The sequence below is a fragment of the Microbacterium sp. F2 genome (assembly GCF_052274505.1).
Taxonomy (GTDB): domain Bacteria; phylum Actinomycetota; class Actinomycetes; order Actinomycetales; family Microbacteriaceae; genus Microbacterium.
On record NZ_JBNVBV010000001.1, the window covers coordinates 227,480 to 281,242 of the forward strand.

General features: G+C 66.9%; 62 protein-coding genes, 1 tRNA gene and 2 pseudogenes (2 of these 65 only partly in view). 43 read left to right on the top strand and 22 right to left on the bottom strand.

Annotated elements, in window-relative coordinates; translation table 11 throughout:
* Positions 1–903, top strand: partial view of a transcription-repair coupling factor gene (gene mfd, locus ACQVDU_RS01070; RefSeq protein ID WP_300593814.1) — the 3' end only. Its footprint begins 2,721 nt before the window's first position; only the last 903 of its 3,624 coding nucleotides appear in the window; the start codon falls outside the window, past its left edge; its stop codon occupies positions 901–903.
* A 45-nt stretch (positions 904–948) separates the two neighbouring features.
* Entirely contained in the window at positions 949–1,341 is a 393-nt protein-coding gene (locus tag ACQVDU_RS01075; protein ID WP_300593811.1) for a VOC family protein, read from the top strand.
* A gap of 40 nt (positions 1,342–1,381) precedes the next feature.
* On the opposite strand, the gene ACQVDU_RS01080 is transcribed toward ACQVDU_RS01075, so the two are convergent.
* Positions 1,382–2,167 carry a siderophore-interacting protein gene (locus ACQVDU_RS01080; RefSeq protein WP_300593808.1) on the bottom strand — a complete coding sequence of 262 codons (786 nt, stop codon included), beginning with the start codon at positions 2,165–2,167 and terminating at the stop codon, positions 1,382–1,384.
* 98 nt (positions 2,168–2,265) lie between these two features.
* Positions 2,266–3,597, bottom strand: a complete 1,332-nt coding sequence (locus ACQVDU_RS01085; protein ID WP_443476077.1) for a DUF222 domain-containing protein — start codon at positions 3,595–3,597, stop codon at positions 2,266–2,268.
* Between the two features lie 151 nt (positions 3,598–3,748).
* Here ACQVDU_RS01085 and ACQVDU_RS01090 point away from each other — a divergent pair, with 151 nt between their 5' ends.
* Positions 3,749–4,348, top strand: coding sequence for a gamma carbonic anhydrase family protein (locus tag ACQVDU_RS01090; protein ID WP_300591602.1), 600 nt, complete (start codon positions 3,749–3,751; stop codon positions 4,346–4,348).
* Positions 4,349–4,352: 4 nt separating this feature from the next.
* Here the strand turns inward: ACQVDU_RS01090 and ACQVDU_RS01095 are convergent, their stop codons facing one another.
* The gene (locus ACQVDU_RS01095) at positions 4,353–4,526 is read right to left on the bottom strand and encodes a hypothetical protein (RefSeq protein ID WP_300591604.1); all 174 of its coding nucleotides are present in this window, start codon (positions 4,524–4,526) and stop codon (positions 4,353–4,355) included.
* A gap of 59 nt (positions 4,527–4,585) precedes the next feature.
* Complete coding sequence (locus ACQVDU_RS01100; protein WP_300591605.1) at positions 4,586–7,273, bottom strand: phosphoenolpyruvate carboxylase; 2,688 nt, start codon at positions 7,271–7,273, stop codon at positions 4,586–4,588.
* Positions 7,274–7,440: 167 nt separating this feature from the next.
* Between ACQVDU_RS01100 and nhaA the strand changes: the two genes are divergently transcribed.
* The 16 genes and pseudogenes from nhaA (at position 7,441) to ACQVDU_RS01180 (ending at position 20,178) form a co-directional block, all read left to right on the top strand.
* On the top strand, positions 7,441–8,619 hold the full coding sequence (gene nhaA / locus ACQVDU_RS01105; protein ID WP_300591606.1) for a Na+/H+ antiporter NhaA: 1,179 nt from the start codon (positions 7,441–7,443) through the stop codon (positions 8,617–8,619).
* On the top strand, positions 8,616–9,308 hold the full coding sequence (locus ACQVDU_RS01110; protein ID WP_300591607.1) for a MazG nucleotide pyrophosphohydrolase domain-containing protein: 693 nt from the start codon (positions 8,616–8,618) through the stop codon (positions 9,306–9,308). Before nhaA ends, ACQVDU_RS01110 begins: the two co-directional genes overlap by 4 nt.
* A gap of 31 nt (positions 9,309–9,339) precedes the next feature.
* Entirely contained in the window at positions 9,340–10,590 is a 1,251-nt protein-coding gene (hisS, locus tag ACQVDU_RS01115) for a histidine--tRNA ligase (protein ID WP_300591615.1), read from the top strand.
* Positions 10,591–10,643: 53 nt separating this feature from the next.
* Positions 10,644–11,483, top strand: coding sequence for an SGNH/GDSL hydrolase family protein (locus tag ACQVDU_RS01120; protein ID WP_300591609.1), 840 nt, complete (start codon positions 10,644–10,646; stop codon positions 11,481–11,483).
* 39 nt (positions 11,484–11,522) lie between these two features.
* On the top strand, positions 11,523–12,191 hold the full coding sequence (locus ACQVDU_RS01125; RefSeq protein ID WP_300591611.1) for an O-methyltransferase: 669 nt from the start codon (positions 11,523–11,525) through the stop codon (positions 12,189–12,191).
* Between the two features lie 105 nt (positions 12,192–12,296).
* A complete protein-coding gene (gene eno, locus ACQVDU_RS01130) occupies positions 12,297–13,577 on the top strand; it encodes a phosphopyruvate hydratase (RefSeq protein ID WP_300591612.1) in 1,281 nt (426 codons plus the stop codon).
* A 35-nt stretch (positions 13,578–13,612) separates the two neighbouring features.
* The gene (locus tag ACQVDU_RS01135; RefSeq protein WP_443476078.1) at positions 13,613–14,146 is read left to right on the top strand and encodes an FtsB family cell division protein; all 534 of its coding nucleotides are present in this window, start codon (positions 13,613–13,615) and stop codon (positions 14,144–14,146) included.
* A 41-nt stretch (positions 14,147–14,187) separates the two neighbouring features.
* A complete protein-coding gene (locus tag ACQVDU_RS01140; RefSeq protein WP_443476079.1) occupies positions 14,188–14,739 on the top strand; it encodes a DUF501 domain-containing protein in 552 nt (183 codons plus the stop codon).
* On the top strand, positions 14,736–16,037 hold the full coding sequence (locus ACQVDU_RS01145; RefSeq protein WP_443476080.1) for a S8 family serine peptidase: 1,302 nt from the start codon (positions 14,736–14,738) through the stop codon (positions 16,035–16,037). Before ACQVDU_RS01140 ends, ACQVDU_RS01145 begins: the two co-directional genes overlap by 4 nt.
* A 23-nt stretch (positions 16,038–16,060) precedes the next feature.
* Positions 16,061–17,443, top strand: coding sequence for an NAD(P)/FAD-dependent oxidoreductase (locus ACQVDU_RS01150; RefSeq protein WP_292708826.1), 1,383 nt, complete (start codon positions 16,061–16,063; stop codon positions 17,441–17,443).
* A 53-nt stretch (positions 17,444–17,496) separates the two neighbouring features.
* A tRNA-Leu gene (locus ACQVDU_RS01155) sits at positions 17,497–17,569 on the top strand.
* A gap of 389 nt (positions 17,570–17,958) precedes the next feature.
* Complete coding sequence (locus tag ACQVDU_RS01160; RefSeq protein WP_300593082.1) at positions 17,959–18,096, top strand: hypothetical protein; 138 nt, start codon at positions 17,959–17,961, stop codon at positions 18,094–18,096.
* Positions 18,093–18,182, top strand: a complete 90-nt coding sequence (gene kdpF / locus ACQVDU_RS01165; RefSeq protein WP_300593079.1) for a K(+)-transporting ATPase subunit F — start codon at positions 18,093–18,095, stop codon at positions 18,180–18,182. Before ACQVDU_RS01160 ends, kdpF begins: the two co-directional genes overlap by 4 nt.
* Position 18,183: 1 nt before the next feature.
* Positions 18,184–18,408: pseudogene (locus tag ACQVDU_RS01170) on the top strand (potassium-transporting ATPase subunit KdpA); the annotation flags it as partial.
* Positions 18,401–19,501 (top strand): annotated as a pseudogene (locus ACQVDU_RS01175) (sensor histidine kinase); the annotation flags it as partial. The pseudogenes ACQVDU_RS01170 and ACQVDU_RS01175, both read left to right, overlap by 8 nt.
* Positions 19,498–20,178, top strand: coding sequence for a response regulator (locus ACQVDU_RS01180; RefSeq protein ID WP_300593076.1), 681 nt, complete (start codon positions 19,498–19,500; stop codon positions 20,176–20,178). The pseudogene ACQVDU_RS01175 and the gene ACQVDU_RS01180, both read left to right, overlap by 4 nt.
* On the opposite strand, the gene ACQVDU_RS01185 is transcribed toward ACQVDU_RS01180, so the two are convergent.
* Positions 20,162–20,623: a GNAT family N-acetyltransferase gene (locus tag ACQVDU_RS01185; protein ID WP_300593073.1), complete on the bottom strand. Its 462-nt coding sequence runs from the start codon at positions 20,621–20,623 to the stop codon at positions 20,162–20,164. The two genes, ACQVDU_RS01180 and ACQVDU_RS01185, sit on opposite strands and share 17 nt — an antisense overlap.
* A gap of 72 nt (positions 20,624–20,695) precedes the next feature.
* Here ACQVDU_RS01185 and ACQVDU_RS01190 point away from each other — a divergent pair, with 72 nt between their 5' ends.
* The 5 genes from ACQVDU_RS01190 (at position 20,696) to ACQVDU_RS01210 (ending at position 26,190) form a co-directional block, all read left to right on the top strand.
* The gene (locus ACQVDU_RS01190) at positions 20,696–21,991 is read left to right on the top strand and encodes a DUF222 domain-containing protein (protein ID WP_443476081.1); all 1,296 of its coding nucleotides are present in this window, start codon (positions 20,696–20,698) and stop codon (positions 21,989–21,991) included.
* A 112-nt stretch (positions 21,992–22,103) separates the two neighbouring features.
* On the top strand, positions 22,104–23,333 hold the full coding sequence (locus ACQVDU_RS01195) for an alanine racemase (RefSeq protein WP_300593068.1): 1,230 nt from the start codon (positions 22,104–22,106) through the stop codon (positions 23,331–23,333).
* On the top strand, positions 23,330–24,643 hold the full coding sequence (locus ACQVDU_RS01200) for a D-arabinono-1,4-lactone oxidase (protein WP_300593065.1): 1,314 nt from the start codon (positions 23,330–23,332) through the stop codon (positions 24,641–24,643). The genes ACQVDU_RS01195 and ACQVDU_RS01200 overlap by 4 nt, the downstream gene beginning before the upstream one ends.
* Before the next feature lie 66 nt (positions 24,644–24,709).
* Positions 24,710–25,279, top strand: coding sequence for a LemA family protein (locus ACQVDU_RS01205; RefSeq protein ID WP_300593062.1), 570 nt, complete (start codon positions 24,710–24,712; stop codon positions 25,277–25,279).
* Between the two features lie 17 nt (positions 25,280–25,296).
* On the top strand, positions 25,297–26,190 hold the full coding sequence (locus ACQVDU_RS01210; RefSeq protein ID WP_300593059.1) for a M48 family metalloprotease: 894 nt from the start codon (positions 25,297–25,299) through the stop codon (positions 26,188–26,190).
* A gap of 24 nt (positions 26,191–26,214) precedes the next feature.
* On the opposite strand, the gene ACQVDU_RS01215 is transcribed toward ACQVDU_RS01210, so the two are convergent.
* Positions 26,215–27,126: a hypothetical protein gene (locus tag ACQVDU_RS01215; protein ID WP_443476082.1), complete on the bottom strand. Its 912-nt coding sequence runs from the start codon at positions 27,124–27,126 to the stop codon at positions 26,215–26,217.
* A gap of 62 nt (positions 27,127–27,188) precedes the next feature.
* Between ACQVDU_RS01215 and ACQVDU_RS01220 the strand changes: the two genes are divergently transcribed.
* Together ACQVDU_RS01220 and ilvA are read left to right on the top strand one after the other, a co-directional pair.
* Complete coding sequence (locus ACQVDU_RS01220) at positions 27,189–28,382, top strand: AI-2E family transporter (protein WP_443476083.1); 1,194 nt, start codon at positions 27,189–27,191, stop codon at positions 28,380–28,382.
* Positions 28,379–29,605: a threonine ammonia-lyase gene (gene ilvA / locus ACQVDU_RS01225; RefSeq protein ID WP_300593051.1), complete on the top strand. Its 1,227-nt coding sequence runs from the start codon at positions 28,379–28,381 to the stop codon at positions 29,603–29,605. Before ACQVDU_RS01220 ends, ilvA begins: the two co-directional genes overlap by 4 nt.
* Positions 29,606–29,614: 9 nt before the next feature.
* Here ilvA and greA read toward each other — a convergent pair whose 3' ends face one another.
* Together greA and ACQVDU_RS01235 are read right to left on the bottom strand one after the other, a co-directional pair.
* Positions 29,615–30,106 (bottom strand): transcription elongation factor GreA, encoded by a 492-nt coding sequence (greA, locus tag ACQVDU_RS01230; RefSeq protein WP_300593049.1) that lies wholly within the window; start codon positions 30,104–30,106, stop codon positions 29,615–29,617.
* A gap of 79 nt (positions 30,107–30,185) precedes the next feature.
* Positions 30,186–30,605, bottom strand: coding sequence for a DUF4307 domain-containing protein (locus ACQVDU_RS01235; protein ID WP_300593046.1), 420 nt, complete (start codon positions 30,603–30,605; stop codon positions 30,186–30,188).
* Positions 30,606–30,670: 65 nt separating this feature from the next.
* On the opposite strand from ACQVDU_RS01235, the gene ACQVDU_RS01240 reads away from it, so the two are divergent.
* Positions 30,671–30,964 (top strand): hypothetical protein, encoded by a 294-nt coding sequence (locus ACQVDU_RS01240; protein WP_300593043.1) that lies wholly within the window; start codon positions 30,671–30,673, stop codon positions 30,962–30,964.
* 12 nt (positions 30,965–30,976) lie between these two features.
* Here ACQVDU_RS01240 and trhA read toward each other — a convergent pair whose 3' ends face one another.
* Positions 30,977–31,666, bottom strand: a complete 690-nt coding sequence (gene trhA / locus ACQVDU_RS01245; protein WP_300593100.1) for a PAQR family membrane homeostasis protein TrhA — start codon at positions 31,664–31,666, stop codon at positions 30,977–30,979.
* A 170-nt stretch (positions 31,667–31,836) separates the two neighbouring features.
* Between trhA and ACQVDU_RS01250 the strand changes: the two genes are divergently transcribed.
* The 3 genes from ACQVDU_RS01250 to ACQVDU_RS01260 all read left to right on the top strand — a co-directional run bounded on the left by ACQVDU_RS01250 (position 31,837) and on the right by ACQVDU_RS01260 (position 35,354).
* Positions 31,837–32,625, top strand: a complete 789-nt coding sequence (locus ACQVDU_RS01250) for an isoprenyl transferase (protein WP_300593040.1) — start codon at positions 31,837–31,839, stop codon at positions 32,623–32,625.
* Between the two features lie 51 nt (positions 32,626–32,676).
* Positions 32,677–33,801: an aminotransferase class V-fold PLP-dependent enzyme gene (locus tag ACQVDU_RS01255; RefSeq protein WP_443476084.1), complete on the top strand. Its 1,125-nt coding sequence runs from the start codon at positions 32,677–32,679 to the stop codon at positions 33,799–33,801.
* Between the two features lie 188 nt (positions 33,802–33,989).
* Complete coding sequence (locus ACQVDU_RS01260) at positions 33,990–35,354, top strand: PhoH family protein (RefSeq protein ID WP_443476085.1); 1,365 nt, start codon at positions 33,990–33,992, stop codon at positions 35,352–35,354.
* Between the two features lie 206 nt (positions 35,355–35,560).
* On the opposite strand, the gene ACQVDU_RS01265 is transcribed toward ACQVDU_RS01260, so the two are convergent.
* Genes ACQVDU_RS01265 through xseA form a run of 7 tightly spaced genes read right to left on the bottom strand, consistent with a single transcriptional unit; the run spans position 35,561 to position 41,631 of the window.
* Positions 35,561–36,217 (bottom strand): response regulator transcription factor, encoded by a 657-nt coding sequence (locus ACQVDU_RS01265; protein ID WP_300593035.1) that lies wholly within the window; start codon positions 36,215–36,217, stop codon positions 35,561–35,563.
* Positions 36,214–37,311, bottom strand: a complete 1,098-nt coding sequence (locus tag ACQVDU_RS01270) for a sensor histidine kinase (protein ID WP_363496717.1) — start codon at positions 37,309–37,311, stop codon at positions 36,214–36,216. The genes ACQVDU_RS01265 and ACQVDU_RS01270 overlap by 4 nt, the downstream gene beginning before the upstream one ends.
* A 46-nt stretch (positions 37,312–37,357) precedes the next feature.
* On the bottom strand, positions 37,358–38,752 hold the full coding sequence (locus tag ACQVDU_RS01275) for a class II fumarate hydratase (protein ID WP_443476086.1): 1,395 nt from the start codon (positions 38,750–38,752) through the stop codon (positions 37,358–37,360).
* A gap of 48 nt (positions 38,753–38,800) precedes the next feature.
* Positions 38,801–39,436, bottom strand: coding sequence for a carbonic anhydrase (locus ACQVDU_RS01280; protein ID WP_300593028.1), 636 nt, complete (start codon positions 39,434–39,436; stop codon positions 38,801–38,803).
* The gene (locus ACQVDU_RS01285) at positions 39,433–40,077 is read right to left on the bottom strand and encodes a DUF4245 family protein (protein ID WP_300593094.1); all 645 of its coding nucleotides are present in this window, start codon (positions 40,075–40,077) and stop codon (positions 39,433–39,435) included. The genes ACQVDU_RS01280 and ACQVDU_RS01285 overlap by 4 nt, the downstream gene beginning before the upstream one ends.
* The gene (locus tag ACQVDU_RS01290) at positions 40,077–40,325 is read right to left on the bottom strand and encodes an exodeoxyribonuclease VII small subunit (protein ID WP_443476087.1); all 249 of its coding nucleotides are present in this window, start codon (positions 40,323–40,325) and stop codon (positions 40,077–40,079) included. Before ACQVDU_RS01290 ends, ACQVDU_RS01285 begins: the two co-directional genes overlap by 1 nt.
* 10 nt (positions 40,326–40,335) lie before the next feature.
* The gene (gene xseA, locus ACQVDU_RS01295; RefSeq protein ID WP_300593024.1) at positions 40,336–41,631 is read right to left on the bottom strand and encodes an exodeoxyribonuclease VII large subunit; all 1,296 of its coding nucleotides are present in this window, start codon (positions 41,629–41,631) and stop codon (positions 40,336–40,338) included.
* 82 nt (positions 41,632–41,713) lie between these two features.
* Here xseA and ACQVDU_RS01300 point away from each other — a divergent pair, with 82 nt between their 5' ends.
* The gene (locus ACQVDU_RS01300) at positions 41,714–42,733 is read left to right on the top strand and encodes a 4-hydroxy-3-methylbut-2-enyl diphosphate reductase (protein ID WP_443476383.1); all 1,020 of its coding nucleotides are present in this window, start codon (positions 41,714–41,716) and stop codon (positions 42,731–42,733) included.
* Complete coding sequence (locus ACQVDU_RS01305) at positions 42,730–43,293, top strand: DUF6264 family protein (protein ID WP_300593019.1); 564 nt, start codon at positions 42,730–42,732, stop codon at positions 43,291–43,293. Before ACQVDU_RS01300 ends, ACQVDU_RS01305 begins: the two co-directional genes overlap by 4 nt.
* Positions 43,294–43,338: 45 nt before the next feature.
* Here the strand turns inward: ACQVDU_RS01305 and fbaA are convergent, their stop codons facing one another.
* The gene (fbaA, locus tag ACQVDU_RS01310) at positions 43,339–44,370 is read right to left on the bottom strand and encodes a class II fructose-bisphosphate aldolase (protein WP_300593017.1); all 1,032 of its coding nucleotides are present in this window, start codon (positions 44,368–44,370) and stop codon (positions 43,339–43,341) included.
* A gap of 186 nt (positions 44,371–44,556) precedes the next feature.
* Between fbaA and ACQVDU_RS01315 the strand changes: the two genes are divergently transcribed.
* From ACQVDU_RS01315 to ACQVDU_RS01325, 3 genes are all read left to right on the top strand, one after another.
* The gene (locus tag ACQVDU_RS01315; RefSeq protein WP_300593014.1) at positions 44,557–44,886 is read left to right on the top strand and encodes a DUF7882 family protein; all 330 of its coding nucleotides are present in this window, start codon (positions 44,557–44,559) and stop codon (positions 44,884–44,886) included.
* Between the two features lie 88 nt (positions 44,887–44,974).
* Entirely contained in the window at positions 44,975–45,964 is a 990-nt protein-coding gene (gene glpX / locus ACQVDU_RS01320) for a class II fructose-bisphosphatase (protein ID WP_300593011.1), read from the top strand.
* Between the two features lie 119 nt (positions 45,965–46,083).
* Positions 46,084–46,308, top strand: coding sequence for a UDP-N-acetylmuramyl pentapeptide phosphotransferase (locus ACQVDU_RS01325; RefSeq protein WP_292708410.1), 225 nt, complete (start codon positions 46,084–46,086; stop codon positions 46,306–46,308).
* Here ACQVDU_RS01325 and rmuC read toward each other — a convergent pair.
* Positions 46,289–47,632: a DNA recombination protein RmuC gene (gene rmuC, locus ACQVDU_RS01330; RefSeq protein WP_443476088.1), complete on the bottom strand. Its 1,344-nt coding sequence runs from the start codon at positions 47,630–47,632 to the stop codon at positions 46,289–46,291. The genes ACQVDU_RS01325 and rmuC overlap by 20 nt on opposite strands.
* Before the next feature lie 72 nt (positions 47,633–47,704).
* Positions 47,705–48,304 (bottom strand): 3'-5' exonuclease, encoded by a 600-nt coding sequence (locus ACQVDU_RS01335; protein ID WP_443476089.1) that lies wholly within the window; start codon positions 48,302–48,304, stop codon positions 47,705–47,707.
* An 83-nt stretch (positions 48,305–48,387) separates the two neighbouring features.
* Here ACQVDU_RS01335 and ychF point away from each other — a divergent pair, with 83 nt between their 5' ends.
* From ychF to ACQVDU_RS01360, 5 genes are all read left to right on the top strand, one after another.
* Positions 48,388–49,461 carry a redox-regulated ATPase YchF gene (ychF, locus tag ACQVDU_RS01340; protein WP_443476090.1) on the top strand — a complete coding sequence of 358 codons (1,074 nt, stop codon included), beginning with the start codon at positions 48,388–48,390 and terminating at the stop codon, positions 49,459–49,461.
* A gap of 94 nt (positions 49,462–49,555) precedes the next feature.
* Complete coding sequence (locus tag ACQVDU_RS01345; RefSeq protein ID WP_300593001.1) at positions 49,556–49,747, top strand: hypothetical protein; 192 nt, start codon at positions 49,556–49,558, stop codon at positions 49,745–49,747.
* A 73-nt stretch (positions 49,748–49,820) separates the two neighbouring features.
* Complete coding sequence (locus ACQVDU_RS01350; RefSeq protein ID WP_300592998.1) at positions 49,821–50,102, top strand: type II toxin-antitoxin system Phd/YefM family antitoxin; 282 nt, start codon at positions 49,821–49,823, stop codon at positions 50,100–50,102.
* Positions 50,099–50,509: a type II toxin-antitoxin system VapC family toxin gene (locus ACQVDU_RS01355; protein WP_300592995.1), complete on the top strand. Its 411-nt coding sequence runs from the start codon at positions 50,099–50,101 to the stop codon at positions 50,507–50,509. Before ACQVDU_RS01350 ends, ACQVDU_RS01355 begins: the two co-directional genes overlap by 4 nt.
* Before the next feature lie 24 nt (positions 50,510–50,533).
* Positions 50,534–51,211, top strand: a complete 678-nt coding sequence (locus ACQVDU_RS01360) for an alpha/beta fold hydrolase (RefSeq protein WP_300592992.1) — start codon at positions 50,534–50,536, stop codon at positions 51,209–51,211.
* Here the strand turns inward: ACQVDU_RS01360 and ACQVDU_RS01365 are convergent.
* Positions 51,193–51,528: a hypothetical protein gene (locus ACQVDU_RS01365; protein ID WP_300592989.1), complete on the bottom strand. Its 336-nt coding sequence runs from the start codon at positions 51,526–51,528 to the stop codon at positions 51,193–51,195. The genes ACQVDU_RS01360 and ACQVDU_RS01365 overlap by 19 nt on opposite strands.
* A 112-nt stretch (positions 51,529–51,640) precedes the next feature.
* On the opposite strand from ACQVDU_RS01365, the gene ACQVDU_RS01370 reads away from it, so the two are divergent.
* From ACQVDU_RS01370 to ACQVDU_RS01380, 3 genes are all read left to right on the top strand, one after another.
* Complete coding sequence (locus tag ACQVDU_RS01370; RefSeq protein ID WP_300592986.1) at positions 51,641–52,471, top strand: oxidoreductase; 831 nt, start codon at positions 51,641–51,643, stop codon at positions 52,469–52,471.
* A 109-nt stretch (positions 52,472–52,580) separates the two neighbouring features.
* Positions 52,581–52,898 (top strand): hypothetical protein, encoded by a 318-nt coding sequence (locus tag ACQVDU_RS01375; RefSeq protein ID WP_300592983.1) that lies wholly within the window; start codon positions 52,581–52,583, stop codon positions 52,896–52,898.
* 44 nt (positions 52,899–52,942) lie between these two features.
* A complete protein-coding gene (locus ACQVDU_RS01380) occupies positions 52,943–53,104 on the top strand; it encodes a hypothetical protein (protein WP_300592980.1) in 162 nt (53 codons plus the stop codon).
* On the opposite strand, the gene ACQVDU_RS01385 is transcribed toward ACQVDU_RS01380, so the two are convergent.
* Together ACQVDU_RS01385 and ACQVDU_RS01390 are read right to left on the bottom strand one after the other, a co-directional pair.
* Positions 53,079–53,345: a DUF7218 family protein gene (locus ACQVDU_RS01385; protein WP_300592977.1), complete on the bottom strand. Its 267-nt coding sequence runs from the start codon at positions 53,343–53,345 to the stop codon at positions 53,079–53,081. The genes ACQVDU_RS01380 and ACQVDU_RS01385 overlap by 26 nt on opposite strands.
* Before the next feature lie 35 nt (positions 53,346–53,380).
* On the bottom strand, positions 53,381–53,763 hold the final stretch of the coding sequence (locus tag ACQVDU_RS01390) for an SDR family oxidoreductase (RefSeq protein ID WP_300593091.1). The gene runs 448 nt beyond the window's last position; only the last 383 of its 831 coding nucleotides appear in the window; its start codon lies beyond the right edge, outside the window; its stop codon occupies positions 53,381–53,383.

Here is a 53,763-nt window from a genome sequence, read left to right on the forward strand (position 1 = left end):
CGTAAGGCCGATGTGCTCGTCTCGACAACGATCATCGAGACGGGCCTCGATATCGCCAACGCCAACACGATCATCATCGACCGGGCCGATAAGTACGGACTCTCGCAGCTGCATCAGCTTCGCGGCCGCGTGGGGCGTGGCCGCGAGCGCGCGTACGCGTACTTCCTCTATGACGACGCGAAGCCGCTCTCAGAGACCGCTGCCGACCGTCTCGAGACGATCGCGGTGAACAACGATCTCGGCAGCGGCATGCAGGTCGCCCTGAAGGACCTCGAACTGCGCGGTGCTGGAAACCTCCTCGGCGCCGAGCAGGCCGGGCATATCGCCGGGGTCGGGTTCGACCTGTATCTGCGGATGATCGGTGAGGCCGTCGCGACCTTCCGTGGCGAGGACGTCGAGGGTCCGGCCGAGTTGCGGCTCGAACTGCCCGTGCAGGCGCGGATTCCCGAGGACTACATCGACAGCGAGCGGCTCCGGCTCGAGGCTTACCAGAAGCTCTCGGCCGCGGCATCCGCGACCGCCAAGGATGACGCGATCGACGCCGTCGTCGAGGAGCTCACCGACCGCTACGGCGAGCCGCCCGTGGACGTCGCCGGGCTGCTGGCGATGGCGCGACTGCGTCGTCGTGCCGCGCGTGCCGGGTTGACGGATGTCGTCGCGATGGGCCCGAATCTGCGGATTGCCCCGGCACGGCTGGCGGATTCGATGCGCGTACGCCTGCAGCGGCTGTATCCCTCGGCCAAGCTCCTCGCCGGTGGTGAGGCTGTCGTCGTGCCGCTGCCGCGGGTGGGCGGCGAAGCGGTGGCGGATGCCGACCTCATCGCGTGGGTCGACACCCTCCTCGGGCAGCTCTGGCCCGAGCCCGTCGCCGCTGACATCGCCGCCCCGGCATCCCAGGACTGAGCGGCGGCAGCTCTCGTAGACCATGGAGTTGAGAGACTGGAGTTCGTGGCGGGGTTTCATCATGTCGAGCTGTGGGTCGCAGACCTGACGCAGGATCGCGCTGAGTGGGGCTGGCTTCTGGATGAGCTCGGCTTCACGCGACAGAGCGAGTGGCCAGGAGGCGAGTCCTGGGCCGCAGGAGGCGCATACCTGACTTTGACGACCTCGCCGAACGTCTCCGGGGGATCCCATGATCGAAGGGCTCCCGGCGTCAATCATCTTGCCTTCAAGGGCGGTGCACCCGGCCGCGTTGACGCGATCATGGCACACGCCGAGCAGCACGGGTGGCGTCCGCTCTACCACGACCGATACCCCCATGCGGGAGGGTCGGATCACTACGCCGGATGGCTCGAGAACTCTGCCGGATTCAAGGCCGAGATCGTTGCGGACAGGTCGTAATCGCAGACGCCTCCTGTGGGCCTCTGCTCGTAGCCCAGGACTAGGCGGGCGGGAGGATCTGGCCGATCGGCTCGCGCTTCTCGGCTTGGAACCGGTCTTCGGTACGGCCGCGCGCCCAGTAGCCCGACAGGGACACCTGTCCGCGCTCGAGGGTGTGCTCCTCGAAGAACACGCGCCGCAGTTCTTTCATCGCTTCGCGCTCGCCGTGAGCGAAGACGTGAACGCGTCCCTCACGCCAGTGGATCGTCCGGACGGCGTCGGCCAGAGCCGATACCGCGTGATCGGGGTTGGTGATCCAGACCAGCTCGACGCCCGCGGGGTGTTCGAGGTCGAGGATGTCCGCCTCGGTGTCGACTTCGATGATCGCCGCGCCCACCGCGTGCACGGGGAGGGCTTCGAGTGCGGCCGCGATGGCGGGAACTGCCGACATGTCACCCGCGAACAGGTGCCAGTCGGCGTCCGGATCGGGGGAGTAGCCACCGCCAGGCCCCATGAGACTGATCGTCGCGCCAGGCTTCACCGTCGCTGCCCAGGGACCCGCGAGTCCCTCGTCGCCGTGTATGACGAAGTCGACGTCGATCGCCTGCGCGGCATGGTCGACACGGCGCACCGTGTAGGTTCTCGTCACCGGGAGTGACTCGGGCTCGGGAGTCGTGAACTTCAGCTTCACGTACTTGTCGGTTTCGGGCCGGTTCTGGAACTGAGTGAAACCGGACCCGCCGAGGCGGACGCGTACCAGGTGCGGGTTCAGCCACGTCGTCTCGAGCACGGTGAACTCGATCGTCGGACGGGGCGCACGGGTTGTGGTTCGGGAGGAGAGTGCCATCCCCCCCACCGTAGCCGCGCGCAGAGCATTCCAGGGCTGCGCTCTGCTGAGTCGGTTCGTGCGGGCGGCGTTACCGGCGGAAGGGCGCGAGATCGCCTCTAGAAGGGCGCGGCTGTAGGTGTCGGTTCGGGGTCGGGTGTGAAGCGGACGGTGGGGGCTGGGTTGTCGTTGTAGGTCCTACCGGTGGGGCTGGTCCATTCCAGGACTCCGCCTGGGCGTTGTGTGACGGTCCAGGCGGTGTCGTGTTTGAGGACGTGATGTCGTTTACAGAAGTGAGCGAGGTTGCACGGGTCGGTGCGTCCGCCGCGGGCGGCATCGATGGTGTGGTCGATGTCGCAGGCGTGGGCGGGGCGTCGGCATCCGGGGAAGCGGCAGTGTTCGTCTCGGGCCGACAGGTACCGTTTCAGCGCGGCGTCGGGTCGGTAGCGGTCGACGGCGACGGGGAGTCCGGTGTCGGCGTCGGTGAAGACGCGATCCCAGCCGGGGGCTCGGCCAGCGAGGTCGCGGATCAGGGCGGGGTCGACAGCCCCGTAGCCAGCGAGGATGCCGGGTTCGTCGCTGGTTCCGGCCAGGGACCGGAGGGGGATGGTGACCTGCACCCGTCCGGCGATCCGGGTTGTGACATCAGCATCGCCGTGGGCTGCGGGTGTTGCGGTCAGCAGCAGGTCACTGAGCACATCGGCGCGCAGCTGATCCATTGTTCGGTCATCTGGTGCCGGTTCGGCCGGGTTCTGTTCGTCGCCGAGCACTGCGACGCGGGTGTCGCGGACGTGGCGGGCGACCTGGGTGAGCCGGTCGTGGATGGCATACGCGAGCGGCGCGGGGAGGTCGGCGACCAGGCGGGCGAGTCCGTCGTCGAGGTCCTGGATACGAACGGCGCGGGCGTCGGTTGCGAGGCGCCGCAGTCGGGTGGGGGAGTCGGGGTCGATGCTGGCGGCGATTGCACGGGCGGCAGGCCGGAGTCGGTTGGGGCTCTCGTGGCGGGCGATCTCGAGCGCAAGCTGTTCGTAGTGGGCCCGCGCCGTGTCATCACTGATGCCGGCACCGGCGTCCACGATGACCCGTACGTGGGCGGTGTCGATCTCGCCGCGTTCGAGGGTGGTGTGGGTTCCCGCGAAGCGGCCGACGAGGGCGGATGCGTCGCCCATGCGGTTCTGCACGGTGCGGTCGCTGACCCGCATTGCGGCGCCCAGTTCGGCAGCGATCTCGCGGATGCCGAGGTCTGACCCGGACCGGGAGGATCCGAGCTCCGCGGCCCGTTCTAGGGCCAGATCAACTCCGTATGCGAGCAACCGAGCTTCACGGGCCTGCAACGCTGCGATCTTCCGCCGCGTCGCAACCAGATCATCCACCAAAGCGGTCACCCGACCGTGCACCCGCGACGACACGGAAGGACCGCGGTGTCGGTCGGGGGATGCGGGGGTGCCCATGCTGCTCCGAGAATCGTGAAGCCAGACGGCTCCGCCGGAAGCGCTCCATGGGCACGTGCGCTGCTACTCATTAGTATAGAACAAATGTACGAAACGCGCAAGCCTGGGATGTGCACCGACGCGGTACGCTGACACCGATCGAGGAGGAACGATGCGGTTCGAGCACCTCGGGGCGCAGCCCCGCATCCATCCCACGGCCGTCATCGCGCCGAGCGCGGTGATTTCGGGGGACGTCACGATCGGCGCGCATTCGCAGGTCCTGCACGGCGCGGTCATCACGGCCGAGGGCGGTGCGATCACGATCGGTGAGAGCGTCATCGTGATGGAGAACGCGCTGATCCGGGCGAGCGCGACAGATCCCGTCCATATCGGCGACCACGTGCTGGTCGGACCGATGGCGAGTATTTCGGGAGCCACCGTGGCTGATGAGGTGTTCCTCGCCACGGGCACGCGCGTCTTCAACGGTGCGCGAATCGGCGAGCGCAGCGAGGTTCGCATCAACGCGGTCGTTCACCTGCGCACCGTTCTTCCCCCAGAAACAGTCGTGCCGATCGCGTGGGTTGCTGTCGGAAATCCGGCGCACCTGTACTCGCCGGACCGGCACGACGACATCTGGGAAGCGCAGAAGGAGTTGGACTTCCCGGGCTACGTGTTCGGGCTCGACCGTGAGACGCCGGATCTGATGGTTCAACTCACGGAGCGCTACGGACGGAGTCTTGCGAGGCACGCTGACGACGTTCGCCTCGACTGAGACTTCAGTCCCAGGTCACCCCGCATTCGCGGCACAGGAACACCACGGCATCCTGCACGTCGACATCACTCAGCAGCTCGGCGCGGCGCTCGAACGCGACAGCAAACCATGCCACGTCGTCGACGCGGACGTCGTCGGTGCCGCACAACGGGCAGGTCTCCGTGGTCGTGATCGCCATGCCCAGACGCTAACCCTGCCCACCGACACGGATGGCAGCGACGCGCGATCCGTGCAGGATCATCCCGTGTTCTGCAGGCCCGCCGCGACACCGCTCACCGAAAGCAACAGCAGACGCTGCTGATCGGGATCGGCGGGTGCGTCCGATGCCGCGGCATCCCGAAGCCCGCGCAGCGCCCGCAGCTGAAGCAGCGACAGCGCGTCAACATAGGGACTGCGGAGCTTCACGGCACGCTGCAGGACGGGCTTGTTGGCGAGCACCTCGTCGCCGCCGGTGAGCCTGACGACCCAGGAGCGCGTCAACGTCATCTCATCGAGCACGAGCCCGGCGAGGTCGTCACGGTCACCGAGTTCGAGATAGCGGCGCGCGATCCGTGGGTCGGTCTTGGCAAGGCTCATGCCGACGTTGTCGATCATCGTCCGGAACAACGGCCATTGCTCGTAGGCCTCGCGAAGCAGCTCCTCGTCACCGACGGCATCCAACGCGGTGCCGAGGCCAAACCAGCCGGCGAGGTTGATGCGAGCCTGCGCCCAGGCGAACACCCAGGGGATGGCGCGGAGGTCAGCGAGGGATTCGACCGACAGACCGCGGCGCGCCGGGCGAGAGCCGAGGGCCAGCAGTCCGATCTCTTCCATCGGGGTGACCTGCGCGAACCATGGCGCGAAGCCGGGGGCTTTGACCAGATCGAAGAAGCGCTGGCGGGATGCGGCATCCATCGTCGCCGCCACATCGGCGAACTTCCGTGCCGCGCCGCTGTTGCGCCGCTCGATCGAGGGTGCCGATGCCAGCAGCACAGCGGCAGCGACCTGATCGATGTGGCGCATCGCGATGTCCGGATCGCCGTAGCGGGCGAAGATCACCTCACCTTGCTCAGTGAGCTTGAAGCGCCCGTCGACCGAGTGTGGAGGCTGGGCGAGGATCGCGGAGTTCGCGGGCCCGCCGCCACGCCCGAGGGCACCGCCACGCCCGTGGAAGAGCGTGAGCTCGATCCCCTCCTCCTTTGCCCACGCAGCGATGTCGGCCTGCGCCTCGTACAGCGCGAGTGTCGCGGCGACGGGGCCGACGTCCTTCGAGGAGTCGGAGTACCCGAGCATGACCTCGAGGCGGCGCCCGGTCCGGGCCAGGCGATCCGCGAACTCGGGGTGCTGCACGATCTCGGCAAGGATCCCCGGTGCCGCCTGCAGATCGGCGAACGTTTCGAACAGCGGGACGACGTCGAGCACCGGCATCCGCCCGCCCTCGCCGACCGCGTAGCGGGCAAGGCGATGAACGTTCGCGAGATCCTCGGCGGACTGCGTGAACGACACGATGTAGCGGCCCGCTGCAGCAGGTCCGTACCGCTCCTGCAGGAAGGCGATCGTGCGGAAGACCTCGAGCACCTCGTCGGCCTGCTCGGAAAGCTCGCCGGTCGATCCGGCAGCCACATCCAGCTCGGCGAGAACCTTCGCGTGCACTGCCGAGTGCTGCCGCACCTCGAGCTCGGCAAGGTGGAAGCCATAGGTCTCGACCTGCCAGATCAACTGCTGCAGGTGCCCGTAGGCCTGGCGGGCAGCCCCGGCGGCGACGAGCGAGTCCTGAACCGTGCGCAGGTCGGCGAGGAACTCGCTCGGCTCGCGATAGGCAAGGTCGGCATCGCGCAGGCGTGTCGCGTCGATCTTGCGCGCGAGCATCAGCAGGATGCGGCGGTGCGGCTCGTTCGGCGATCGCTTCGCGATCTCAGTGGCTGCCTCTTCATCTGCAGCCTTCAGGCGCTTCCACAGCGCAAGCAGCGCGTCGGAGGGCGGCGTCGTGTCGGCATCCAGGGTGAGCGTCCGACCGATGCGCTGCGTCGTGCGCTCGAGTCCCAGCAGGATGTGCTCGGCGGCGATGCCCGCTGCTTTGCGCGTCACGGATGCCGTCACGAACGGGTTTCCATCGCGGTCACCGCCGACCCACGACCCCACACGCACGAAGGGGGTTACGAGCGGTGCGCGACCACCCGCGTTCGTTCCCTGCAGCATGTCATCGAGGCGCCGATACACGGCCGGGACCACGGTGTAGAGGGTCTCGTCGAAGATCGCCATGACCGAGCGCACCTCGTCGACCGGCGACGGCTTCTCGGGGCGAAGAGGCGCGGTGCGCCACAGGGTGTCGATCTCTTCGACCATGCGCCGTTCCAGACGCGCCGGGTCGTTGCCATCGCGCAGGCGGTCGTCGTGTTCTTGCAGCAGATCCGCAAGGCGACGGATGCTGGATGAGATCGCCCGGCGGCGCGCCTCGGTCGGGTGCGCGGTGAACACGGGGTGGAAACGCAGCGACTGCAGACGGGCGAGGGCGGCATCCTCACCGACTTCCTCAGCCAGCCGGGCGTAAGCGGCTTCGATCGAGTCGGCCGCGCCTTCGCTGTCGGGGCGGCCGTCACGCTCGCGGACAATCCGCACACGTTGGTGCTCTTCCACCAGATTCACCAGGTGGAAGTACGCCGTGAACGCGCGGGCCACCTCGTGGGCTCGCTCGATCGAGAACGATTCAGCCACCTCGGTGGCTCGCGCGTAGGCCTCGGGAGTCTCATCCGTGTACGCCTGGATCGTCGCGAGGCGAAGGCGCTCGACATCCTCGAACAACCCGGGCGACCCGCTCTCGCGGAGCACTTCTCCCAAGAGGGAACCGAGCAGGCGCACATCCGCGCGCATCTGTTCGGGGATCTCCTGACCCGCTTCATATCGGCCGACGAGGTCGATGGCTTCGGTTCGGGTCATTTCGTACATGGATTCCACCGTAATGGCCAGGTGTTTCATCAAGGTGACGGGTGACGACTCGTGACAGGGCGCGATCCGAGCCGTCTTCGAGGCGCACTGCGCCCCGCCGGTAGGATAGGGGCTGGAGAGCCGGGAAGTCTGGTCGGCATCGGCTGCCGCATCCCCGAAAGGACTCCATGTCGTTGCTTCGCTCTGCGCGCTTTCCCGCCATCATGCTGCTGGTTGCAGCCGCCGCGGGACTCATCATCGCGAACTCTCCGATCGGCCACAGTGTGCAAGACCTGCAGCACACCTACGTCGGCATTCCCGGCGTCTTCGAGCTCTCTGTGGGCCACTGGATCGCGGATGGGCTCCTCGCACTGTTCTTCTTCGTCGTCGCCGTCGAACTGCAGTTCGAACTCACCAATGGTCAGCTCAACTCCGCTCGCAAGGCCCTGCAGCCGGCGATCGCCGCGGCGGGCGGAGTGCTCGTCCCGATCGTCGTCTACCTCGCGTTCGCGTGGGGCACCGAGTCTGCTGACGGGTGGCCGATCCCGACCGCGACCGACATCGCTTTCGCCCTCGGCGTTCTCGCCGTGTTCGGCAGAGGCCTGCCCTCCGGGGTGCGGATCTTTCTTCTTGCGCTCGCGATCCTCGACGACATCGTCGGCATCATCTTCATCGCGGTGCTCTTCACCGATGGCGTCAACATCGCGCTGCTTGCCGCAGCGGCAGTACTCGTCGTGGTCTTCGGGTATCTCAGCCGAAAGCTCGACACCCGGGCGCGTGCCGCGGTGATCCCGATCCTCCTGGTGCTCGCTGTGGCGACCTGGGTTCTCGTCTACCTGTCGGGTGTGCACGCCACGATTGCCGGCGTCGCCCTCGGGCTTGTCATGGCGCAGCAACCGGCGCTTCATACCCGGCATGCGATGGAGCCGTGGGTGAACGTCATCGTGCTGCCGCTCTTCGCGTTCTCGTCGGCTCTGGTCGTCATCCCGGCGGTGTCCATCGAGGAGCTCACGCCCGCCTTCTACGGCATCCTGATCGCGCTGCCTGTCGGAAAGATCCTCGGCATCTCGCTGTTCGGGTGGATCTCGCAGCGGGTCGCGCACGACCCCGCGATGCCGCGGCTTCCGCTGGCTGACCTGATAGCCGCCGGCGCGCTCGGGGGCATCGGATTCACGGTGTCACTGCTGCTGTCCGAACTCGCCTTCGAAGGCAACGACCTCCTCACCGACGAAGCTGTTCTCGGTGTGCTCTCGGGCTCGCTTGTCTCGGTCCTCATCGCCGGCATCCTGGTGTCGATGCGCGCCCGTCACTACCGCAGGCGGGCAAGCAGCGTCGCCATCGAGGCCGACGAGGCGGCGACGTCATGACGGGCCCGGCCGAGCCGGCATCCGTGGATGCGCTGCGCCGCGCCGCCGAGACGATGCGTGCCGTGCGCGATACGTGCGTGTGGACGCAGCAGATCGACCACCGGGCACTCGTGCCCTACCTCGTGGAAGAGAGCGCCGAACTGATCGATGCGGTGGAGGTCGGCACGCGCGCCGATCTGCGGGAGGAACTCGGCGACCTGCTGTGGCAGGTGCTGTTCCACGCCGAGATCGCTTCGCGCGACAGCGACGACCCGTTCGATATCGATGACGTCGCTCGCACTCTCACCGACAAGATGGTGCGTCGGCATCCGCACGTCTTCGCGGGCGAGACCGCCGACACGCCCGAGCAGGTGCTCGTCTTGTGGAACGCTGCCAAGGCCGAAGAGAAGCGCGGCCGCACGAGCGTTTTGGACGGCGTGAGTGAACGGATGCCTACTCTCGCGCTCGCGCAGAAGCTGGTCGGAAAGGCAGCCTCACTCCCTGCACTCAGCTCGCCGGGAGTAGGTGCGGGCGCAACGGCACTCGCTGTTCCCGCCTCCGAGGATGAGCTCGGCGACGCGCTTCTCGCCCTCGTTGCGATCGCCCGCACGCGCGGCTGGGACGCCGAGCGTGCGCTGCGGGAACGGTTGCGCGGGCTCTCGGAAGAGATCCGAGCTGCCGAAGCTGCGCCCGCTGACCTGGAAGAATAGGCCGGTGCCACCCGTCACCCCGCCGCGCGGCATGCGCGATTTTCTCCCCGCCGACAAGGCTCGCCGTGAGCGCGTGCTCGCCGTCATCCGGCAGCGCTACCGCGCCCACGGCTTCGACGAGATTGAAACGCCGGTGGTCGAGGATTACGAGCGGCTTCACGCCGGCATCGGTGGCGACAACGAGAAGCTTGCCTATAACGTCCTGCGCCGCGGACTGGATGCCGACGGCATCCGTGCGGCGGCCGACGATCCCGCGGCCCTCTCGGATCTGGGGCTGCGGTATGACCTGACGGTGCCGCTCGCGCGCTTCTATGCGAGCCACCGGGCCGAGCTTCCGGGGGTCTTCCGTGCCGTGCAGATCGCGCCGGTGTGGCGGGCAGAGCGACCCCAGAAGGGTCGATACCGGCAGTTCGTGCAGTGCGACATCGACATCATCGGCGATGCTTCCTCGCGCGCCGAAGCCGAGCTGATCACCGCGACCCTCGACGCGCTGGATGCCCTCGGGCTCGAGGGCGGCATCGTCCGTGTGAACGACCGTCGCCTGTTGGATGCGATGCTCGATCACTTCGGCTTTCCCGAGGCAGAGCGACCCGGCGTCCTCATCACGATCGACAAGCTCGACAAGATCGGCGCCGCAGGCGTGGCAACGGAGCTGCGGGAGCGCTCGGCGGCGCCCGAGGCCGTCGATACCTTCGCGGAGTTCCTGGCGCGTGAGAAGGGCACGGTAAGTGGCTTCGACGAGGAGCAGATCCGTGCCGCGCTGCCCGACGGGCTCGAAGGTGAGGCGATCGGCGCGCTCGCCGCGATCGGCGAGGCGGTGGCGACTGCCCGCGGGGGAGAGGCCCCGCTGGTGTTCGACCCGTTCCTCGTGCGCGGTATGGGCTACTACACCGGCACGATCTTCGAGATCGCCCATCCGCTCGTCTCATATTCGCTCGGGGGCGGTGGCCGGTACGACGGAATGATCGGCCGCTTCCTCGGCCAGGACGTCCCCGCCGTTGGGTTCTCGCTCGGCTTCGAGCGTCTCGTCGATCTCGTCGCCGACGCCGCGGATGCCGCTCAGTCAGCGATCGTGCTGGTCCACGATCGCGATATGGCCGTTGCCGAGCTCGTGGCTCTGAAGTCAGCGCTCGTGGCCCGGGGTGATCGTGTCCGGCTCGAGCAACGCCCGAAGAACCTCAAGCCCCTGCTGGAGCGTGCGACCGCGGACGGGTATACCCACTTCGCCGCCGTCCGGCCGGGCGCGACGGTCGACGCTCTGGAGATCAAGTCGCTCGGCTAGTTCGTTTACCGTCGCGTCAACGACGGTTCAGATCGAGCGGGTCGAATCACTGCATGAGTCGGATCACGACTGGGGTGCTGTGGGCAGCTGCCTTGGTGGGTGCCGTGGCGACGACGGCGCTCGCCACGCGCGCACTGCTCGACCGCCAGGCCGCGCAGGCCCGGCGACTCATCGGCAAGCCGCTGGGTGAGGATGCGCTCGAGGCAGACCGCGTGTGGCGCCGCAAGCTCGAGGGTGACCCGATCGAGCTTCTCGTACTGGGGGACTCGATCGCGGCGGGCCTCGGCGCGCAGCGGCGCAAGGAAACGCTCGGCGCGCGTCTGGCGATCGGACTCGCGAAGAAGGCGAAGCGCCCCGTGCGACTGCGCACCGCGGCGGTCGTCGGCTCGGAGTCGTCGGCCCTGGGTGCTCAGCTCGACGAGCTCGCTGATGACTATCGGCCGGATGTCGCCGTCATCGTCGTCGGCGGCAACGACATCACGCACCGCGTCGCCGTCTCCACCGCGGTGCGGCACCTGGTTGTGGCGATCGAACGGCTGCGGGCCCGCGGTGCGCAGGTCGTGGTGGGAAGTTGCCCAGACCTCGGGGCGCTACGGCCCGTGCCGCAACCGCTGCGATCGCTGGGGTCGCGGATGTCGCGCCAGCTCGCCGACGCTCAGGAGGACGCGGCGGTCGGCGCCGGCGCGTACGCCGTGTCACTGCGTCACGCCGTCGGACCCTTCTTCATCTCCCAGCCCGATGAGATGTTCAGTCTGGACCGCTTCCACCCGAGCCCGCTCGGGTACCGGCGCACCGCCGAGGCCCTTCTTCCGGCGGTTGCGGGAGCGCTGGGCTACGGCAAAACAAGCGTCGCGACGCGGCATCCGACGGGGAAATCAGATCCAGCGCGCTGACCCGTTGACCGCACGAGCCGGGCACGGTTGGCTGATGCCATGCCAGATCCCACCCCGGACGCGTGGACCCGAGTCGATCACTACCTGACCGACACGCTCGTCGACCAGGATGCTGCGCTTGATGCCGCGCTGGCAGAGCAGGGCCGCGCGGGGCTGCCAGCCATCGAGGTGGCTCCCGTGAACGCGAAGTTCTTGCACCTGCTCGCCCGGATCGCCGGCGCCCGCAGGATTCTTGAGATCGGTACCCTCGGCGGCTATTCCACGATCTGGCTGGCCCGCGCTGTGCCGAACGGCGGAACGGTGGTCACGATCGAGGCCGAGCCGCTCAACGCGTCAATCGCGCGGGCCAACCTCGACCGTGCGGGCGTCGGGGATCGCGTGGACGTCCGCGTCGGGCGGGCCGCAGAGGTCCTGCCGACCCTTGCGGGCGACGATCCCTTCGATCTTGTCTTCATCGATGCCGACAAGGAATCCAACACGGTGTACCTCGACTGGGCGGCGCGCCTCGGGCGTCCGGGAACTGTCGTCGTCGTCGACAACATCGGCCGATCGGGCCAGGTCGCCGATCCTCACGACACCACGAGTCAGGTCGTCGGTACCCGGCAGGGGCTCGAGATGCTCCGCGAGGACCCGCGGTTCGATGCGACAGCACTGCAGACGCTGGATCGCAAAGGATGGGATGGGATCGCGCTCGCCGTCGTGGTCTGAGCTTTTCTCCGTCCGCGCGGGCCTGTGGCGCGGCATCCGTCGTCACTAGACTCGACGTGGACCGACGACGCTCCGACACAACCCTCCCAAACAAGGAGTCCTTTCGTGGCATTGATTGAGGCTGTAGGCGCGCGCGAGATTCTCGATTCGCGCGGCAACCCGACCGTCGAGGTGGAAGTCCTCCTCGAAGACGGCACCGTTCAGCGGGCGGCCGTCCCGTCCGGCGCATCGACCGGCGCATTCGAGGCGTATGAACTGCGTGACGGCGACAAGAGCCGGTACGGCGGCAAGGGCGTGCTCAAGGCCGTCGCTGCCGTCATCGACGAGCTCGGGCCGGCACTCGAGGGTGTGGATGCCAGCGAGCAGCGCATCGTCGACGAGATTCTCATCGAGACCGACGGCACTGACAACAAGTCGCGCTGCGGCGCCAACGCGATCCTCGGCGTGAGCCTGGCCGTTGCCAAGGCCGCGGCCGACAGCGCAGACCTGCCGCTGTTCCGCTACCTCGGCGGACCCAACGCGCACGTGCTGCCCGTTCCGCTGTTCAACGTCATCAACGGCGGTGAGCACGCCGACAACGGCATCGACTTCCAGGAGTTCTTCCTGGCACCCATCGGCGCCGAAACGTACGCTGAGTCGCTGCGCTGGGGCACCGAGACCTACCACGTCCTCAAGGGCGAGCTGAAGGCTGCGGGCTTCGCGACCGGCCTCGGCGACGAGGGCGGCTTCGCGCCCGACCTGCCCAGCAACCGCGAGGGCCTGGACTTCCTCATGAAGGCGATCGAGAAGGCCGGCTTCACCCCCGGCAAAGACATCGCCGTGGGTCTGGACGTCGCGGCCACGGAGTTCTTCTCCGACGGCGTGTACACCGTCGAGGGCAAGCCGTGGACGGCGGCTGAGCTCACCGACTACTTCGCCGACCTCGTCGCGAACTACCCGATCGTCACGATCGAGGATGCGCTGGCCGAAGACGACTGGGACGCCTGGAAGGCGCTCACCGACGCGATCGGCTCGAAGGTGCAGCTCGTTGGTGACGACCTGTTCGTCACCAACCCGAGCCGCCTGCAGCGCGGCATCGACCTGGGCGTTGCGAATGCTCTGCTCGTGAAGGTCAACCAGATCGGCACGCTGTCCGAGACCCTGGACGCCGTGGCTCTGGCCACCTCGAACGGCTACCGGTCGATGCTCTCCCACCGGTCGGGCGAGACCGAAGACACCACGATCGCCGACCTCGCGGTCGCCGTGAACTGCGGTCAGATCAAGACCGGTGCGCCTGCTCGCAGCGAGCGCGTCGCGAAATACAATCAGCTTCTGCGCATCGAAGAAGAACTCGGCGACGCGGCGGTCTTCGCCGGTCGTGGAGCCTTCCCCCGTTTCAAGGGCTGATGCGCTCGAACTGACCTGACGAGAGGGGAGCCGTGATGACCAGTCCGGCTCCCCGTTCTCGTTCCCCCCGGTCCCGCTCGCCTCGCCGCGTCGACGTAAGGGGCTGGCTTGGCGGCATCCGGCTCTCGGGCTTCATGGTGATCATGCTGGGGCTTGTGGTCCTCGCAGCTTTCGTGTTGGTTCCCACCGTCGGCACCTACCTGGAGCAGCGTCAACGGATTGTTGCACTCGAGCAGGCAGTGCAGGTGACCGAGGACCAGATCGCTGCCCTTGAGACCGAGAAGGACCGGTGGCAGGACCCGGCCTACATCACAACCCAGGCCCGCGAGCGGCTCTACTACGTGCGCCCCGGTGAGGTTGTGTACCTCGTCGACAACGACCTGCCCGACTCGGCGATACCCGCCGAGCAGGCGCCGGTCAGCGACGAAGTGGTGCAAACCACGACCGACTGGATGTCGCAACTGGTCCGGTCGGTGACCGCGGCGGGGCTTGCGAAGACCGCCGCCCTTCCGGTCATCGGGGTTCCCGATCCGCAGCCCACTTCCTCGGAATTGACTGTCGCACCGTGACGCGCAGCGGGACTTCAGGAGCGGGTCGGTAGCCTGGAGGAGTGTCCAGGCCCCCGTTTGCTCCCGTCACCGAGGCTGAGCTCGCCGTCCTGCGCGAGCAACTGGGTCGCCCGGCTCGGGGAGTGCTCGGCATCGCCGCGCGCTGTGCGTGCGGGAACCCCACCGTCGTCGCGACGGCGCCGCGGCTTCCCGACGGGACCCCGTTCCCGACGTTCTACTACCTGACGCACCCGGGGGCCACGGCGGCCATGTCGGCGCTTGAGGCCGACCACACCATGCATGAACTCGCCGACCAGCTCGCGACAGATGATGAGATCGCGGATGCGTATCGCCTCGCGCACCAGAGCTACCTCGATGACAGAGCTCGCTACGGAGACCCGGAGGAAATCGCGGGGATCTCGGCGGGCGGGATGCCGACGCGGGTGAAGTGCCTGCACGCCGTGCTGGCGCACTCGCTCGCGGCGGGCCCGGGGGTGAACCCGATCGGGGACCGGGCGCTCGCGCTGTCGGACTGGTCGCCGGATCGTTGCGTGTGCGCCGACCCGGGAGCCGCAACGCGCACAGTGGACGCGGTCTCCGAGGAGCTGGCGTGAGTGCTGCGGTGGCGACGGATCGCCGCCGCCAGCTCGGTCGACTCGCTGCAGTTACGCTCGCGATTGCCGGCATGATCGCCCTGCCCGGGTTCACCGTCACGCCCTCGCCGTCGCCATCTGACTCCGACCCGCTCCGCGCGGCGGAGTATTGGCTCGACGATTACGGCATCCGTGACGCCTGGAAGACCTCCACAGGTTCGGGAGTGCGGATCGCGGTCATCGACACCGGCATCGGCAAAGGCCCCGTGGAGTTCTCGGGCGTGGTCGGGGGCACGGATGTCTCGGGTCTTGGATCACCAGACGGGCGCACCCCCGTGGGAGCCCGCGACCCCGATCACGGCAGTTGGGTGGCGTCCCTTGCCGCCTCCCGCGGTACGAGCCCGGTGACGGGCATGCTCGGTGTGGCGCCGGATGCCGAGCTCCTCTCGATCTCCGTGGGATTCGGCGTCTCGGCATCCGTCCCCTTCGCCGAGCAGATCGCCCAAGCGATCTATTGGGCTGTCGACAACGGCGCTGACATCATCAACCTGTCGTTCACCACCAACACCCCTGACTGGGATCGCAGCTGGGACGATGCGTTCATGTATGCCTTCGAGCACGACGTGGTCGTCGTGGCTGCCGCAGGAAACCGGGGGAGCGGGACGGGAGTTGTCGGTGCACCGGCGACGATCCCCGGTGTCCTCGTCGTCGGTGGGGTGGATCCGCACGGGCGGGCAAGTCGAGAGGCCTCGACGCAGGGCATCACGATCGCCGTGGCTGCTCCCAGCGAGAACCTCCTCGGGGTATCCGCGGACGGCAAGGTCGTCGAGTGGGATGGCACGAGCGGCGCAGCGCCCATCGTGGCAGGTATCGCGGCACTCGTGCGGTCTGCGTATCCCGATATGGATGCCGATGATGTCATCAATCGCATCATCCGTACCGCGACGCCGCCCGCCGGAGTGACAGACCTGCCCGACCCGCTCTACGGCTACGGTCTGGTGGATGCCGAGGCCGCCGTGACGGCATCCGTACCCGCAGTCAGGGAGAACCCGCTCGGGAGTCTGGCCGAGTGGATCACCATCTATCGGCGAGCCAACCTCGTGCCCGATCCCGAGCCGACGGTTCCCCCCGCCGCGGTCGAACCCTTGCCCCCCGTGGAGCAGCAGGCTGCGGCTTCGCCCCTTCTGCCGAGCACCGAGTCGCTGCTCTACGGGACGGTCCCGCTCGCGGCGGGCACCGTCGCGGCTATACTGGTGGCGCTCGGCGTCACTGCTGCTGTCCGACGCGTCCGATTGGCGTCCCGCGCCCCCCGCCGCTGAAACATCTCAGGAGTTCTCCCATCGTGAGCAACACCACCCCCAGGATCCTTATTGTCGGCGGAGGGTATGCCGGCTTCTACACGGCCTGGAAACTCGAGAAGCACCTTCGCCGCGGCGAAGCACAGGTCACGATTGTCGACCCACTTCCTTACATGACCTACCAGCCGTTCCTTCCCGAGGTGGCTGCGGGCTCGATCGAGGCCCGCCACTCGGTGGTGTCGCTGCGTCGTCATCTCAAGCGCACGCGCGTTGTGACGGCGAAGATCACCGGTATCGACCACGCCAACAAGGTGGCGACGGTCACCCCAACGCTCGGCGAGCCCTGGCAGGAGGAGTACGACCAGATCGTCGTCACCGCCGGCGCCGTCTCGCGGACCTTCCCGATCCCCGGAATCGCCGACAACGCCATCGGTCTGAAGACGATCGAAGAGGCGGTCGCCATCCGCGACAAGCTGTTCTCGAACTTCGACAAGGCAGCGACCCTTCCTCCCGGCCCCGAGCGGGAGCGCCTGCTCACGGTCGTCGTGGTCGGCGGTGGGTTCGCGGGCATCGAGGTTTTCGCTGAGCTTCGCTCGATCGCATCCGCACTGCTGAAGAAGTACCCCGAGCTGAGCTTCGAGGAGACTCACTTCCACCTCGTCGAGGCGATGGGCCGAATCATGCCTGAGGTGTCGCTCGAGACCAGCAAGTGGGTCATGAAGTCCCTCGGTGAGCGCGGCGGCGCCGTGCACCTCGACACACAGGTGACCGGAGCGGTCGGCGGCAACGTCGAGCTGTCTACCGGCGAGGTCATTCCGAGCGACCTGATCGTCTGGACCGCCGGTGTCATGGCCAACCCGACTGTCGTCCGTGGCAGCGACCTGCCCGTCGAGGAACGTGGTCGCATCCGCACCCGTGCCGATCTTCGTGTCGGCAGCGAGGACGAGATCGTCGAGGGCGCCTGGGCTGCGGGTGACGTGGCCGCAGTGCCCGACCTGACCGGTGGCGGCGTTGGCGGCTACTGCGTCCCGAACGCACAGCACGCCGTGCGTCAGGCCAAGCTCATGGCGAAGAACATCACCGCGGTCCTGCGCGGCGAGCTTCCCGTGGAGTACGTGCACAAGAACCTCGGCGCTGTCGCAGGCCTTGGCTTGTACAACGGTGTCTTCCAGTCGGGCAAGCTTGCGCTCAAGGGCTTCATCGCCTGGCTTGCGCACCGTGGCTACCACGGCCTGGCGATGCCGTCGTGGGAGCGCAAGTGGCGGGTCATCTGGGGTTGGTGGAACAACCTGTGGCTGGGTCGCGACATCGTGAACCTGTCGACCGTCCAGCACCCGCGGTACGTGTTCGAGGAGTTCGCGGCACGCCCGAAGCCTCCGGCTGCGTCGGCGGTGCCCGCCAAGGAGCCCGCGGGCACCAAGTCCTGACACAACGCGTCGCCGGCGCCCCTGCGGGGTAGCGTGGGAGCGCCGACAACGGCGCCCCCGTAGCCCAATGGCAGAGGCAGGCGACTTAAAATCGCTCAAGTGTGGGTTCGAGTCCCACCGGGGGTACGAGGCACGGTGCCGCGCGCAGCGCGGCGGCGTGCCTCGTCGCTTTGGTGGGCGAGAGTCACACTCGGGCCCACGCCGCCGGTGGCTCCGCGCGCTGCGGAGCGGCGCGTGGAGTGGCGGTGGGGCGGGGTTCGAGTCCCACCGGGGGTACGAGGCACGGTGCCGCGCGCAGCGCGGCGGCGTGCCTCGTCGCTTTGGTGGGCGAGAGTCACACTCGGGCCCACGCCGCCGGAGGCTCCGCGCGGCGCGGAGCATCGTCGAGGATCCGTGAGCATGCGGGTCGTGACCGTATGGATTCCGTGAGGATCGTCGACCCCGCTGCGGGGAAGAGGTTGCATCTGTTCAGCGCCCGTCATCCGACGGCGTAACAGCAACCCCGGGAGTTCCCCGTGCTCGACGTCATTTCCGTGGCCGCTACGCTCGCCCTGTTCGCGCTCGTCGGCCTGATCGCAAAGGGGGTCGAGCGGCTGATCCGGCCGTCTTCGGACCCTTCTCCCTCCCTGCCGGTCGCAGGTGAGCGCCGATGATCGTGTTCTCTGTGCTTGCCGTCACGCTCGCGGTGGCTGCGCTCGTCTATCTCATCGTTGCGCTGCTGAACCCGGAGAGGTTCTGACGTGGATGCTTCGACGATCTGGGCAGGCATCCTTCAGATCTGCACCGTGCTGCTGATCCTCGCCTTGCTCCACCGCCCCCTGGGCGACTGGATAGCCCGTACCTACGCGTCGACGAAGGACTGGCGCGTCGAACGAGGCGTATACCGGCTGATCGGAGACGATTCGCGCTCTGAGCAGACATGGCAGGCCTACGCGCGGGGCGTTCTCGTCTTCTCTGCGGTCGGCTCGTGCGGCGCGTCATGCCCGGCGCGCCACCGCCGAAGCCGAGCTCATTGGAACTGTCGCGGGCTCGGTGCTGCGTGGTCAGGGCGCCGTTCCGGCCCTCGTTGCTCGTGCGCGCGAGTCGTTCGGAATGTCCGGCGCCCGCCTCGTCGGCGAATCGGGCGAGGTGCTCGCAACCGACGGCGAGCCGCTGCCGAACGGGCGACACAGCGACGTACCCATCGGCGAGCGCGCGACGTTGGAACTTCACGGCGGCGATCTTGACGCATCGGAGCGGCGCTTGTTGGGTGTTGTGGTCGCCCAGCTCGACGCCGCGCTCGAGCAGACAGCACTTCAGGAGACCGCCCGGGCAGCCGACATCCTTGCTGAAGCCGATCAGGTCCGCAGCGCCCTCCTCTCGGCGGTGAGCCATGACCTTCGTCGCCCGCTCGCCGCCGCGCTTGCCGCTGTCGGCGGGCTTCGCGCCGCGGGGGCCGCGCTCGGTGAGCAGGACCGCGCGGATCTGCTGGACACAGCAGTCGAGAGCCTCGACACCCTCTCGCGGCTTCTCACCGACTTGCTCGATGTCAGTCGGATCGAGGCCGGAGCACTCGCCGTCTTGCTGACGTCGACGGATGTCGGAGACGTCGTGCTTGCTTCGCTCGACGAACTCGGTTTGGGTCCGAGCGCGGTGGAGCTTGCTCTGGACGTGGGGGTGCCGAATGTGCTCGCCGACCCCGTGTTGCTGCAGCGTGTCGTGGTCAACCTGCTCTCCAATGCACAGCGTCACTCGCCGGTCGGTACCGCGGTGAGAGTGACGACCAGCGTTCTCGGTGATCGCGTTCAGGTGCGGGTCATCGACCGTGGTCCTGGCATCTCGACGGATCGTCGATCCGACATGTTCACGCCGTTCCAGCGGCTGGGCGACACCGACAACACGACGGGGCTCGGGCTGGGGCTTGCGCTCTCCCGCGGTTTCACCGAGGGTATGCGCGGGACATTGACGGCCGAGGATACTCCGGGCGGTGGCCTGACGATGGTGGTGGAGCTTGGCACTGCACCTGTGGCCGAGGATGACGATGCGGCTGCCGACGAGCGGACGGGCGTGGCGTCATGAAGGTTCTGGTCGCAGACGACGACCCGCAACTTGTGCGGGCCGTGCGCATCACGCTCGCGGCGCACGGTTACGACGTCGTGGCGGCCCCCGACGGACCGACGACGATCGCGCTCGCCGCCAAGGAATACCCCGACGTGATCATGCTCGATCTCGGGATGCCGCACCTCGACGGGGTCGGGGTCATCCACGCCATTCGAGGCTGGAGCGAGGTGCCGATCATCGTGGTGTCAGGACGTTCGGGTTCCGGCGACAAGGTCGAGGCGCTGGATGCCGGCGCAGATGACTACGTCACCAAACCGTTCCAGATCGATGAGCTCCTCGCACGTCTGCGTGCACTGACACGGCGGTCCTCATCGGCGCCGACGGGAGAATCCGTGGTGCGCTTCGGGGACGTCGAGGTCGATCTGTTAGCCAAGAGTGTTCGGCGACGCGGCGCCCGTGTTCATCTCACTCCGACCGAGTGGCGGATGCTGGAGTTCCTCGCCCGCAACCCCGGCACTCTGGTGACGCGGCAGACGCTGCTAAAGACCCTCTGGGGCACCGAGCAGGTGACGGACACCGGGTACCTGCGTCTCTACATCTCGCAGTTGCGTAAGAAGTTGGAGGTCGACCCCAGCCATCCGGTCCACCTGCTGACCGAATCAGGGATGGGCTACCGACTCAACCTTGAGGCTTGATCGCCCGCGACCACGCCCGTTCGTTGTGCAGTTGTCCGGTCTGCTGGAAGAACCGAACCTGATGGGTGTTCGCTAGCGACTCTGCAAGCTCGTATCTGTTGGCAGGTTCAAAACCCAACTGCTGCCAGAACGGGCCAGAGCGCCGGCTGAATAGCCACGCACGTGTCGCGCCTCCCTCGGCTGCCCGAGCGAGAGCGAACCGTGCGAGGGCGTTTCCGCGGCCGCGGGCGCGAACAGGAGTCGCTACGGCAACACTCCGAATGAGCGCGTGATCACCATCTCCGCTGAGCTCGTAACCCGTGCTTCCGACCATTTCTCCCGAGTCGTCTCGCTCGACCCAGATTCGTACTCCCGGTTCCTCGATGCCGCTGATCGTAAGGTCTGCTGTGGCCAGAAACGTCGTCAGATCCGCGATATCACGAGCGAGGCACGGGCTCAGGTCCACTCGCCAAGTCAATCACTCGTGGCTCGTGAAGCTCGGGGTGTGAATGTCGGAGGCCCCTCGTAGTGTCGGGGTATGGAAGCAGTCGGTGCGGGTGATTCGGGGCGGTGGCCCGGGGTTCCGGATGCTGACGGGTTCGTGCATGAGGGGGATGTGCGGGAGTGGGATGCTGAGGTGGCCGGCTGGGTTCCACCGCGTCCGGATGCTGTCGCTCTTGTGCTTGAGGCTGCTGATCTTGAGGCGGTGTTCGCTGCGCAGCGGTTCGCTCGGGTCGATGACCTGCGCCTGGAGGCCCTCGATGACGTCACCCGGTACGGGGGTGGATCCCGGGAGCTGGTGATGCGGTCCCTGCGGCTGGAGCTCGCGTCGGCTCTGCGGGTGACGGAGAACGCGGCAGGAATGATGCTCGCTCGCGCCGAGTCGCTTGTGCACTCGTACCCGGCGGTGTTGGAGTCGTTGTCTCGGTCGCGGGTGACCGTTCGGCACGCGGAGATCCTTGTCGATGACCTCGACGTGTTGGGCCCTGATGTTGCGGGACGGTTGGTGGGGCGGGCGTTGGGGTTGGCGGAGTCGTTGCCGGTGGGGTCGTTCCGGCGGGCGCTACGCCGCCTGATCGACCGGGAAACCGCCCCCACGTTGACCGAGCGTCACCAGGTGGCGGTGCGGGGGCGTCGGATCCTGGTGGAGCCTGCGGGGGATTCGATGTCGTGGGTGCACGCTCTGGTTCCGTCGGTGGAAGCCCATGCGATCTACGGGCGTGTCACCCAGCAGGCGGTGGTGATCCGTGACCACGACCGCGGTTCGACCCGGGGCGGTTCGCCCGATGGTTCGGGGGAGCGGTCGTTGGATGAGATTCGTGCTGACGTGTTCTGCGATCTCCTCATCGACGGGACTGTGGCCCAGCACCCGGAGCAGGCTCGGGGGATCCGCGCGACCGTGGTCGTCACCGTCCCCGCCCTGGCGCTGCTGGGTGTTGAGGGGGTGACCGATCCGGCGGAGGTGGAGGGGGTTGGTCCGATCCCGATCGAGACGGCCCGGGAGCTGGCCGGTAACGCGTCGGGGTGGATGCGGGTTCTGACCCACCCGGAGACCGGGGCCGTGGTCTCGGTTGGGCGCACGAGGTATCGGCCACCGCCGGAGATGGCGAGACTGGTGACGTGGCGGGCTGACAGGTGCATGGGCCCGGGATGCGGGAAACCTGCCTCGCAGTGTCAGATCGATCATTCGGTCGCGTGGGCCGACGGCGGTGAAACGTCCGTGACGAACACGGCACCGTTGTGCCAAGGCCACCACACGGTATCCCCACACGGCCGCCGGTATGTCGTGAAACCTGAACGACACCTCCCCACCTTCTACCCCAACGCCGCCTGAACATGCCTTGGAGCAGGCAACGATAGATGTGCTGGGTCCGCGGCGCGAGCTCGGCGAGGTGATCCGTGCACGCCGTACCGGTGAGCTCGCGTTCGGCCAGTAGAGTGCCGTCATGGTGTCGCTTGCTCAGTCCATGGCGGATGCGAAACAACCGGCTCCCGACGCCGCCACCTATTGGCGCAGACAAACGGATGCGATAGCCGACGTTTCCGGCCCCGTGGCGACCCTGCACCTCGGGGCCCTCCGGCACAACGCACTCGACATGGCGGTGCGCGCGGCGGGCGTCCCGATCCGCGTCGCGAGCAAGTCCATTCGTGTGCGGGAAGCCATCGACGCGACCCTCGCGCTCCCCGGCTATGCCGGGATTCTCGCTTTCACGCTGCCCGAAGCGCTCTGGCTCGCCGAGACGCACGACGACGTCGTGCTCGGGTATCCGACCGTTGACCGCGCGGCGATCCTCGCCCTCGCCCAGAGCGAGGAGGCATGCACGCGCGTCACCCTCATGGTCGACGATCTCGCCCAGCTCGACGTCGTTGACGCCGTCGTACCGCCGAGTGCAAGGCCGACGATCCGCCTCGCGATCGATGCCGACGCATCGTGGCGCGCCCCCGCGCTCGGCCATATCGGCGTGCGCCGCTCGCCCGTGCACGAACCGGGGGAGGTGGCGAGCCTCGCGCGGGCCATCACCCGACGCGACGGTTTCCGACTCGTCGGACTCATGATGTACGAGGCGCAGATTGCGGGCCAGGGCGATGCTACCGGTTCTGGTGATGGCCTCATTCGATGGATGCAGCAGCGATCGTCCGCCGAACTTCTGGAGCGACGTCAGGCGATCGTCGCCGCCCTCCGCCCGATCGCCCCCCTCGAGTTCGTCAACGGCGGTGGAACCGGATCATTGGAGTTCACGGCATCCGACCAGGCTGTTACGGAAGTGACGGCGGGAAGCGGCCTGTTCGCCGGCCACCTCTTCGACGGATACCGCGCCTTCGCTCCTCAGCCGGCTGCAGCCTTCTCCCTTGAGGTTGTCCGCAAGCCCACTTCCGACATCGCGACGGTGCTGGGCGGCGGATGGATCGCGTCAGGCCCGCCCGTCGCGTCGCGTCAACCGAAGCCGGTGTGGCCCGCGGGCCTTCGAACGCTGCCTCGCGAAGGAGCGGGGGAGGTACAGACCCCGTTGCAGGGCGAAGCTGCTCGAAGCTTGAGCGTCGGGGATCGGGTGTGGTTCCGGCATGCCAAGAGCGGGGAGCTCGCCGAGCGCGTGGATCACTATCTGCTCGTGGACGATGACACCGTCGTCGGCGAAGCACCGACGTATCGCGGCGAAGGGAAGGCGTTCCTGTGACACGACCCGGTGGTACCTGGCAGAACTGGGCACGCTCGGCGCGGGTACGACCGCAGAGCGTCGAGTTCCCGGCATCCCCGGATGCCGTCCAGCGCTCGGTGCAGGCTGCCATCACCCGCGGCCGACGCATCAAGGCGGTGGGCGCCGGGCACAGCTTCACAGGAATCGCTATCGCACCCGACGTCCTGCTCGATCTCACCGATCTCTCAGGTCTCGTTTCCATCGATCACGAACGCCGTCGCGTCACTCTGCGTGCCGGAACGCGACTGCACCAGATCCCGGGGCTTCTCGCGCCGCACGGACTGGCGATGCAGAACCTCGGAGACATCGACCGGCAGACCATTGCCGGTGCTATCTCGACAGGGACACACGGAACCGGCGCGGCCTTCGGCGGGATATCCACGCAGATCGTCGGCGTCACACTCGTCACGGGAACCGGCGACATCCTGCGGGTGAGCGACACCGAGAACTCCGACCTCCTCCCCGCTGTCGCCCTGGGCCTTGGCGCGCTCGGCATCCTGGTCGATATCACGGTCCAATGCGTTCCTGCCTTCGTGCTCGAAGCAACGGAGCGCCCCGAGCCTCTCCTGGACGTGCTCGACACGCTCGATGATCGGGTCGCGAGCACCGACCATTTCGAGTACTACTGGTTCCCCCACACGGATGTCGCACTGACCAAGTGCAACACGCGTCTGCCCGAATCAGCCGTCCGCAAGCCCCTGCCTGTGGTGGGGAAGTGGGTCGATGAGACACTCCTCGCGAACGGTGTCTATCGCGCAGTGTGCGGTGTCGGTGCGCGCGTCCCCGCCGTCGTGCCCCCGTTCTCTCGGCTCGCAGTTAAGCTCACCGGCAACCGCGACTACACCGACCGGTCCAACCGGGTCTTCACCCAGAGCCGCACCGTACGTTTCCGCGAGATGGAGTATGCGCTGCCGGCGGCTGCCGTGCGTCCGGCATTCGACGAGATGCGGGCGCTCATTCGTGCTCGCGGATGGCGAATCTCCTTCCCGGTGGAAGTGCGTTTCGCCGCCGCCGATGATCGGTGGCTCTCGACAGCGCACGACCGCGACTCGGGCTACATCGCCGTCCACCGATACTGGCGTGAAGACCCGACGGAGTACTTCACCGCCGTCGAGCAGATCATGCTCGCCCACGGCGGAAGACCACACTGGGGCAAGATGCACACGCTGGATGCCGACAGGCTGCGTGAGCGGTACCCCCGGTTCGATGACTTCGTGTCGTTGCGGAATCGGCTGGACCCGCGTCGCGCGTTCCAGAACACCTACCTGGAACGGGTCCTCGGCGCCTGATCCCGTGGTGGCGGCACCCGACGCACTCACAGTCAGCGGGCAGCCGAGTCCCCTAGGATGGGGGCCATGTGGGAGTGGCTGATCCCGGTTCTGATCGTCGTGGCGCTCGTCGTCATCGTCGGTATCTATCTGTGGGCGACATACAACTCGCTTGTGCAGCTGAACGTGCGTGTCGATGAGGCGTGGAGTGACATCACCGTCCAGCTCAAGCGACGAGCTGACCTGATTCCGGGGCTGATCGAGACCGTCAAGGGCTACGCGGCCCATGAGCGAGCGGTGTTCGAGAACGTCACCCAGGCGCGAGCCGAGACCCTTTCCGCATCCGGGCCCGCAGAAGCTGGTGTCGCCGAAGGTCACGTGCAGCAAGCTCTCAAGTCGCTGTTCGCCGTCGCTGAGGCCTACCCCCAGCTGCAGGCCAGCACGAACTTCCTGCAGTTGCAGCAGGCGCTGGTCGACACCGAAGACAAGATTCAGGCATCCCGCCGCTTCTACAACGGTGGCGTTCGCGAGTTGAACACCAAGATCAAGGTCTTCCCGAACAACCTCTTCGCGAAGAATCTCGGTTTTACTGAGCGGGAGTTCTTCGAGGTCGTCGACGGGGCAGCGATCTCCGAGCCGCCGCGCATTCAGTTCTGATCGACCCCTGAGGTCGCATGTACAGCGCCATCGCGCGGAACAAGCGCAACACCTGGTTCATCCTCGTCCTGTTCGTCGTGGGCCTGGGAGCCATCGGGCTGCTCGCCGGATGGCTCATGGGCAACAACTGGTGGGTGACGGCTTTCGTGCTGATCTTCGCCGTCGGCTACGCCACCGTGCAGTACTTCGCGGCCGACCGTGAGGCGCTTGCGATGGCCGGCGCCATCCCTGTGTCCCGCGAGGAGGCGCCCCGCTACTACCGGCTCGTCGAGAACCTGTGCATCACGACCGGCACGCCGATGCCCCGCCTGTACGTCGTCGAGGATGCCGCGCCGAACGCCTTCGCCACCGGCCGCAAACCCGAACAGGCTGCGATCACCGTGACGACGGGCCTGTTCGAGATCATGACCGACCGCGAACTTGAGGGCGTGCTGTCACACGAGCTCGGCCACATCCGCAACTACGACATCCGGGTCTCGCTCATCGTGTTCGGCCTCGTCGTGGCGGTGGGGCTGCTGGCCGACATCCTGATGCGGATGGCGTTCTTCGGTGGTCTACGCCGCTCAGGGGGCAACAACGGCCAAGCGCAGCTGTTCTTCCTCATCTTCGGCATCGTCGCAGCGATCGTCGCACCGCTTCTCGCCGGTGCGGTCCAGGCCGCGATCTCGCGTCAACGCGAGTACCTCGCCGACGCAACCGGCGCGCTCACGACCCGCGACCCGGACGGCCTCGCCTCGGCGCTCGCCAAGCTCGAGCAGCACGCGCAACCGCTCAGCCGCGAGAACACGTCGATGGCCCACCTGTGGTTTGCCAACCCACTCAGCGCTAAGGGCATGTCGCGCCTGTTCGCAACCCACCCGCCGATCCCAGACCGCATTGAACGCTTGCACACGATGGGCGGGCAGTTCTGAGATCACCGCTGGCAGCTGGGTCGGTCAGTCGACCGACAGAACGAGTTGGTTGCCGGTGAAGGCCATGCCTCCGCGCAGCGACCAATCGTCGGTGCGATAGGTGAACGTCCCCGCCGATCCGTCCCGGGTCGTGCCGGATGCCGTCGCGACGAGGACCCCGCCGGTGGCGGCAAAGCTCGACAGGTCCTCGGCAAAGGCGAGCGTCGGTGCCGTCTCGACGCGGAAAGAGAGCGAGGTCAGTGTGGCGAGGTCTGCGGCCCAGGGAACCCGGATGCCGCAGTTCTCGGGCACCGCATCGGCAGGAGCGGTGCATGCGTCGACGTATGCCTGCACCTGTGCGGATGCCGTCTCGAGCGCGGTGTCCGAGAGCTGCGGCTGCAGTGCTGCTGTCGCGGCCGAGCCAGGTGCCACGGCGACGGTCAGCGCTCCGGTCAGGATGCCGACCGGAGCGGCGTCGATCTGGTAGAGCGCGGGCAGCAACACGACGGGTTCGTTCACCCCGAACACCGCTGTGCCGATCGCGGCGGCATCACCGAGGGCCGACGTGATCGTCACCGTACCCAGCCCGTCCGGGGCGACTTTCCAGCCGGTGGGAGTCTGCTGAAGCATCAGCTCACCCGAGCCGGAGGTCGAATCGAGGGTGTAGGTAATCGACGCGGTGGCAGTCTCGCCATCCTCGATGACGCCTGTGACCTCGGCATCCGAGATCGTGGCAGTAGCCCCCGCGAACGCGGCTTCGATCAACGACGGATCGAGGCTGTCGGAGGCGACGAGATCCAACGCCGTGTCGGCGTCGCCGCCGGCCAGCGCACGGAGGTAGTCCTCGGCGACTGCCTGCGGTCCCGGCGGGCGTTGGAGAAGCCACAGCACAAGTCCGGCGACTGCCAGAAGCACGACTCCCGCCGCAACGACGGCGATCAGGGGGCCACGTTTCACACCCCCACGCTAGCGCGCCAGCACATCCGGTTCACGGCATGTGCCAGTTCTAGACTGAACGGATGAGCACGTCCGACGACAAGCCCACGGGGTCGTTCTTCGACGCGATCCGGGACCGGCGACGGATCGTCACGATGCAGCAAACGCGCGGCATCCCCTCAGGCTTCCAGCTTGCCGCCGCGTACGCGTGGCGCTTCCTGGTCATTGCCGCGGCGATCGGTGTCGGGATCTGGCTCGTCATTCAGCTCAAGTTGCTGGTCATTCCGTTGCTGATCGCGATCCTGATCACGGCGCTGGTCTGGCCCGCGTTCACGGGGATGCTGCGCCTGCGCTTCCCGAGGTGGCTTGCGATCGCCATCACCGTCCTCGGCACGGCAGCTATCGTCACCGGCTTACTGTGGCTCGCCATCTGGCAGATCACGCGCGAGTGGTCTTCGGTACAGACGCGCACGATCGAGGCCATACAGCAGTTCCGGCAGTATCTGATCGACGGGCCGCTCCACCTGACCGAGACCCAGATCGATGACCTGCTCGCGCAGGCCTGGACCTTCATTCAGCAGCAGGCAGAGCTCCTGTGGTCGGGTGCGCTGGCCATCGGCACCACGGTCGGGCACGTCGCAACAGGGGCGCTGCTCACGATCTTCATCCTCCTTACCCTCCTCGCCGACGGATCAGGGATCTGGCGCTGGACTACGCGGCTGTTTCCGCGAGCGGCGCGACCCGCTGTCGATGGCGCCGGCCGTGCCGGCTGGGTGAGCGTCGCCAACTATGCACGAACCCAGTTGCTCGTCGCCACGATCGACGCGATCGGGATCGGCTTGGGTGCGTTCCTGCTCGGCGTTCCGCTTGCGATCCCCATCGCGGTGCTCGTGTTCCTCGGTTCCTTCATCCCCATCGTCGGAGCCGTCGTCACCGGCGCGCTCGCCGTTTTCCTTGCCCTCGTCTACAACGGACCCTGGATCGCGCTGTGGATGCTGGTGGTCGTGCTCGGCGTTCAGCAACTCGAGGGTCATGTGCTTCAGCCGCTTCTCATGGGATCGGCGGTCAAAGTGCACCCCCTTGCCGTCGTCCTGGTGGTCGCCGGTGGCGCGCTGATAGCCGGAATCCCGGGAGCGCTCTTTGCCGTGCCGCTCGCCGCGTTCATCAACGTCGTGGCGGTCTACCTCGGCGACCGGGCATGGGAGCCCGGTGCGAAACTCGACGCCCCCGACCTGATTTGGTCGACAGTTCCCCGCCCGAGGAGAATCAGCAAGTGAGCATCCCCACCCTGGCCGAGATCGAGGATGCTGCAGCAACTCTTTCGGGCGTCATCCGGCGCACACCGATGGACGAGTCCCTGCACCTGACCGACCTGCTCGGCGTCCCCGTCGCACTCAAGCTCGAAAACCTGCAGCGCACCGGTTCGTTCAAGATCCGCGGTGCCGCGTACCGGCTGTCGCGGCTGACGGAAGATGAGCGCGCGCGCGGTGTCGTTGCTGCATCGGCAGGAAACCACGCACAGGGGGTTGCGCTTGCTGCCCGTGAACTCGGAATCCCGGCGACGATCTTCATGCCGCTCGGGGTGCCCGTCCCGAAGCTCCTTGCTACGCGCGGCTATGGCGCTGACGTCATCCTCGAGGGTGCCACCGTCGAGACGCCGCTTCGCCTGGCGGCGGAGTTCGCGGAGCGCACCGGCGCCGTGCTGATTCACCCCTTCGACCACGGGGACATCATCACCGGGCAGGGCACCCTCGGCCTCGAACTGATGGATGACATGCCCGACCTCGATACCGTCATCATCGGGATCGGCGGCGGGGGATTGCTGTCGGGTGTCGCCGCCGCGGTGAAGGCGCGCGCCGCGGCAGTCGGCCGCACGGTGCGCGTCATCGGCGTCCAAGCCGAAAACTCCGCAGCCTACCCGGCGTCGCTTGCAGCCGGACGGCCCTTGGAGGTTGCCACTCGGGCGACGATCGCCGACGGAATCGCCGTTGCACGGCCGGGAGATCTGCCCTTTGAGATCATCAGCGAGCTGGTGGATGAGGTCGTCACGGTGTCCGAGGACGACATCGCGCGGGCACTGCTGGTGTTGCTCGAGCGCGCGAAGCAGGTCGTCGAGCCTGCTGGGGCCGTCGGTGTTGCGGCCATCCTCGCTGGCAAAGTCACAGCTCACGGGCCGACCGCGTGCGTCCTGTCGGGTGGCAACATCGACCCGCTGCTGCTGCAGCGCGTCGTCGCACACGGACTGTCGGCATCCGGTCGCTACATGACGATGCGCATCCCCTTGCCGGATCGCCCCGGACAGCTGGCGCGGGTCTCAGAATTGCTTGCGCTTGCGGGCGCCAACGTGATTGAAGTCCTGCACACCCGTCATGGGCAGGGTCTTCAGATCAGCGAGGTGATCCTGCAGTTGAGTGTCGAGACGCGCGGCGAAGAACACAAGGCGCACGTCATCGCGACGCTCGAGAACGCCGGGTTCGTCGTCCACGTCGACGCGGACTGATGCGGCGGCCTATTGCCCGCCGTAGGTCTCGACCTTGACGACCTCGACCGCAATCTCCCGCCCGTTGGGCGCGGTGTACGACGTCTTGTCGCCTTCCTTCAGCCCCAGGATGGCAGAGCCCAGCGGCGACGCCTCGCTGTAGACATCGAGCTCTGACCCGGCACCGATCTCGCGGTTACCGAGAAGGAAAACCTCTTCGCCACCGGCGACGACGGCGGTCACGACCGTGCCCGGCTCGACGACGCCCGTGCTCTCGGGCGCGACGCCCACCGTGGCGTTCTTCAACAGGGCCTGGAGCGTGCGGATCCGCGCCTCCTGCTTGCCTTGCTCGTCCTTGGCGGCGTGGTAGCCGCCGTTCTCCTTGAGGTCGCCCTCTTCGCGTGCAATTTCGATGCGCTTGGCGATCTCTTCACGGCCGACGGTTGACAGGTGCTCGAGCTCGGCGTGGAGGCGGTCGAAGGCCTCCTGGGTCAGGAAGGTCACCGGGGCATCGCTGGACACGAGCGTCTCCTTTCGTCGGCGCCGATATGGCAAGACGCCCCGGCAGCGCCAGGGCGTCGTGGAAATCAGTTCCGCCAGATTACGTCACCCAGCATGAGTTGATCAAACCCGTCGTCGCCGCCGCTGTCGTCGGGATCGTCTCGACGAACGCCCGCGTGTGATCGCTCGAGGGAGGAATCACCAGTACCCGCCAGCCCACGATGCCGTGCTCTTCGTCCTGCGCCTCAAGGATGCACGCTACCTCGCGCTCCAGGGGCGCCGTCACCTGGAAACTCAGGCTCACTGACCCGTCATCGACCACGGTGAATCCGGTGGTGTCGGCATCCACGCTTTCGAGGGAACTGGCCACCGTCATCCAGCCGAACCATCCGATGACGGCAACGACGATCACGAGTCCGAGGCCGATGACCCACCGCGGTGCGCGTGCGCGTCGGCGTCCGTAGCGATCGTCGAGTTTCGCGCGGATCGCGTCGTCAGAGGTGGGGGGGGCGGTCGTCATCGGCGGTGTCTCGTGAGTCGTTAGGCTGGAACTCCAGGCTAGACGCTGGCCAGTCGAAACGAGACATGATGCGCATTTTGTTGGGGACCTCGACCCCGGTTCCAAGCCCGTCGGAGACGGTCAACCCCGACCTCGTCACCCCGGGCCCGTGGGGCTTTCTGGTCATCGCACTGCTGGCGGTCGTCGTTATCTTGCTCATCACCGACATGATGCGTCGCATCCGTCGTGGCCGGGTGCGCGCCGACATCCGCGAAGAACTGGACGCCGAGGCGCGGGCGGAAGCTGCCGCGGAGTCGGGTTCAGAGCCCGCAGACACTGACGGCGGAGATCCCGAGCCCGGAGAGCCCGAGCGGTCCTAGCTGCGCGGGGCGCTAGCCGTGATAGGCGGGGCTGAGTCCGATGAGCAGGCACGCCGTCCAGTGGCACAGGAACGCGAGCACTGTGCACACGTGGAAGATCTCGTGAAATCCGAAGTGGTTCGGCCACGGGTTCGGGCGCTTGAGCGCGTATACGACGGCGCCCAGTGTGTAGAGGATGCCGCCCACCGCGACAAGGACCATCATGGCGGCGTTGGCCTGGAACAGCGGCACGATGTACATGACCGCCGCCCAGCCGAGCACGAGGTAGAGCGCCACATAAAGCCATCGCGGCGCGTCGATCCAGAACACGCGGAACAGGATGCCGAGAATCGCCCCGCCCCAGACGAGAGAAAGCAGGATGACCGACTGGCTTGTCGGGAGCGCGAGCACCGCGATCGGGGTGTAGGTTCCCGCGATCAGCAGCAGGATGTTGGCGTGATCGATGCGCTTGAGGACGGCACGGGTCTTCGGCTTCCAGCGGAACCGGTGGTACAGGGCTGAATTGCCGAAGAGCAGCAGCGATGTGAGCATGAATACGGCAGCCGACCACTTCGCCGCCGCGCCCTGTGACAGCACAATGAGGACGATGCCGGCAGCGATCGCGATCGGGAAGGTCGCCGCGTGGATCCAGCCGCGCCAGGACGGCTTGAGTTCGTCGGAGGCGACTGCCTCGGCCTCTTCGATGAGGGGCAGTCGGGGCATCTCAGCGCCATCGACGGCCTCGTCCCATTCGGCGGCCGGGCGCTCGGTCGGGTGGTTCACGCCAGACGGGGTCACACCCCGAGCCTACGGGCCCGAGTATTCCCGCGGGGGAACGCGCCGGTGCTGCTGATCGTCCTCGCATCGGTGTGGCGCAGGAGTAACGTGGCCGTGTGGCATCGGGAGTCGGAACAGCGCGCGGCAAGGGCCCGCTGTATCGGCTCTACACAGCTCGACTCCGCCGCGAACTGACACCGGAGAACATGCCGCATCACATCGCGATGATGATCGACGGCAATCGTCGGTGGGCTCGTCAGCTCGGGTATGAGACTGCCGCGCACGGTCATCGTGCGGGTGCTGCGAAGATGCGCGAGTTCTTGGAGTGGTGCGACGACCTCGGAGTCAAGGTGGTCTCGCTGTACCTGCTTTCGACGGACAATGTCCGCAAACGCGACGCTGCAGAGCTCAACGACCTGCTGCAGATCATCGCCGAGCTTGCCGAGGAGATCTCGCGGGTTCGCGACTGGCGGGTCAAGCACGTGGGCAGGGCCGAGCTCCTTCCCCCTGAGCTCACCAGCGTGCTGCGTGCCGCGGAGGACCGGACAGCGGGAAACCCCGGCCTCCACGTGAATCTCGCGGTCGGTTACGGGGGCCGCTCCGAGATCGTGGATGCCGTCCGTAGCATCATCGCCGCCCACGATCGGGACGGCGGGTCCCTTGAGGAGCTTGCGGCGAGCCTCACGCCCGAGCAGATCGGCGAGCACCTCTACACCGGGGGGCAGGCGGATCCCGATCTCGTGATCCGAACGTCGGGAGAGCAGCGGCTCAGCGACTTCCTGCTTTGGCAGAGTGCTCACAGCGAGTTCTACTTCATGGAGGCTCTCGGGCCTGACATTCGTGAGGTGGACTTTCTTCGTGCCCTGCGCAACTACGCGAGTCGTGAGCGCCGCTTCGGCAGCTGAGCGTGGGATGCAACCGCCCGTGGTGCGCCTCGGGCGTGCCACAATGTGACCGTGACGGGTGACATCACGACGTATATCGAGTCCTTCGATTCCGAGCCCGGCTACCTCGACTGGGCGGCATTCGGTCCGCTGTCTCCCAATGTTCGCAGCGAAGTTCACGCGGATGCCGAGCTGCTGGGCACGGGGCGCCGTTCGAGCGTCGACCTGGTGAACGAGCACGTCGACCAGTCGCGTACTCACGCGGCATCCGTCTTGGGTGTGCCCGCAGAGCAGATCGTCATTCAGCCCTCGACGAGCCACGGCCTGCAGCAGGCGATCTATGGCCTCAGCGGCACGCTGCTGCTGTCGCGCGCTGAGTTCCCCGCCCTCACCATTGCCGCCGCGCGCGCCGAGGCATCGCTCGGTACCATGCGAGCGGCGTGGCTGGATCCCGAGAACGGGTTCATGACTCCGGATGCCGTCCGCGACGCCCTCACCGATGAGGTGACCGCCGTCGCCGTGAGCCTCGTGGATTTCCGCACCGGCTATCGCGTCGACCTCAGCGCCCTCCGCGATGTGATCGGGGATCGCCTGCTCATCGTCGACGCGATCCAGGGGCTCGGGATCGTCGACGCCGATTACGGTGCCGCCGACGTCGTCTGCGCGAACGGATACAAGTGGCTGCGCGCCGGGCGCGGCACCGGGGTCGCCTCCTACAGCCCGCGCGCCGTCGACCGGCTGACCCCCGTGCTCTCGGGCTACGCCGGTGTCGCCGACGGGCTGCCCGTGGATGAGGTGCCCGAGCCGTCGCGTGACGCGCGCGCCTTCATCGTTTCGAAGGCCGATTCGCTTGCGGCCGCGCGCCTCGGAAGTGCGCTCCATGAGATTCACGAGGTCGGCGTGGCGACGATCGGCGCAGCAGTCGAGACGCGGGCGACGCGGGTGATCGAGATCGCCGACGAGAACGCCATTCCCGTCATCACTCCTCGAGAGCCCCAGCTTCGCGCGGGAATCGTGACCCTGGCTCCCGAACCGCAGGATGCCGCACCGCTGGCGGCTGCGCTCGCCAACGCAGGAGTCACGATTACTCCTCGCGGCGGCACGATCCGCGTCTCCACCCACGCCGGGACCGACGACGAATCCCTCTCGCTGTTCGCCTCCGCACTTTCGGCCTACTCTGCTTCGCGAGCCTGGTAGAACCCGCGAGGAATTTACCTCGACGTAACGGGACCGACAGCGTGTCGATGCCTACGCCACCCGCTCCCCGTCGTACGTTCAACTCGTCGGGCAAGGCGCCCGACCGGGTCGGCCGTCAGGACCGCGACTCGTGACCCCTGGTCGACTCGCTGGGTACCGGGAATTACCACCCGGGGCGGGAGTGGGTTGTGACCACACGGGCAGCACAGGCACAGAACCGGGTTCACCAGGATGACCGGATCGAGGATGCCGAGCAGGATCAGACGCTGCGCACCTACGTGCTCGACACATCGGTGCTGCTGAGCGATCCGCGCGCGTTCTTCCGATTCGCGGAGCACAATGTCGTGGTCCCGGTGGTGGTCATTACCGAACTCGAAGGCAAACGGCACGACCCCGAGATCGGCTACTTCGCGCGGCAGGCGCTGCGTCATCTCGATGAGTTGCGGGTCGAGCACGGGCGACTTGACTTCCCGGTTCCTGTCGGCGCCGGTGGGACCCTGCGCGTCGAATTGAACAACACCAATCCCGATGCACTGCCCTCAGGTATGCGACTCGGAGACAACGATAGTCGCATCCTTGCCGTGGCCATGAACCTCGCATCCGACGGCCAGGAGGTCACCGTCGTCTCGAAGGATCTCCCGATGCGGGTCAAGGCTGCGTCCCTGGGCATCTCGGCCGAAGAGTACCTTGCTGAGCAGGCAGTCGACTCCGGGTGGACTGGCATAGCCACCCTTGACATCTCCGGCGACGAACTCAGCGATCTCTACGAGAGCGAGGTCGGTACCAGCGACCAGGTGACGGGCCTTCCCGTCAATACGGGCCTGATCATCCACTCTGAGCGGGGGTCGGGCCTTGGTCGTGTCACCGGCGATGGCGGTTTCCGGCTCGTTCGCGGCGACCGCGACGTGTTCGGGCTGCACGGTCGTTCGGCTGAGCAGCGCGTCGCGATCGATCTCCTTCTGGATCCGGAGATCGGCATCGTGTCCCTCGGTGGCCGGGCCGGCACAGGCAAGTCGGCTCTTGCCCTGTGTGCTGGGCTCGAGGCTGTGCTCGAGCGGCAGCAGCAGCGGAAGATCATCGTCTTCCGTCCGCTGTTCGCGGTGGGCGGTCAGGAGCTCGGTTACCTGCCCGGTGACCAGGCAGAAAAGATGAACCCGTGGGGTCAGGCGGTGTTCGACACGCTCGGATCCGTGGTCTCCGGGAACGTCCTCGACGAGGTCGTGGAACGGGGACTTCTGGAGGTCCTGCCTCTGACGCACATCCGAGGTCGCTCCCTGCACGACGCTTTCGTGATCGTCGATGAGGCCCAGTCACTCGAACGCAACGTGCTGCTGACGGTGCTCAGCCGCATCGGCCAGAACTCGCGAGTGGTGCTCACCCACGACGTCGGCCAGCGAGACAACCTCCGGGTGGGGCGCCACGACGGTGTCGCCTCCGTCATCGAGACCCTCAAGGGCCAGGCGCTGTTCGGTCACGTCACCCTGGTGCGCTCGGAACGTTCGGCGATTGCGGCTCTGGTCACCGACCTTCTGGAGTCGGGAGAGCTGTCCTGACGGGATCGCTCCGAGCGCACGCCGGGCGCGCGCGAAGGAAACCATGAGAAGAGTCTCATCGAGCGGTCGGTCATCGGGGCCCTGGCTTCTGTCACCATGGTTGCAACGGGTTCCGCGAGCCCCCCAGATCGCGAGGCCCTCCGGTCGGTGACCCCCCAATAACCGGCCTGCCCCCGGCGACACCCCAGACGCCGGGGGCATTCTCATTACTCCCAGCGGTAGCCGGCGCCGCGGACAGTCGCGATGTGGTGGGCGCCGAGCTTGCCCCGCAGATAGCGCACGTACACGTCGACGACGTTCGACCCCGGATCGAAGTCCATCTCCCAGACGCGGCTGAGAAGCTGCTCGCGAGACAAGACCGTACCCGGGTTGCGGAGGAACTGCTCAGCGAGGGCGAACTCGCGAGCGGATAGCTCCACCTCTCGTCCTGCAACCAGTGCCCGCCGTGACAACAGGTCGAGCGAGACCTCGCCATGCACGATCGTCGTCCCCGCGTCGGTGGGTACCTCCCGCAGCCGCGAGCGCACGCGCGCGAGCAGTTCCTCGAAGGTGAATGGCTTGCGGATGTAGTCGTTCGCCCCGGACTCCAGGCCTTCGACAGTATCCCGGGTGCTGGTGCGGGCAGTGAGCATGATGATCGGCACCGTGCGACCCTCGCGACGAATCTGCCGAAGCACCTCGAGCCCGTCCACCGTGGGCAGACCGATATCGAGGAGGCCGAGGTCGATCCCCCCGCCCCGAAGAAAGTCGAGCGCAGGTGGACCGTCGTCGACGACAACGACGTCGTAGCCCGCTGCGCGCAGCCCCCGCTCCACGAACGCTGAGATCTGCGGCTCGTCTTCTGCGATGAGGATCCTCGTCACCGCTTTCCCCCCTGATGGATCACGTCATCGGCGCGCACCGGCGCCGGATAGGACGCGCCGCTGGTGTGCGGCACGTGGATCGTGAACGTTGCCCCACCCCCGGGGGTATCGGTCACCTCGCAATGGCCACCGTGGCCTTTCGCGATGGCATCGACGATTGCCAATCCCAACCCTGAGCCTCCCACACTTCGGCGTCGTCCCGCTCGGTCAAATCGACGGAAGATGCGATGGCGCATTGCCGGCGGCACGCCGGGACCGTGGTCGCGCACCCAGAAACGGACTTCTCCTGCGTCAGCCGTGCTGCCAATGTCGATCGGACTCGCGTCGGGTGAGTACTTCGAGGCATTGTCAGCCAGCTGCAACCACGCCTGAAGGAGGCGGTCACCGTCGCCGAGCATCAGCCCTGAAGCTCTATCGGTGACGCGCCAGTCGTGTCCGGGAATGACGGCGACCATGTCCGCCATGCGTGTGCTGAGGGCGGCAAGATCGATCTCATCAGACGCGTAGGTGTCGGTCTCCGCCGCTGCCAAGAGATCGATGTCTTCGACCAGTCGGTTGAGGCGATCGAGCTCCGCCATGCCGATCGCCCGAGTGGCTTCGACGTCGGCGGGATCCGACGCATTCATGATCTCGAGGTGTCCGCGCACGATGGTGATCGGGGTCTTCAGCTCGTGACGCACGTCATCCAGCAGCTGTCGCTGCGAGTCAACCGAACCCTCGAGGCGGTCGAGCATCGAATTGACAGTCTGTGACAGGTCAGCGATGCTATCGCCTCCCTCGGATGGCAGACGGCGGCTGAGATCGGCCAGCGTCATGCTGTCGGCGACCTCACGCACCTCCGCGATCGACCGCAGTGCCGCCCCGGCGACGAACCAGCCGACGAGGGCGACGAGAGCAATGGTGACGACGGATGCGACGCCGAAGACGATCATGGGAATCAGCAGGCCATCCAGCGGCGTTCCGGCACGCCACAGCGCCGCAGCCTGCACCGTGAACGTCACGCCCCCGACGAGGGCGAGGGCGACTGCGCACGCCAGCGCCACTCCCGTGACGATGCGAGTGCGCGCGGATCGCGGCCGCTGGGACCGTGTCATGGGGTGATTATGGCCCGGAGCGTCGGCTCCGCGCATCCACGCCAGCTCAGCCCGGGTGGGTCATCGACAGCAGGTCGAGCTTCTCGTCGAGCTGCTCGAGGGTCAGCTCGCCGCGCTCGATGTAGCCCAGGGCAACGACGGCTTCCCGAATCGTGATCCCTTCGGCCACCGCGTGCTTGGCGATCTTGGCCGCCGCCTCGTAGCCGATCAGCTTGTTCAACGGCGTCACGATGGACGGCGACATGCCGGCAAAGGCAGAGGCGCGGTCGACGTTGGCTTCCAAACCCGCGATCGTCTTGTCTGCCAGGACCCGGACCGTGTTCGAGAGCAGCCGGATCGATTCGAGCAGTGCCGTCCCCATGACAGGGATCGCGACGTTCAGTTCGAACGCGCCCGAGGCTCCCGCCCAGGCGATCGTCGCGTCGTTGCCGATGATGCGCGCGCACACCATCAAGGTCGCCTCGGGAACGACAGGGTTCACCTTGCCGGGCATGATCGACGAGCCCGGCTGCAGGTCGGGGATCCGCAATTCGGCGAGACCCGTGTTCGGGCCTGACCCCATCCAGCGCAGGTCGTTGTTGATCTTCGTGAGCGACACCGCGATCGTCCGCAGAGCACCCGATGCCTCCACAAGCGCGTCGCGGTTAGCTTGGGCCTCGAAGTGATCCTTGGCCTCGGTGATCGGCAGCTCGGTCTCAGCGACCAGGATCTCCAGGACCTTCTGCGGAAATCCGAGAGGAGTGTTGATTCCGGTACCGACGGCGGTGCCGCCCAGCGGCACCTCGGCCACGTGGGGGATGACAGCCTGAACACGCTCGATGCCGAGACGGATCTGGCGCGCGTAGCCGCCGAACTCCTGGCCGAGGGTCACGGGAGTGGCATCCATGAGGTGAGTCCTGCCGGACTTCACGACGCTCTTCCAGAGTTCTGCCTTCTCTTCGAGGGCTACCGACAGGTGGTCAAGCGCGGGAATGAGGTCATCGATGAGCTCCTGGGTCACTGCGACGTGCACCGAGGTGGGAAAGACGTCGTTCGATGACTGCGAAGCGTTCACGTGGTCGTTGGGGTGCACGGTCTGGCCGAGGCTGCGCGTCGCCAGGGTAGCGAGGACCTCGTTCATGTTCATGTTCGACGACGTTCCGCTGCCGGTCTGGTACACGTCAATCGGGAACTGGTCGGCGTGCGCCCCCCCGATGATCTCGTCGGCCGCCGCAGCGATCGCTTCCGCGATCTGAGCGTCCAGGGTGCCGAGGTCTCGGTTGGCCAGCGCTGCGGCCTTCTTGATGCGCGCCAGCGCCACGATCTGCGCGGGATCGAGCGCATCGCCCGAGATGGGGAAGTTCTCGACGGCCCGCTGGGTCTGCGCGGCATACAGTGCGTTCTTGGGAACGCGCACCTTGCCCATCGTGTCGTGTTCGATGCGGTACTCGATGTCAGTCACGTCCTCGTTCCTTCGCTTCAGGTGGGTTCGGGCGTCTGCCCGCAGTGATCAGGGGTTCTCGGCGGCGCCCACGATGACATCGGGGATCGCCGTGCCTTCAGACAGCCGGTAGTTCGCTCCGACGATCGCGAGGGTACCGGCGGCGACGGCATCGCTGATGAGCTCGGAGGAGTGGAGGAGCTCAGCGACGGTGTCACGCAGGTGCTCGCGGCCTACTTCTTCGGCATCCACGGGCTTGCCGTCGGACGCGCGAATCACGCGCCGGACCGCCGGAACGATGGGGGCGATCTGGCGCCAGATGTGTGGCGGAAGAGAGGGGGCATCCACGGTGGTGGATTCGATCGCGGCGGCAACGGCACCGCATTCGTCGTGGCCGAGCACGACGATGAGGGGGACCTCGAGGACCGCGACGGCGTACTCGAGGCTGCCCACGACAGAGTCGGAAATGACCTGACCGGCGTTTCGGACGACGAACAGATCACCGAGGCCCTGGTCGAAGATGATCTCCGCGGCGAGGCGCGAGTCTGCGCACCCGAACAGTGCGGCACGCGGGCGCTGGCCCCCGGCCAGTTCGTGACGACGCTCGACATCCTGCCGTGGGTGCGACGGGTCGCCCGAGACGAACCGGGCATTGCCCTCACGCATGTCGCCCCACACCTCGGCGGGAGTCGCGGTGGGCGTCATGAGCTTTCCTCCTGGGCGGTGACGATCTGATCGGTCAGACCCGCCGCGACCACGCGGAGGGTCTCGGTATTCGTTGCGCCGTAGACCAGGATCGTGTCGTCGCCGGCGGTCGTACTCAGAGCAGCCGAGATGTTGCCGGCGCGGGCAGGGTCGGGAATGTCGTACTCGGTCCATTCGACACCGTCGATGACGATGGTTCCCGCCGCATCTGCTCCTGAGAGCTCGCGAGTCGGCCATGCCGCGTCTGCGCTGAAGCCCTGGGAGACCCGCACGAATCCGGCGTCTTCGGCAGGGACGTACAGCACCGTCCACGTGCGCGGGTCGTCTCCTGCGACGGCGGCGGAGGTGACCAGCCAGGTCTCGGGAACGACAGGGACGATCGCAACCCCACCCCCGAGGGTGCCCGAGACATCCTCGGCTACCGCAGCGACGTCGATCGGCTTGGGCGCTGGTGGCTCGCCGCGCGGCACGGCGAAGATGACGATTGCGACGATGCCGAGGGTGATCACGAGGGCCGCAACAAGATTGCGAAACGTCTGACTCGAGCGATAGACGCGGGATGACTCGGCCTTGCGCGCCGCCGTCTCCTCGGGAGTTTCAGGACGGCCGAGCTCGGCGACGATTCGCTCACGCTGCGCCATCACGACTGGTCCCCGCCCGTCGGTGGCGTCGAGGCTGCACGCGCTGCATCCAGGCGTTCTTTCGCGCCGACGAGCCACTGCTCGCACCGCGCCGCGAGAGCTTCGCCGCGCTCCCAGAGTCGAAGCGACTCCTCGAGAGTTGGTGCGCCCTGCTCCAGTTCTGCGACGACCCGAACCAACTCGTCGCGAGCCTGCTCGAACGAGAGGCCGTCGACGTCCCCCGGTGCAGGCGGGTTCGCGGCGGTCATGGCTTCCATCCTAGAGCGGCCTGTCGGGGGTTCTGGTCTCGTCAACCTCGCCTCCCGAACGCGCAGCGAACGAGCCGCGTCCGACGGTCACCGTGACCTCTGTCCCAGACGGCGCCTGCTCGGCATCCCGCACGATCACGCCACCAGCGACGTGCGCGATCGCATACCCGCGGGCAAGCGTCGACGCGGGGGAGAGGGCGCGTACAGCTGCGCGCAACTGCGCGGTATGTGCGGTTTGCACGGCCACGGCGCGCTCGGCGTGGTCGCGCCCGCGCGCGACCAGAAGCTCGATGTGCTGCGCTCGCTGGGCCAGCACGTTCTCGGGATTGCGCAGCACGGGGCGTGAGCGAAGCTGTTCGAGTTGGGTGATGTCATGGGCCAGTCGCTGTGTCACCCGGGTGCGGGCGCGGCTGAGCAACTGAGACACGAGCGCCCTTTGCTCGGCGACGTCCGGGACCACGCGCTTTGCGGCATCCGTCGGCGTGGATGCTCGAAGATCCGCCACATCGTCGAGGATCGGATGGTCGTTCTCGTGTCCGATGGCGCTGACCACGGGGGTGGATGCCGCCGCCACCGCCCTCACGAGCCGCTCGTCACTGAATCCCAGGAGGGTCTGCGGGTCGCCACCGCCCCGAGCGATGATGATCACGTCGACCTCGGGGTCGGCATCCAGGGCTTTCAACGCCGCGATCGTCTCGGGTACGCAACGATCCCCCTGCACAGCCGCGTACTGCGTGCGGAACCGCACACGCGGCCAGCGCAGTTCCGCGTTGCGATGCACATCCTTCTCGGCATCCGAGTTCTCGCCCGTGATCAGGCCAATGAGGTGCGGGAGGAACGGGAGCTGCTTCTTGCGAGCGGGGTCGAATAACCCTTCGCCGCGGAGCTGGACCCGGAGCCGCTCGAGCCGCTCCAACTGGTCGCCCAGCCCCACATGCCGCATCGCCGAAACGGCGAAGCTGAAATCACCCGTTCGGGTGAAGTAGTCGGCCTTGACGCACGCGACGACCCGATCGCCGACGGCGAGGTCGGCGGGGAGCCGCTGGCGCGTACTCGACCAGATTCGGATCGAGATCGTCGCGTCCGTCGTGAGGTCTTTGATGCGCCCGAAGACGTTGCCGCCGCGAAGGTTCCACGATGTGATCTCGCCCTCGACCCACACCGACCCCCACGTCTCGACAAAGCCGCGAATGGTGTCGCCCAGGCGAGCAACCGACGTCGGCGACTGGGCGCTCGAGTCCCGCGGATGCACGGAATCCGGCGGCGGAGCCTGTCCGGGAACGTGCTCGGGCTGAAACGTCGTCATGATCCCTTTCGGCTTGCCCGGCCCGCGCTCAGGCCGCCCCCGTAGAATCGGACCGATGAGCACTCCCGCGGTACACATGCCCATGCCCCGCGTTCCGCGGCGCCGTGAGCGCCTCCAGGATATCCCGGTCGATCGACCCAAGCGGGTGCTGCTCGCTGCGCCCCGGGGATACTGCGCCGGAGTCGATCGCGCCGTGATCGCGGTCGAGAAGGCGCTCGAGCGATTCGGTGCGCCCGTCTACGTTCGCAAGCAGATCGTTCACAACATCCACGTCGTGACCGAGCTCGAACAGAAGGGCGCGATCTTCGTCGACGAGGTCGACGAAGTGCCCGAGGGCGCGCACGTCGTCTTCAGCGCGCACGGTGTGTCGCCGGCCGTCGTGCAGTCGGCAGCCGATCGCCAGTTGCAGGCAATCGACGCGACCTGCCCGCTGGTCACGAAGGTGCACCGCGAAGCCGTGCGCTTTGCCCGTGACGAGTTCGAGATCCTTTTGATCGGTCACCTCGGTCATGAAGAGGTTGAGGGCACAGCCGGTGAGGCGCCGGAGCACATCACGATCGTCAACTCGCCCGAGGAGGCCGACACCGTCGAGGTGCGGGACCCGTCCCGCGTGGTGTGGCTGTCGCAGACGACCCTCTCGGTGGACGAGACGATGGAGACTGTCCGGCGCCTGCGTGAGCGGTTCCCCGAGCTGCAGGATCCGCCCTCAGACGACATCTGCTACGCGACCCAGAACCGCCAGGTCGCCATCAAGAAGGTCGCACAGGGTGCTGACCTGGTGATCGTCGTCGGTTCGGCGAACTCGTCCAACAGCGTGCGACTGGTCGAGGTCGCTCTCGAGTACGGCGCGAAGGCCGCGTATCGGGTCGACTACGCTGACGAGATTCGGCAGGAATGGCTCGATGGGGTTGCCAGCGTCGGTGTCACCAGCGGTGCGTCGGTCCCCGAGGTGCTGGTTCAGCAGGTGCTCGAGGATCTTGCGGCGGCAGGCTATCGCGACGTCGAAGAGGTGCGCACGGCCGAAGAGGACTTGATGTTCTCCCTCCCCAAGGAGTTGCGGCAGAGCACCGGCGAGCACCGGGGCGGGCGCGTGCGCGCATGAGCGAAGACAAGGACGACCGACCGCAGCCGCAGTACGGCGTCTATGCGACGCCGGAGGAGCAGCGAGCACGCATCCAAAAGCCCGACGCGACCTGGTCGCTCGATACCGGCGAGTCGGTGACGGATGCGCCCGCGTCGGCATCCGCGAACAAAGGAGGCGCGGCGCCGCGCGCTTCGGTCGATCCTGGACGCTCGCGGGCAATCGATCGCATCATCACCTTCGCGCTGCTCGCCTACGCGTTGGTGAACGTCGCTGTCGCTGCGCTCGCACTCTTGGACTTTCCGCAGTACGCCGCAACGGTCTTCGAAGTCATGGGGATCCCCGGCGAGTTCACCAACCTCGACGGTGGACAGACCTGGGGAACCGCCGCTGCGGTCGCGCTGATCATCGGCTACCTCATCACCGCGTGGTTCTCGGTGCGCCGGACCATGGCCGGCAAGATCGCGTGGTGGGTTCCGCTTGTCGGCGCCGTCGTCACTCATCTGGTCGTCGGCGTGCTCGCGATTGTTCCGCTGATGTCAGACCCCGCTTTCACCGCGTACCTGGCCTCGATCTCCTGAGGCCAGATACGCGGGTCGGCAGACTGATCGCCTGCGGGGCGGAGCTCAGACGCCCAGGGACTTGCCCGCCGAGCCGAGCTGCTGCGTAGCCTCGACGACACGTGCCGCCATCGCAGTCTCTGCAACCTTGCCCCATGCCCGCGGGTCGTAGGCCTTCTTGTTGCCGACCTCGCCGTCGACCTTCAGGACGCCGTCGTAGTTGCTGAACATGAAGCCGGCGACGGAGCGCGTGAACGCGTACTGCGTGTCGGTGTCGATGTTCATCTTGATGACGCCGTTCGCGACAGCCAGGGCGATCTCTTCCTCGGTCGAGCCACTGCCACCGTGGAAGACGAGGTCCAGGGGCTTTGCCGCCGTGCCGAACTTCGCGGCGATGCCTTCCTGGATCTCGCCGAGCAGTTCCGGCTTGAGCTTGACGTTGCCGGGCTTGTACACGCCGTGCACATTGCCGAAGGTGAGCGCGGCGATCCAGCGACCCTGGTCGCCGAGGCCCAGTGCCTCGACCACTTGGGTGACGTCGCCGGTCGTGGTGTAGAGCGCGTCGTTCGTGCCCTCGTGCTTGACGCCATCCTCTTCGCCGCCGACGACGCCGATCTCGACCTCGAGGATCGCGTTGATGTTCTTCAGCCGGGGGAGAAGCTCCTTGGCGATCTCGATGTTCTCGCCCAGCGGGACTGCCGATCCATCCCACATGTGCGACTGGAAGATCGGCTCGCCACCGGCCTTCACCTGCTCTTCGGATGCTGCAAGTAGCGGCAGCACGAAGTCTTCGAGGGCGGGCTTGGGGCAGTGATCGGTGTGCAGCGCGACAGTGATCGGGTAGTTCTTGGCGACCTCGGTGGCGAACTTCGCCATCGCGAGTGCTCCCGTGGCCCGCGCCTTGACGGTGTGCCCGGCGAAGTAGTCAGCGCCGCCGGTCGTCACCTGCAGGATGCCGTCCGAACCGGCCTCTGCCAAGCCCTGCAGTACGGCGTTGATCGACTGCGAACTCGAGACGTTGATGGCCGGGTAGGCGAACCCGCCTGCCTTGGCGCGGTCGAGCATCTCGGCGTACTGGTCGGGGGTTGCGACGGGCATGAGTGCGCTCCTTGTCGGTGGGGAATCACCTCGGTGGGGGTTCACCGTCACTCTAGCGAAGCGTGTCAGCCCGCGCCGAGACGGTCGGCCGTGAGATTCCCCGGCGGACGGGGAGACCTGTGACCCGAACATGAAGGTTCTGCCATGTCGGCCCTCGTCAGCGAGGCGGCGCATAGGGTAGCGCACATGGGAACTGTTTACTACGGAGGATCGGCGACCCCCATCTACATCGATGACCTCGCGCTTGCGCATCTCAAAGTGGTGATCGCCACGAAGCTGCGCCGCGGCGAGAGCTTCACGGTGTCGTGGCAGCACCCTGAGGACCAGGAACCGGGACGCACGACCCTGTGGCTGCATCCGTCGATTCCCCTGCGCTTCGTCTTCGATGAGCCGGAATCGCCGCAGTTGAGCCGCGAATGGATCGAGGACCTCGCAAACTCTGCGAATTCATCGGGGGGGATTCTGCTGGTCTCGCAACACTTCGATGCGACGACGGCGCCGGTAGTTCGCCCCTGATTGCCGCTCTGGCAAGAACCTTGATTCTTGTCGGAACGCGAGTGGGTAACTCGGCGGGCGAGGCCGCACGCGTGGTTAGGGTGAAATCATGGTGAGCCTGACCGCAGACATGAGCCCGTTGCATCCCGACCGAAACCTGGCTCTCGAGCTGGTTCGTGCGACCGAGGCTGCGGCGATCCGGTCGGTGCCTTTCATCGGCCGCGGCGCCAAAGAGGCCGCTGACGGGGCAGCGGTCGACGCGATGCGCGCCTTCCTCACGACCGTGAGTTTCGACGGCACCATCGTCATCGGCGAGGGTGAGAAGGATGACGCCCCCATGCTCTTCAACGGCGAGAGCGTCGGCAACGGTCGCGGTCCGAAGTGCGACGTCGCGGTCGACCCGATTGACGGGACGTCGCTGACGGCCGAGGGTCGCAATAACGCGCTCTCCGTCCTTGCCGTTTCCGATCACGGCACGATGCTCGACGCGTCGTCGGTCTTCTATATGGACAAGCTCGTGACCGGACCCGCCGGTGTCGGTGTGGTCGACATTCGCCTTCCGATCGGGGAGAACATCCGTCTGCTCGCGAAGGCGTTGGGAAAGCCGGTTGACGAGATCGTCGTCTCGGTCCTGAACCGGCCGCGACACGACAAGCTCATCGCGGAGATCCGGGAAGCTGGGGCCGGCACGCGCCTCATGAGTGACGGCGATGTCGCGGGCGGGATCAATGCGGCTCGCCACAACGCGCGCACTGACATGTGCGTGGGTGTCGGAGGCAGCCCCGAGGGGATCGTCACGGCCTGCGCGATCAAGGCTCTTGGCGGTCACATCCAGGGTCGACTCTGGCCACGCAATGACGACGAGGCGCAGCGCGCTATCGATGCGGGCCTCAAGGTCGACGGACACATCTACGAGGCCGACGACATGGTTCGGGGCAACAACACGATCTTCGTTGCTACCGGCGTGACCAATGGCGAGCTCGTCGCCGGGGTGCGGCGTGAGGGTGGATACGTCTACACCGAAAGCGTCGTGCTCCGTGGGGCCTCGGGCACGCTGCGTCGGATCACGTCTGAGCACCTCGTGTCGAAGTGGCTCTGAGTTCCGTGAGCACCACGCTGCGTTGACGGGCGGCCCTGCTTCCCGGGCGCGGTGAGGCGGCCTCGGCGTGGACCTCTGGCAGAATCGGAGGAGTCCGAACGGAAGCGAGGAGTGACGCCATGTCGACACCACCGAGCGAAGACCGGAATCCCCGCACGGGACCGCACACCGGTGCTCAGGCCGTGATCGCCGATGCCAGCGATCCCGCACGACGACCGGACGTGCTGTTCCGTGTTCGTCGTCCCGTGGGACACCAACCCTCCGTGTGGTGGTCGATCGGGGCGTTCATCTTGGTGTCGGGCACGGTTGTCGCGCTGCTGAGTCTCATTCCTGGCGGCGCGTAGGCGACTGGATGCGGCCCCTGATCTCCCCGAGGTCAGCGGTGATGCGAGCGGTGGGATCGTCTTCGGTCGTTACCTCAGATCCACTCGTGTCGCGCTCCGAGCCCGCGTCCAAAAACTCGATCGCCGTTAGGTGACGGGGTGATGACTCGATCGCTGCGGGGCCAGTGACGGCATCCAGTTTCGTGTCATCGATTCCGGGGAACTTCCTAGCCGTCACGAGCACGCGGGACTCGAGCGTTCCGGCGAAGCGATTGAAGGACTCGACAGTCCGCTCGATCGACCGGCGCAGGTCGTTGGCGTGCGATGCGAGGCCGCCGAGCCGCGTGAAGAGTTCATTGCCGAGATCGAACAGGCGTCTGGCGTCCGCGGTGACGTCCTGCTGCGTCCAGGTGTAGGCGACGGTCTTCAGCACTGCCCACAGGTTGACCGGTGACGCCAGCGCGACGCGTCTCCCGAACGCGTAATCGAGCAACGTGGGGTCGGTATCCAGTGCCGTCGACAGCAGCGACTCGCTGGGCACGAAGCAGATCACAAACTCGGGACTCGAGGTCAAACCGGCCCAGTACGTCTTCTTCGCGAGGGCGTCGACGTGCGCGCGCATGGCCTTGACGTGCTTGTCCATGAGCGCACGTCGGGATGCTGCTTCGGCGCCGACTGCGGTGTCGGGGACCGCTGCGGCCTCGAGGTAGGCGTCAAGTGGCACCTTGGCGTCAACGGCGATGGCCTTGTCTCCCGGCAGGCGAATGATCATGTCGGGGCGGCCAGCGCCGGCATCCGTTTCGATCGTCGACTGGATGTCGAAATCGACATGCCGCGTCAGCCCCGCAGCCTCGACGACGCGGCGCAGCTGGGTCTCGCCCCACACGCCGCGCGTGCTGCCGGAGCGGAGGGCGCTGGCGAGGCTCTCGGTTGTGGCACGCAGGGCCTCGTCGGACTGCTGAGCTCGCCGCAGCTGCTCGGCGATCGTGCCGTACTGGTTCTGTCGTTCGCGTTCGAGCTCGGCGACCGTCATCTGCATTGACTGCAGCGTCTCGCGCACCGGTTCGAGGGCGCGGAGCACCGACTGCTCCCGTCGCTCGCGTTCCTCGCGGGCTGCCTGGTCGGAGCGGGTCTGGGCGACAAGGTCGCGATACCACTCCTTCTGCTGGGCGAGCTGCGCGAGCGTCGCCCCGTGTGCGGCGGAGGTTGCGGCCAGCTGCTCGCGCACCCCGGCCAGCTGAGCCATCGATCGCGCCCGCGCCCCCGTCGCACCGAAGGCCCACCCCGCGATGAGGCCTGCCGCGAGGCTCCCGAGGATGATTCCCGACACCAGTAATGCGTCCATGTCGTCAGGATGCCGCGGGCCACCGACATCGCCGGTTCACCGCGCCGTGACCGAGGCAGAGGTAGTGGCGTGTCAGGCGAAGATCGTCTCGGCTGCTGCGGCGAATCCCTCGAGGCGCCCGAGCCGTACGCCGAGTGCTTCGGCCAGCGACGTGAGATCGGACGCGGCGGCGCGGCGGGCTGCATCAATCGCGATGTGCGCGCATGCCACGGCATCCGCGACGGCCTCGTGGTGCACGAAACCCGCGTATCCAGCGGCGGCTGCCGCGGCCGGAAGGCGGTGAGACGGGATGTCGTAGGTGCGTCGTGAGATCTGCACCGTGCACGCGTAGGTCAGGTCAGGGCAGGCAGTTCCGGTTGCCTCGCAGGCCCGGCGGATGACGCTCATATCGAAGCCGGCGTTGTGGGCGATCGCCACGTCATCACCGATGAACCCGCACAGGTCTGGCAGCTGCTCCGCCCAGGTCCGTGCATTGACGACATCCTGTTCGCGGATGCCATGGATGCGGGTGTTGATCTCGAAGAAGCGGTCGTGGGGGAACGGCGGCCGGATGAGCCATCCCGCCGTCTCGACGATCTCGCCGTCACGCACGCGAGCGAGGCCGACGGCGCACGCTGAGGCATTGCTGGAATTCGCCGTTTCGAAGTCGATTGCGGTGAAATCCAGTGACACGGCTTCAGCATCGCCTGCCCATCCGACATCGCCCCCGAGGCGCGCCGGGGCGAGACGGCGCCGCCCCCGTAGACTGGACCCCCGTGGCTCTTACCATCGGAATCGTCGGACTCCCGAATGTCGGCAAGTCGACCCTCTTCAACGCCCTCACCAAGAACCAGGTGCTCGCGGCGAACTACCCGTTCGCAACGATCGAGCCGAACGTGGGCGTGGTCAACCTCCCCGACCCGCGCTTGAACACCCTCGCCGGAATCTTCGGCTCCGAGCGGATTCTTCCGGCCAGCGTCTCGTTCGTCGACATCGCCGGCATCGTCCGCGGCGCCTCCGAAGGGGAGGGCCTGGGTAACCAGTTCCTCGCCAACATCCGCGAAGCCGACGCCATCGCCCAGGTCGTGCGCGGTTTCGCCGATTCGGATGTCGTGCACGTCGACGGAGCCGTCGACCCGAAGAACGACATGGAGACCATCAACGCCGAGCTCCAGCTCGCTGACCTCCAGACGCTCGAGAAGGCGATCACGCGGTACGAGAAAGAGGTCAAGGGCAAGAAGCTCGACCCGGTCGTGCTCGAGACAGCGCTCGCCGCGAAAGACGCGCTCGAGCGCGGGACGCTGCTCTCGGCATCCGGAATCGAGCTGGCCCCGATCCGTGAGCTCGGTCTGCTGACCGCAAAGCCCTTCATCTTCGTGTTCAACGTGGACGAGTCTGTGTTGACGGATGCCGACGCCAAGGCGAACCTCGCGGCGCTCGTCGCTCCCGCGCAGGCAGTGTTCCTCGACGCGAAGATCGAGTCCGAGCTCATCGACCTCGACCCCGAGGATGCTGCGGAACTTCTCGCCTCGACCGGCCAGGACGAGTCGGGCCTCGACCAGCTCGCCCGGATCGGATTCGACACTCTCGGCCTGCAGACCTACCTCACCGCCGGCCCGAAGGAGGCCCGTGCGTGGACGATCGGTAAGGGATGGAAGGCGCCCCAGGCCGCCGGCGTCATCCACACCGATTTCGAGAAGGGCTTCATCAAGGCCGAGGTCATCTCGTTCGACGATCTCGTCGACGCGGGTTCGGTGCTCGAAGCCCGCGCTCGCGGCAAGGCGCGGCTCGAAGGCAAGGACTACGTCATGCAGGACGGCGACGTCGTGGAGTTCCGCTTCAACAACTAGCACGCAGCAGGTGAGCGGCTGGTTCCACCATCGTCGCGTGTACGCGCCTAAGGTTGCATGAGTTCGCTCGGCTCATCGCGGTACGAATATGCATATGGAGGAGTCCCGCCAGGTTGCGGATGACGCGATCGAGATCCTGGCCAGGTTCGCAACCAGAGTTGGCCGGAGCTGGCGGGATCCGTACGGCCTATTGGACATTGTGTACAACGCTCTCTATGAGATTGAGGGCGAGCTTGACGAGATCGGCGAACGGGGCGAAGTACTCGAGGCGTTTCCAGAGATCTAACCCCGGGGCACGTCGTGGAGTTCGGGTTCAACAACTGAGTCGGCGTCTGTAGCGCGAGTGCTACGCTCGGTTCGTGAGCGCGAGCGAGAACCAGATCGAGACACTCTCCCAGCGCGAGCTGAGAAACGAGTCGGGTCGCGTTCTTCGTGAGGTGGCGGAGGGGCAGTCCTTCGTGCTGACAAACCGTGGAGTTGCGGTTGGACGCATCGTCCCACTTGACGCACCTGCGCCGACGCTGTTGATCGTGCGGCCTGCCAGGAGGACTGCCGGCTGGGCTGCGCTGGCGCCCGAGCCGACCGCAAGTGACGCTCCGATGGCTCGGATTCTTGATGAACTGCGCGAGGATCGCGCTTGACTGACGTATCCCTCGTCTACGCAGACACGTCAGCGTTGGGGGCGCTCCTGGTTGCTCAGCCTGAAACGCCAGCGCTCGTGCGGTGGCTTGATGAAACTCCGATGCAGCTGGTCTCGAGCGACCTGCTCGAGACGGAGCTTCGCCGCATCGCCCTCAGAGAAGGACGCGACCAGGCCAAGGTGAGCCAGATCCTCGACGGGGTCTCGCTCGCGGCGCTCGATCGTGCGATCTACCGATCTGCCGGGCTGTTGCCGATGCCGTACCTGCGCACACTTGATGCTCTGCATCTGGAGGCGGCGATACGTCTGGATGTGGATGCCGTGCTCACCTACGACCGCAGGCTAGGCGAGGCTGCGCGCACCGCGGGCCTGGCTGTGATCGCTCCCGGAGCGGTTGCCAACTCCTGACCAGATGCGAGAGGACGAAACGCAATGGCTGAGATCGAGACGTTCGAACCCGAGGGGCGAGCGATCCCGTACGCCGACGACCGCCTCAACGGCCCGTCTCTCGTACTGTTGCCGGGGCAGGGACTCAACATCGGGTACCTCGGGCCACTTGCCGAAGCGCTCGCCGAGGAAGACTTCCACGTCGTACGCATCGGCAGCCGTCGTCCGCAGTCGGGGATCGGGCCGACGATGCACGATCTCGCTCGCGACGTCATCGACGTGATGGATCACCTCGGCCTCGCTTTCTCCTGGGTCGGCGGACACGGCTTCGGCGGCACCGTCGCACGTGTCGCCGCGCTCGAGCACCCTGGGCGATTCGGTGGGCTCCTGCTTCTCGGTGTTGAAGGGACCGAGGGTGCCGCGGCATCCGCTGAGTCCGAGGTGTCCGAGAACGCCCGCAAGGCCGACCTCGTCGCCATGCAGAGCGCCGCGCGCACCGCCACGCCAGTGATCGCCGCGCTCGAGATTCCGCCGAGTATCCCCATCCTGATCATCCAGGGAGCCGACGATGAGGTGGCGCCGCCGGCGAACGGGCAGGCGCTGGCGGCGAGCGCTCCCGAGCGGATCAGCCTCGTCACGATCGAGGGTGCGCGCGACCTGTTCCCGTTGACCCACGTCGGGGAGACGGCCTGGCCCATCGAGGACTACCTCGACTGGGACTGACCTGGCACGCTCTCGCTTGCCTCGAAGTTGGGAAGGGTCAGCCAGGCGTGATCTGCGGCGAAGCGCGCAGCCTGCCCGCCGACACCGAGTGCGCCGAGCAGAACGAGCGAGACGTCGGCGTCCGTGAAGTGATAGGCGTGTGCCATACCCCAGCAGTCGGTCCAGTGGTCGCCCCGGCCACACGTGAAGACCCATCCGAGCGAGTCATGCGAGACGAATCCGACGGGGCGCTCGCCCTCGCGGATGTGGCAGCAGGTGAGGACGAGGTCGTCAAACGCCGCTGGAGTCGCTGCAGCGGAAGAGTTGTGCGTAGTCATGAACGTGCTCCTGTTCCATCGGGAGAGGGGCACGCTCTCGGTATGCCTTGCAGGCTAGGTCGGGCCTCCGACATCCGGACCTGCGCGCCGCGGGGCGTGATGGACTAGGGGCATGAGCCCGAAGCCACGCCCCGTCGTCCTCATCACCGGCGCTTCCTCAGGGATCGGTCACGCAACAGCACTCGCGCTCGCCGCGCGTGGCTGGATCGTTTACGGCGCAGCGCGGCGGGTCGACCGAATGCAGGAGCTCGAGGCATCCGGATGCCACGTGATCGAGATGGATGTGACGGATGACGCATCCCTGCGCGCTGGCGTCGACCGTATCATCCGGGAGCAGCGGCGTTTGGACGTGCTCGTCAACAACGCCGGATACGGGTCGTACGGCGCACTCGAGGACGTTCCCATCGACGAGGCCCGTCGTCAGTTCGAGGTCAACGTCTTCGGGTTGGCGCGGCTCACCCAGCTCGTGATCCCGACGATGCGCGCTCTCCGGCGCGGCCGCATCATCAACGTCTCGTCCATCGGCGGGCGCATCTACGAGCCCATCGGCTCCTGGTATCACGCCACGAAGTTCGCGGTCGAAGGCCTCTCAGACTCGCTGCGGATCGAGCTTGCCCCGCACGGGATCGACGTCGTCATCATCCAGCCTGGGCCGATCCGAACCGAATGGAATACGATCTCGCGCCGCAGCGCGCAGGAGTACTCGGGCGCCGGCCCGTATGCCGAGCAGGCCCGAGCCCTCGTCCGCAACTACGAGCGCGTCGACGGCTCGGCGGCTTCCGGGACCCCGGAGGATGTCGCGGCCACGATCGTGCACGCGGCGACAGTGTGGCGGCCGAAGACCCGATATGCGACTCCGGCGTCGGCCAAGGTCGTTGTGGCCGCACGTCGCCTGCTCCCGGACCGGGTCATGGACCTCATCCTCAGACGCCTGGCCATGTGAACAGCCGCCACGATTTCCAAGCGATGCAATGCTCGGCGGGAATTCTGACCATCCGAGCCGGGATGTCAAGAGGGTCGTGGTCAACGACGCGCGGGCTTAGGTTGCCCACATGAAGCATGTGCACTACGCCGGTAGGTCTCTGTTCATGCACGATGACACCGCCAATGCCCTCATCGACTACGCCCGGATCCTGAGCGAGCACCGGACGGCCGATGCAGTGACAGTGCCGGCAACGAACGCAGAGGGACATCGCGTCACGGTGACAATGCTCCTGAATGAGGCAGCCGCGCTCATTGTCGAGTCGGTGCCCGGAGAGGCCACCATGGAGCCCGACCCTGCGTCGATCGAAGAGATCCACCGCCGCAGGATGCGCCTCGACGGCGGTCGAGGCGGCCCGCCGGATGACCCGTGGCCGCTGGAGCTCTGACCTTGCCACGCCCGCCATTGCCGCTGACGCATTAGCCTGAGTGCATGAAGGCTCTGAGAACCGCTGGAATCTGGGCAGGCGTCCTCGCGGCAGTTGTCACCGTGTTCGGTGTGCTGCTGACAGAGCTCGTGTCGCTGCTGGCTGCCGTGCTCGGAGGAATTGTCAAAGTCATCCCGAACCTCAGTGGTTCCGCAGCGCGTCGATGAGTTCCTTCTTGCGCATCGACGAATAGCCAGACAGCCCCAGCTCCTTCGCCCGCTTCTTTAGTTCATCGACAGTCCAGTCCTCGTAGCTGCCCGATTCGCCACCCTTGCGACCGACGGTCGACCGACCGCGGTTTGCCGCTGCATTCGAGATGCGCGCGGCTTTCTCCTTGGATGCTCCGTCGTCCCGGAGCTCCTCGTACAGCTCCGGGTCTTTCAGGCTCGAGTTCCGACGTCCAGGCACCGGTGTCTCCCTTCTCTGGATGCTTAAGGGGCTAGTTACAGCGCGCGACCTCCGGTGACCGGGAAGACGCCACCGGACACGTATGAGGCTTCGTCGCTCGCGAGATACACATACATCCCGGCCAGCTCCGCCGGTTGCCCGGCGCGGCCGAGGGGAGTGTCGCTTCCGAACGTCGTGAGCTTCTCCTCATCGAAGTCGGTGGCCGGGATCAGGGGCGTCCAGATCGGACCGGGCGCGACAGCATTGATACGGATGCCGCGCGGACCCAGATCCTGGGCCGTCGCGCGGACAAACGCGACCTGGGCCGCCTTTGTCATGGCATAGTCCACGAGACCGGGGGACGGATCGAAAGCCTGAATCGACGCCGTGACGATGATCGCCGACCCTGCGCCGAGGTGCGGCATCGCAGCGCGCGCGG

What these genes read in the sequence shown, in the direction of transcription:
- ACQVDU_RS01080 (WP_300593808.1), bottom strand. Translation starts at nt 2,167, where the DNA reads ATGGCACTCTCCTCCCGAACCACAACCCGTGCGCCCCGTCCGACGATC.
- ACQVDU_RS01085 (WP_443476077.1), bottom strand. Translation starts at nt 3,597, where the DNA reads ATGGGCACCCCCGCATCCCCCGACCGACACCGCGGTCCTTCCGTGTCG.
- ACQVDU_RS01090 (WP_300591602.1), top strand. Translation starts at nt 3,749, where the DNA reads ATGCGGTTCGAGCACCTCGGGGCGCAGCCCCGCATCCATCCCACGGCC.
- ACQVDU_RS01095 (WP_300591604.1), bottom strand. Translation starts at nt 4,526, where the DNA reads ATGGCGATCACGACCACGGAGACCTGCCCGTTGTGCGGCACCGACGAC.
- ACQVDU_RS01100 (WP_300591605.1), bottom strand. Translation starts at nt 7,273, where the DNA reads ATGTACGAAATGACCCGAACCGAAGCCATCGACCTCGTCGGCCGATAT.
- nhaA (WP_300591606.1), top strand. Translation starts at nt 7,441, where the DNA reads ATGTCGTTGCTTCGCTCTGCGCGCTTTCCCGCCATCATGCTGCTGGTT.
- ACQVDU_RS01110 (WP_300591607.1), top strand. Translation starts at nt 8,616, where the DNA reads ATGACGGGCCCGGCCGAGCCGGCATCCGTGGATGCGCTGCGCCGCGCC.
- hisS (WP_300591615.1), top strand. Translation starts at nt 9,340, where the DNA reads ATGCGCGATTTTCTCCCCGCCGACAAGGCTCGCCGTGAGCGCGTGCTC.
- ACQVDU_RS01120 (WP_300591609.1), top strand. Translation starts at nt 10,644, where the DNA reads ATGAGTCGGATCACGACTGGGGTGCTGTGGGCAGCTGCCTTGGTGGGT.
- ACQVDU_RS01125 (WP_300591611.1), top strand. Translation starts at nt 11,523, where the DNA reads ATGCCAGATCCCACCCCGGACGCGTGGACCCGAGTCGATCACTACCTG.
- ACQVDU_RS01135 (WP_443476078.1), top strand. Translation starts at nt 13,613, where the DNA reads ATGACCAGTCCGGCTCCCCGTTCTCGTTCCCCCCGGTCCCGCTCGCCT.
- kdpF (WP_300593079.1), top strand. Translation starts at nt 18,093, where the DNA reads ATGATCGTGTTCTCTGTGCTTGCCGTCACGCTCGCGGTGGCTGCGCTC.
- ACQVDU_RS01180 (WP_300593076.1), top strand. Translation starts at nt 19,498, where the DNA reads ATGAAGGTTCTGGTCGCAGACGACGACCCGCAACTTGTGCGGGCCGTG.
- ACQVDU_RS01190 (WP_443476081.1), top strand. Translation starts at nt 20,696, where the DNA reads ATGGAAGCAGTCGGTGCGGGTGATTCGGGGCGGTGGCCCGGGGTTCCG.
- ACQVDU_RS01195 (WP_300593068.1), top strand. Translation starts at nt 22,104, where the DNA reads ATGGTGTCGCTTGCTCAGTCCATGGCGGATGCGAAACAACCGGCTCCC.
- ACQVDU_RS01205 (WP_300593062.1), top strand. Translation starts at nt 24,710, where the DNA reads ATGTGGGAGTGGCTGATCCCGGTTCTGATCGTCGTGGCGCTCGTCGTC.
- ACQVDU_RS01210 (WP_300593059.1), top strand. Translation starts at nt 25,297, where the DNA reads ATGTACAGCGCCATCGCGCGGAACAAGCGCAACACCTGGTTCATCCTC.
- ACQVDU_RS01220 (WP_443476083.1), top strand. Translation starts at nt 27,189, where the DNA reads ATGAGCACGTCCGACGACAAGCCCACGGGGTCGTTCTTCGACGCGATC.
- ACQVDU_RS01235 (WP_300593046.1), bottom strand. Translation starts at nt 30,605, where the DNA reads ATGACGACCGCCCCCCCCACCTCTGACGACGCGATCCGCGCGAAACTC.
- ACQVDU_RS01240 (WP_300593043.1), top strand. Translation starts at nt 30,671, where the DNA reads ATGATGCGCATTTTGTTGGGGACCTCGACCCCGGTTCCAAGCCCGTCG.
- trhA (WP_300593100.1), bottom strand. Translation starts at nt 31,666, where the DNA reads ATGCCCCGACTGCCCCTCATCGAAGAGGCCGAGGCAGTCGCCTCCGAC.
- ACQVDU_RS01270 (WP_363496717.1), bottom strand. Translation starts at nt 37,311, where the DNA reads ATGACACGGTCCCAGCGGCCGCGATCCGCGCGCACTCGCATCGTCACG.
- ACQVDU_RS01280 (WP_300593028.1), bottom strand. Translation starts at nt 39,436, where the DNA reads ATGACGCCCACCGCGACTCCCGCCGAGGTGTGGGGCGACATGCGTGAG.
- ACQVDU_RS01285 (WP_300593094.1), bottom strand. Translation starts at nt 40,077, where the DNA reads ATGGCGCAGCGTGAGCGAATCGTCGCCGAGCTCGGCCGTCCTGAAACT.
- ACQVDU_RS01290 (WP_443476087.1), bottom strand. Translation starts at nt 40,325, where the DNA reads ATGACCGCCGCGAACCCGCCTGCACCGGGGGACGTCGACGGCCTCTCG.
- xseA (WP_300593024.1), bottom strand. Translation starts at nt 41,631, where the DNA reads ATGACGACGTTTCAGCCCGAGCACGTTCCCGGACAGGCTCCGCCGCCG.
- ACQVDU_RS01300 (WP_443476383.1), top strand. Translation starts at nt 41,714, where the DNA reads ATGCCCCGCGTTCCGCGGCGCCGTGAGCGCCTCCAGGATATCCCGGTC.
- ACQVDU_RS01305 (WP_300593019.1), top strand. Translation starts at nt 42,730, where the DNA reads ATGAGCGAAGACAAGGACGACCGACCGCAGCCGCAGTACGGCGTCTAT.
- fbaA (WP_300593017.1), bottom strand. Translation starts at nt 44,370, where the DNA reads ATGCCCGTCGCAACCCCCGACCAGTACGCCGAGATGCTCGACCGCGCC.
- ACQVDU_RS01315 (WP_300593014.1), top strand. Translation starts at nt 44,557, where the DNA reads ATGGGAACTGTTTACTACGGAGGATCGGCGACCCCCATCTACATCGAT.
- glpX (WP_300593011.1), top strand. Translation starts at nt 44,975, where the DNA reads ATGGTGAGCCTGACCGCAGACATGAGCCCGTTGCATCCCGACCGAAAC.
- ACQVDU_RS01325 (WP_292708410.1), top strand. Translation starts at nt 46,084, where the DNA reads ATGTCGACACCACCGAGCGAAGACCGGAATCCCCGCACGGGACCGCAC.
- rmuC (WP_443476088.1), bottom strand. Translation starts at nt 47,632, where the DNA reads ATGGACGCATTACTGGTGTCGGGAATCATCCTCGGGAGCCTCGCGGCA.
- ACQVDU_RS01345 (WP_300593001.1), top strand. Translation starts at nt 49,556, where the DNA reads ATGGAGGAGTCCCGCCAGGTTGCGGATGACGCGATCGAGATCCTGGCC.
- ACQVDU_RS01360 (WP_300592992.1), top strand. Translation starts at nt 50,534, where the DNA reads ATGGCTGAGATCGAGACGTTCGAACCCGAGGGGCGAGCGATCCCGTAC.
- ACQVDU_RS01365 (WP_300592989.1), bottom strand. Translation starts at nt 51,528, where the DNA reads ATGACTACGCACAACTCTTCCGCTGCAGCGACTCCAGCGGCGTTTGAC.
- ACQVDU_RS01370 (WP_300592986.1), top strand. Translation starts at nt 51,641, where the DNA reads ATGAGCCCGAAGCCACGCCCCGTCGTCCTCATCACCGGCGCTTCCTCA.
- ACQVDU_RS01375 (WP_300592983.1), top strand. Translation starts at nt 52,581, where the DNA reads ATGAAGCATGTGCACTACGCCGGTAGGTCTCTGTTCATGCACGATGAC.
- ACQVDU_RS01380 (WP_300592980.1), top strand. Translation starts at nt 52,943, where the DNA reads ATGAAGGCTCTGAGAACCGCTGGAATCTGGGCAGGCGTCCTCGCGGCA.